At 65.0% G+C, this 55731-nt stretch carries 58 protein-coding genes and 2 tRNA genes (2 of these 60 only partly in view); 29 read left to right on the forward strand and 31 right to left on the reverse strand.

What is annotated here, in order from left to right; translation table 11 throughout:
• A protein-coding gene (locus L2D00_07260) for an FAD-dependent oxidoreductase (GenBank protein ID WBQ14467.1) crosses the window boundary here: on the reverse strand, positions 1-438 show its start. Its footprint begins 723 nt before the window's first position; 438 of the gene's 1161 nt are visible here — the first part of the coding sequence; the start codon lies at positions 436-438; its stop codon lies off the left edge, out of view.
• 122 nt (positions 439-560) lie between these two features.
• Between L2D00_07260 and L2D00_07265 the strand changes: the two genes are divergently transcribed.
• Positions 561-1055 carry a DUF6491 family protein gene (locus L2D00_07265; GenBank protein ID WBQ14468.1) on the forward strand — a complete coding sequence of 165 codons (495 nt, stop codon included), beginning with the start codon at positions 561-563 and terminating at the stop codon, positions 1053-1055.
• Positions 1056-1160: 105 nt separating this feature from the next.
• Here L2D00_07265 and L2D00_07270 read toward each other — a convergent pair whose 3' ends face one another.
• Positions 1161-2054: an alpha/beta fold hydrolase gene (locus L2D00_07270; GenBank protein ID WBQ14469.1), complete on the reverse strand. Its 894-nt coding sequence runs from the start codon at positions 2052-2054 to the stop codon at positions 1161-1163.
• Positions 2055-2221: 167 nt separating this feature from the next.
• Between L2D00_07270 and L2D00_07275 the strand changes: the two genes are divergently transcribed.
• The 3 genes from L2D00_07275 to L2D00_07285 all read left to right on the forward strand — a co-directional run bounded on the left by L2D00_07275 (position 2222) and on the right by L2D00_07285 (position 4556).
• Positions 2222-2695 carry a RidA family protein gene (locus tag L2D00_07275; GenBank protein ID WBQ14470.1) on the forward strand — a complete coding sequence of 158 codons (474 nt, stop codon included), beginning with the start codon at positions 2222-2224 and terminating at the stop codon, positions 2693-2695.
• A gap of 157 nt (positions 2696-2852) precedes the next feature.
• On the forward strand, positions 2853-4061 hold the full coding sequence (locus L2D00_07280) for a GNAT family N-acetyltransferase (protein WBQ14471.1): 1209 nt from the start codon (positions 2853-2855) through the stop codon (positions 4059-4061).
• A 63-nt stretch (positions 4062-4124) separates the two neighbouring features.
• A complete protein-coding gene (locus L2D00_07285; protein WBQ14472.1) occupies positions 4125-4556 on the forward strand; it encodes an HIT family protein in 432 nt (143 codons plus the stop codon).
• 8 nt (positions 4557-4564) lie between these two features.
• Here L2D00_07285 and L2D00_07290 read toward each other — a convergent pair whose 3' ends face one another.
• Complete coding sequence (locus L2D00_07290) at positions 4565-5836, reverse strand: D-alanyl-D-alanine carboxypeptidase (GenBank protein ID WBQ14473.1); 1272 nt, start codon at positions 5834-5836, stop codon at positions 4565-4567.
• 164 nt (positions 5837-6000) lie between these two features.
• On the opposite strand from L2D00_07290, the gene phaP reads away from it, so the two are divergent.
• The 3 genes from phaP (at position 6001) to clpA (ending at position 9528) form a co-directional block, all read left to right on the forward strand.
• Positions 6001-6627, forward strand: coding sequence for a TIGR01841 family phasin (gene phaP, locus L2D00_07295; GenBank protein ID WBQ14474.1), 627 nt, complete (start codon positions 6001-6003; stop codon positions 6625-6627).
• 215 nt (positions 6628-6842) lie between these two features.
• Positions 6843-7172 (forward strand): ATP-dependent Clp protease adapter ClpS, encoded by a 330-nt coding sequence (gene clpS, locus L2D00_07300; protein ID WBQ14475.1) that lies wholly within the window; start codon positions 6843-6845, stop codon positions 7170-7172.
• Positions 7173-7176: 4 nt separating this feature from the next.
• Entirely contained in the window at positions 7177-9528 is a 2352-nt protein-coding gene (clpA, locus tag L2D00_07305) for an ATP-dependent Clp protease ATP-binding subunit ClpA (protein WBQ14476.1), read from the forward strand.
• Positions 9529-9744: 216 nt separating this feature from the next.
• Here clpA and leuB read toward each other — a convergent pair whose 3' ends face one another.
• Genes leuB through ilvC form a run of 8 tightly spaced genes read right to left on the reverse strand, consistent with a single transcriptional unit; the run spans position 9745 to position 18309 of the window.
• Positions 9745-10806: a 3-isopropylmalate dehydrogenase gene (leuB, locus tag L2D00_07310; protein ID WBQ14477.1), complete on the reverse strand. Its 1062-nt coding sequence runs from the start codon at positions 10804-10806 to the stop codon at positions 9745-9747.
• On the reverse strand, positions 10803-11381 hold the full coding sequence (leuD, locus tag L2D00_07315; GenBank protein ID WBQ11664.1) for a 3-isopropylmalate dehydratase small subunit: 579 nt from the start codon (positions 11379-11381) through the stop codon (positions 10803-10805). Before leuD ends, leuB begins: the two co-directional genes overlap by 4 nt.
• The gene (gene leuC / locus L2D00_07320) at positions 11371-12792 is read right to left on the reverse strand and encodes a 3-isopropylmalate dehydratase large subunit (protein ID WBQ11665.1); all 1422 of its coding nucleotides are present in this window, start codon (positions 12790-12792) and stop codon (positions 11371-11373) included. Before leuC ends, leuD begins: the two co-directional genes overlap by 11 nt.
• Positions 12776-13744, reverse strand: coding sequence for a branched-chain amino acid transaminase (locus L2D00_07325; protein WBQ11666.1), 969 nt, complete (start codon positions 13742-13744; stop codon positions 12776-12778). The genes leuC and L2D00_07325 overlap by 17 nt, the downstream gene beginning before the upstream one ends.
• 12 nt (positions 13745-13756) lie before the next feature.
• On the reverse strand, positions 13757-15334 hold the full coding sequence (locus L2D00_07330; protein ID WBQ11667.1) for a 2-isopropylmalate synthase: 1578 nt from the start codon (positions 15332-15334) through the stop codon (positions 13757-13759).
• On the reverse strand, positions 15331-15594 hold the full coding sequence (locus L2D00_07335) for a hypothetical protein (protein ID WBQ11668.1): 264 nt from the start codon (positions 15592-15594) through the stop codon (positions 15331-15333). Before L2D00_07335 ends, L2D00_07330 begins: the two co-directional genes overlap by 4 nt.
• Positions 15591-17297, reverse strand: coding sequence for an acetolactate synthase 2 catalytic subunit (ilvG, locus tag L2D00_07340; protein ID WBQ11669.1), 1707 nt, complete (start codon positions 17295-17297; stop codon positions 15591-15593). Before ilvG ends, L2D00_07335 begins: the two co-directional genes overlap by 4 nt.
• Before the next feature lie 4 nt (positions 17298-17301).
• Complete coding sequence (gene ilvC, locus L2D00_07345) at positions 17302-18309, reverse strand: ketol-acid reductoisomerase (protein ID WBQ14497.1); 1008 nt, start codon at positions 18307-18309, stop codon at positions 17302-17304.
• Between the two features lie 540 nt (positions 18310-18849).
• Here ilvC and L2D00_07350 point away from each other — a divergent pair.
• The 8 genes from L2D00_07350 to purL all read left to right on the forward strand — a co-directional run bounded on the left by L2D00_07350 (position 18850) and on the right by purL (position 28261).
• Entirely contained in the window at positions 18850-18999 is a 150-nt protein-coding gene (locus L2D00_07350; protein ID WBQ11670.1) for a hypothetical protein, read from the forward strand.
• Between the two features lie 100 nt (positions 19000-19099).
• Positions 19100-20845, forward strand: a complete 1746-nt coding sequence (locus L2D00_07355) for a homoserine dehydrogenase (GenBank protein ID WBQ11671.1) — start codon at positions 19100-19102, stop codon at positions 20843-20845.
• Between the two features lie 13 nt (positions 20846-20858).
• Positions 20859-21806: a homoserine kinase gene (locus L2D00_07360; protein ID WBQ11672.1), complete on the forward strand. Its 948-nt coding sequence runs from the start codon at positions 20859-20861 to the stop codon at positions 21804-21806.
• A complete protein-coding gene (gene thrC, locus L2D00_07365) occupies positions 21803-23110 on the forward strand; it encodes a threonine synthase (GenBank protein WBQ11673.1) in 1308 nt (435 codons plus the stop codon). The genes L2D00_07360 and thrC overlap by 4 nt, the downstream gene beginning before the upstream one ends.
• Entirely contained in the window at positions 23107-24795 is a 1689-nt protein-coding gene (ilvD, locus tag L2D00_07370; protein ID WBQ11674.1) for a dihydroxy-acid dehydratase, read from the forward strand. The genes thrC and ilvD overlap by 4 nt, the downstream gene beginning before the upstream one ends.
• 57 nt (positions 24796-24852) lie before the next feature.
• Positions 24853-25515 (forward strand): phosphoribosylformylglycinamidine synthase subunit PurQ, encoded by a 663-nt coding sequence (gene purQ / locus L2D00_07375; GenBank protein ID WBQ11675.1) that lies wholly within the window; start codon positions 24853-24855, stop codon positions 25513-25515.
• Positions 25515-26027: a type II toxin-antitoxin system HicB family antitoxin gene (locus L2D00_07380; GenBank protein ID WBQ11676.1), complete on the forward strand. Its 513-nt coding sequence runs from the start codon at positions 25515-25517 to the stop codon at positions 26025-26027. The genes purQ and L2D00_07380 overlap by 1 nt, the downstream gene beginning before the upstream one ends.
• Positions 26024-28261 carry a phosphoribosylformylglycinamidine synthase subunit PurL gene (gene purL, locus L2D00_07385; GenBank protein WBQ11677.1) on the forward strand — a complete coding sequence of 746 codons (2238 nt, stop codon included), beginning with the start codon at positions 26024-26026 and terminating at the stop codon, positions 28259-28261. Before L2D00_07380 ends, purL begins: the two co-directional genes overlap by 4 nt.
• An 80-nt stretch (positions 28262-28341) precedes the next feature.
• Here the strand turns inward: purL and L2D00_07390 are convergent, their stop codons facing one another.
• Together L2D00_07390 and L2D00_07395 are read right to left on the reverse strand one after the other, a co-directional pair.
• Entirely contained in the window at positions 28342-28812 is a 471-nt protein-coding gene (locus L2D00_07390; protein WBQ11678.1) for a hypothetical protein, read from the reverse strand.
• A gap of 203 nt (positions 28813-29015) precedes the next feature.
• Positions 29016-30041 (reverse strand): M28 family peptidase, encoded by a 1026-nt coding sequence (locus L2D00_07395; GenBank protein ID WBQ11679.1) that lies wholly within the window; start codon positions 30039-30041, stop codon positions 29016-29018.
• Positions 30042-30123: 82 nt separating this feature from the next.
• Here L2D00_07395 and L2D00_07400 point away from each other — a divergent pair, with 82 nt between their 5' ends.
• The 4 genes from L2D00_07400 to L2D00_07415 are packed head-to-tail and all read left to right on the forward strand — an operon-like array spanning position 30124 to position 33515.
• Positions 30124-30354 (forward strand): BolA family transcriptional regulator, encoded by a 231-nt coding sequence (locus tag L2D00_07400; protein WBQ11680.1) that lies wholly within the window; start codon positions 30124-30126, stop codon positions 30352-30354.
• 33 nt (positions 30355-30387) lie between these two features.
• Positions 30388-30720 carry a Grx4 family monothiol glutaredoxin gene (gene grxD, locus L2D00_07405; protein WBQ11681.1) on the forward strand — a complete coding sequence of 111 codons (333 nt, stop codon included), beginning with the start codon at positions 30388-30390 and terminating at the stop codon, positions 30718-30720.
• 22 nt (positions 30721-30742) lie between these two features.
• Complete coding sequence (gene msrB / locus L2D00_07410) at positions 30743-31147, forward strand: peptide-methionine (R)-S-oxide reductase MsrB (GenBank protein WBQ11682.1); 405 nt, start codon at positions 30743-30745, stop codon at positions 31145-31147.
• A 52-nt stretch (positions 31148-31199) separates the two neighbouring features.
• A complete protein-coding gene (locus tag L2D00_07415) occupies positions 31200-33515 on the forward strand; it encodes a S9 family peptidase (protein ID WBQ11683.1) in 2316 nt (771 codons plus the stop codon).
• Positions 33516-33598: 83 nt separating this feature from the next.
• Here L2D00_07415 and L2D00_07420 read toward each other — a convergent pair whose 3' ends face one another.
• From L2D00_07420 to L2D00_07460, 9 genes are all read right to left on the reverse strand, one after another.
• Complete coding sequence (locus L2D00_07420) at positions 33599-34390, reverse strand: energy transducer TonB (GenBank protein WBQ11684.1); 792 nt, start codon at positions 34388-34390, stop codon at positions 33599-33601.
• A 44-nt stretch (positions 34391-34434) separates the two neighbouring features.
• Positions 34435-35970 (reverse strand): hypothetical protein, encoded by a 1536-nt coding sequence (locus L2D00_07425; GenBank protein WBQ11685.1) that lies wholly within the window; start codon positions 35968-35970, stop codon positions 34435-34437.
• Positions 35971-36027: 57 nt separating this feature from the next.
• Positions 36028-36636 (reverse strand): energy transducer TonB, encoded by a 609-nt coding sequence (locus tag L2D00_07430; GenBank protein ID WBQ11686.1) that lies wholly within the window; start codon positions 36634-36636, stop codon positions 36028-36030.
• 13 nt (positions 36637-36649) lie between these two features.
• Positions 36650-37060 carry a biopolymer transporter ExbD gene (locus L2D00_07435; GenBank protein WBQ11687.1) on the reverse strand — a complete coding sequence of 137 codons (411 nt, stop codon included), beginning with the start codon at positions 37058-37060 and terminating at the stop codon, positions 36650-36652.
• Between the two features lie 18 nt (positions 37061-37078).
• The gene (locus L2D00_07440; GenBank protein WBQ11688.1) at positions 37079-37492 is read right to left on the reverse strand and encodes a biopolymer transporter ExbD; all 414 of its coding nucleotides are present in this window, start codon (positions 37490-37492) and stop codon (positions 37079-37081) included.
• A gap of 3 nt (positions 37493-37495) precedes the next feature.
• Entirely contained in the window at positions 37496-38017 is a 522-nt protein-coding gene (locus tag L2D00_07445) for a MotA/TolQ/ExbB proton channel family protein (GenBank protein WBQ11689.1), read from the reverse strand.
• Between the two features lie 12 nt (positions 38018-38029).
• The gene (locus L2D00_07450; protein ID WBQ11690.1) at positions 38030-39427 is read right to left on the reverse strand and encodes a MotA/TolQ/ExbB proton channel family protein; all 1398 of its coding nucleotides are present in this window, start codon (positions 39425-39427) and stop codon (positions 38030-38032) included.
• 27 nt (positions 39428-39454) lie between these two features.
• Complete coding sequence (locus tag L2D00_07455; GenBank protein WBQ11691.1) at positions 39455-40225, reverse strand: DUF3450 domain-containing protein; 771 nt, start codon at positions 40223-40225, stop codon at positions 39455-39457.
• 449 nt (positions 40226-40674) lie between these two features.
• Positions 40675-40749 (reverse strand) — tRNA-Gln (locus tag L2D00_07460).
• A gap of 165 nt (positions 40750-40914) precedes the next feature.
• Here L2D00_07460 and L2D00_07465 point away from each other — a divergent pair.
• The 3 genes from L2D00_07465 (at position 40915) to L2D00_07475 (ending at position 43639) form a co-directional block, all read left to right on the forward strand.
• Positions 40915-40991 (forward strand) — tRNA-Pro (locus L2D00_07465).
• A gap of 194 nt (positions 40992-41185) precedes the next feature.
• Complete coding sequence (gene sppA, locus L2D00_07470) at positions 41186-42994, forward strand: signal peptide peptidase SppA (protein ID WBQ11692.1); 1809 nt, start codon at positions 41186-41188, stop codon at positions 42992-42994.
• A 318-nt stretch (positions 42995-43312) separates the two neighbouring features.
• Positions 43313-43639, forward strand: a complete 327-nt coding sequence (locus L2D00_07475; protein WBQ11693.1) for a hypothetical protein — start codon at positions 43313-43315, stop codon at positions 43637-43639.
• A 37-nt stretch (positions 43640-43676) separates the two neighbouring features.
• Here the strand turns inward: L2D00_07475 and L2D00_07480 are convergent, their stop codons facing one another.
• The 6 genes from L2D00_07480 to L2D00_07505 all read right to left on the reverse strand — a co-directional run bounded on the left by L2D00_07480 (position 43677) and on the right by L2D00_07505 (position 47708).
• On the reverse strand, positions 43677-45269 hold the full coding sequence (locus tag L2D00_07480; protein ID WBQ11694.1) for a lysine--tRNA ligase: 1593 nt from the start codon (positions 45267-45269) through the stop codon (positions 43677-43679).
• A gap of 84 nt (positions 45270-45353) precedes the next feature.
• Positions 45354-45554, reverse strand: a complete 201-nt coding sequence (locus L2D00_07485; protein ID WBQ11695.1) for a helix-turn-helix transcriptional regulator — start codon at positions 45552-45554, stop codon at positions 45354-45356.
• Positions 45551-46177, reverse strand: coding sequence for a hypothetical protein (locus tag L2D00_07490; GenBank protein WBQ11696.1), 627 nt, complete (start codon positions 46175-46177; stop codon positions 45551-45553). The genes L2D00_07485 and L2D00_07490 overlap by 4 nt, the downstream gene beginning before the upstream one ends.
• A 78-nt stretch (positions 46178-46255) precedes the next feature.
• A complete protein-coding gene (locus L2D00_07495; GenBank protein WBQ11697.1) occupies positions 46256-46666 on the reverse strand; it encodes a hypothetical protein in 411 nt (136 codons plus the stop codon).
• Positions 46663-46941, reverse strand: a complete 279-nt coding sequence (locus L2D00_07500; GenBank protein WBQ11698.1) for a hypothetical protein — start codon at positions 46939-46941, stop codon at positions 46663-46665. Before L2D00_07500 ends, L2D00_07495 begins: the two co-directional genes overlap by 4 nt.
• Positions 46942-47072: 131 nt before the next feature.
• A complete protein-coding gene (locus tag L2D00_07505; GenBank protein ID WBQ11699.1) occupies positions 47073-47708 on the reverse strand; it encodes a peroxiredoxin in 636 nt (211 codons plus the stop codon).
• Between the two features lie 130 nt (positions 47709-47838).
• Between L2D00_07505 and L2D00_07510 the strand changes: the two genes are divergently transcribed.
• The 3 genes from L2D00_07510 to L2D00_07520 all read left to right on the forward strand — a co-directional run bounded on the left by L2D00_07510 (position 47839) and on the right by L2D00_07520 (position 49797).
• Complete coding sequence (locus L2D00_07510) at positions 47839-48339, forward strand: histidine phosphatase family protein (GenBank protein WBQ11700.1); 501 nt, start codon at positions 47839-47841, stop codon at positions 48337-48339.
• 266 nt (positions 48340-48605) lie between these two features.
• Entirely contained in the window at positions 48606-49247 is a 642-nt protein-coding gene (locus tag L2D00_07515) for a glycosyltransferase (protein WBQ11701.1), read from the forward strand.
• 55 nt (positions 49248-49302) lie between these two features.
• Entirely contained in the window at positions 49303-49797 is a 495-nt protein-coding gene (locus L2D00_07520; GenBank protein WBQ11702.1) for a hypothetical protein, read from the forward strand.
• Here the strand turns inward: L2D00_07520 and L2D00_07525 are convergent.
• Together L2D00_07525 and L2D00_07530 are read right to left on the reverse strand one after the other, a co-directional pair.
• Positions 49772-50671: a hypothetical protein gene (locus L2D00_07525; protein ID WBQ11703.1), complete on the reverse strand. Its 900-nt coding sequence runs from the start codon at positions 50669-50671 to the stop codon at positions 49772-49774. The genes L2D00_07520 and L2D00_07525 overlap by 26 nt on opposite strands.
• An 84-nt stretch (positions 50672-50755) precedes the next feature.
• Complete coding sequence (locus L2D00_07530) at positions 50756-51715, reverse strand: IS1595 family transposase (GenBank protein WBQ11704.1); 960 nt, start codon at positions 51713-51715, stop codon at positions 50756-50758.
• Positions 51716-51827: 112 nt separating this feature from the next.
• On the opposite strand from L2D00_07530, the gene L2D00_07535 reads away from it, so the two are divergent.
• Genes L2D00_07535 through L2D00_07550 form a run of 4 tightly spaced genes read left to right on the forward strand, consistent with a single transcriptional unit; the run spans position 51828 to position 53664 of the window.
• Positions 51828-52055: a DUF6471 domain-containing protein gene (locus L2D00_07535; GenBank protein WBQ11705.1), complete on the forward strand. Its 228-nt coding sequence runs from the start codon at positions 51828-51830 to the stop codon at positions 52053-52055.
• An 18-nt stretch (positions 52056-52073) separates the two neighbouring features.
• Positions 52074-52511: a DUF4065 domain-containing protein gene (locus tag L2D00_07540; GenBank protein WBQ11706.1), complete on the forward strand. Its 438-nt coding sequence runs from the start codon at positions 52074-52076 to the stop codon at positions 52509-52511.
• Positions 52483-52824 (forward strand): hypothetical protein, encoded by a 342-nt coding sequence (locus tag L2D00_07545; GenBank protein WBQ11707.1) that lies wholly within the window; start codon positions 52483-52485, stop codon positions 52822-52824. The genes L2D00_07540 and L2D00_07545 overlap by 29 nt, the downstream gene beginning before the upstream one ends.
• A gap of 45 nt (positions 52825-52869) precedes the next feature.
• Entirely contained in the window at positions 52870-53664 is a 795-nt protein-coding gene (locus tag L2D00_07550; GenBank protein ID WBQ11708.1) for a hypothetical protein, read from the forward strand.
• A 194-nt stretch (positions 53665-53858) separates the two neighbouring features.
• On the opposite strand, the gene L2D00_07555 is transcribed toward L2D00_07550, so the two are convergent.
• Positions 53859-55731: the 3' portion of an LpqB family beta-propeller domain-containing protein gene (locus tag L2D00_07555; GenBank protein ID WBQ11709.1), read on the reverse strand. 143 nt of this gene lie beyond the right edge of the window; only the last 1873 of its 2016 coding nucleotides appear in the window; its start codon lies beyond the right edge, outside the window; it ends in the stop codon at positions 53859-53861.

Consider the following 55731-nt stretch of genomic DNA (forward strand, 5'->3'; position numbering starts at 1 on the left):
CAGGGCGTCCGCGTTCAGCCGCTCCACGCGCACGCCGAACCGTGCCGCCCGCGCCAGCGCCGCATCCGCGCGCGCGGCGTCCGTCTCGTCCAGCAGCGGGACCAGCACGCCCGGCCGGGCATGGCCGGGTGCCTGCGCCGCCTCCACCCCTGCCCGCTGCGCCCACAACGCCGCGCCGCGTGCGGCCAGCGCGGCGAAGTCGTCCGCCAGAGGATGGGCCGGGTCCAGCTCGAACAGCGTCTCGAAGCCCGCTGCCAGCATGCCCGCCGAGGCCCACAGCGCGCCGCGTCCCGGCGTGCCTGAATCAATGAGGATCACCTCATGCCCGGCCCGCGCCAGTGCCAGAGCGCACGCCAGCCCCGCCGCGCCGGCCCCGGCGATGGCGACGCGCAAACGCGCACGCGGGCGTGCAGGCTGGGGCGTGTTCAGGGTGGACATCACGGCTTCGCTGCGCCTCAATCAGGCCTTGGTGAGCGTGTAAACACCAATCGGTTGAGGCTCAATGTCAGCCCCCAGCCCGGCGGCGCATCGCCGCTGTCAAAACAAGAGGAGGCGCCCCCATGGCGACCCGCTCCAAGACCGACACCCAGACCCGTCCGGCCACCCGCCCGGCCACCGGCCCGATCCTCGCCGCCATGCTGCTGACCGCCAGCGCCCTGGCGCTGGCGCTGACCGCTGCGCCCGTCCACGGTGCCGCACTGCAGGAGCCCGCTGCGCCGGCCGAAACCGGCGAGACCGCGGACGACGACGCCCCGCGCTGCGTCACCATCCGCACCATCTCGGGCTATAGCGTCATCGACGACCGTCACCTGCTGATCCAGAGCGGGCCGAGCCGCCAGTATCTGGTCACCACCCGCCAGCGCTGCTCGGGCATGCGTTTTGGCGTCCAGATCGGCACCAGCTTCACCGCCAACCAGCGCATCTGCCAGCCGCACATGGAATACATCATCCCCGATGATGGCTGGCGCTGCCTGATCGACACCATTGAAGAGGTCGACAGCCGCGAACACGCCGACGAGCTGATCGCAAGGCGCGCGGCGGCGGCGGGGGAGTAGCGGCTCGGGCAGTGCCGGGGTGACCGGATTATGGCAACCGTCTGATCTCGGTGACGCCTCCGGGACGCCGCCGGGACGCCGCGCACCCTCGCAAACCCAAGCCCGCTACTCCGCCGCCACCTTCAGCGGATCATGGCTGAGCCACCCAAAAACCTGGGGCCAGAAGACGTCGGACATGCACTCGCGGAACAGGCCGTCATGGCCGATGGGACCGCGGGCGAGATCGTCGCGGCGCACGATTTTCATGTCGCTGGGGGCGCGCTCATAGCGCTCCAGCAGCCAGCGCACGCCGCCCGGCGTGGCGATGGGGTCGTCATCGGGGACCCAGGCGCGCACCGGGGCTGAAAAGGCGCGCCAGCGCGCGTCCAGCCCGTGCTCGGCGAACAGATCCCGGAACCCGTCGCGATTCACCCCGAAGGCGCGCCAGTCGCGCCACACGCCCGGCGGCAGGGCCGCGCCGCGCCACAGCGCCCCGCGCGGGACATGGCCGCTCATGGCCAGCGCCGCCGGGCCATACAGCCGCCAGAAGCTCCACGCCTGGAGGCGCATCGGTGGCGCATGATGGCCCCAATAGGGGCCGGAGGAGGACAGGAGCGCCAGCGCGCGCACCGGCACGTGCCGTTCGATAAGTCCGGCAAATTGCCCCCCCACCGAATGGCCCACTACATCCACCGGCAGGCGGGGATAGAGCGCGCTGGCGTGGGCGGCGGCGGCGGGCACGTCATAGCGCGCCCAGTCGAGCATGCGGGCCGGATCGGTACGCGGCGCGCCCTGAAGCGAGGCGCCCTGGCCGCGATAATCAAACGTCAGCGCCGCCCAGCCGCGCGCCGCAGCGGCCTGAGCAAACGGGCGGTAGAAGCCTTGCGTGTAGCCGGTCGCCGGGTTGATCACCATGACCGCAAGGGGGCGCGCCGGCGCGTACAGGTGCGCCGCCAGCACCCGGCCATCGCCAGCGGTGATCGCGATCTCGCGCGCGTGTACGGGTTCACATATCGCCATGCGCATCGCCTGTCGCGCCGCGCCCGCCTGGGCCGGACGCCCGCCTCCCCAACCCGGAGCACCATGGCGCGCATGGACGCGCCCTTCAACCCTGACGGCGATTGCAAACCGGTCACGAACACGGTCTATCTGCAATCTCCTGACCCGCCGCACCGGAGAGGTTTGCCGTGACCGCTGCTCAAAACACGATTGAATCCCGCCTGGCCGAACTTGGGATCACCCTGCCCGAACCCGTCGCGCCGGTGGCCAATTACGTGCCCTTCGTGCGCTCGGGCGCGTTGGTCCACATCTCCGGCCAGATCTCCATCGGGCCTGACGGGCTGGTCGCCGGGCGCCTGGGCGCCGGGATGGAGCTGGAAGCCGGCCAGGCCGCGGCGCGCCTGTGCGCCATCAATCTCATCGCCCAGTTCAATGCGGCCTGCGGCGGCGATCTCACCAGGGTGGCGCGCATCGTGAAGCTGGGCGGGTTCGTCAACGCCGATCCGGCCTTCACCGACATTCCCAAAGTGATCAATGGCACCTCGGACCTGATGGTGGATGTGTTCGGCGAGGCCGGGCGCCACGCCCGCTCGGCGGTGGGGGTGGCGGTGCTGCCGCTCGGTGCCGCGGTGGAAGTGGACGCGGTGATCGAGATCGCCTGACGGGGGGATCGGGTGACGGCGTGACACCCCGGTCTGGCGCACCTCCGGACAGGGGCCCGGCCGGGCCATTCATCCCCCGTCCCTCGCTGATCGCCGGGGGCGGCGCTATATCCGCCTCTCTATCCCCCGTTCTGACCCCCGGCGGCCCGTTACATTCATGAGCTCTGTGCGCCTCTCCCTCGCCGACAGCATGAAAACCGTCCCGGCTGACACGTGGGACGCGCTTTTGAACACACAAACGGGTGTGGATGACCCCACAGGCGGAGCGAACGACACCGCAGGCGGGGCGGATGACACCAGAACAGGCGCGATCCACCCCTTCACCAGCTGGGCCTTCCTGGACGCGCTGGAGACCAGCGGCAGCGTCGGAACCGGCACCGGATGGGCGCCCCGCCACCTGCTGGCGCACGACGCGGATGGCGTGCTGGTGGGCGCTATGCCGATGTATCTAAAGGGTCATTCCTACGGCGAGTATGTCTTCGACCATGCCTGGGCCGACGCGCTGGAGCGCGCGGGCGGGACGTATTATCCCAAGCTGGTCACCGCCATTCCCTTTACCCCCGCCACTGGCCCGCGCATCCTAAGCCATTGCCCTGAAACACGAAATGCCCTGATCCAGGGCGGCATCGCCGCGGCCCGGCAGCTGGGCGCCTCCAGCTGGCATGTCCTCTTTCCGGGCGACGACGACCGGCAAGCCCTTGACTCTCATGGACTTCTGGCTCGCCACGATATCCAGTTCATCTTCACCAGTCCCGGCTACCGCGACTATGCCGACTTCCTCGACGCCCTGGCCTCACGCAAGCGCAAGGCCCTGCGCAAAGAGCGGGAAATCGCGCAAGCCAATGTAAAAATTGAACTTCTGACCGGATCGGATATCACCGAAGCCCATTGGGACGTGTTCTTCGCCTGCTATCTCGACACCGGCGCGCGCAAATGGGGCCAGCCCTATCTCAATCGCGAATTCTTCTCCCTTATCGGCCAGCGCATGGCGGACAGAATCCTGCTGGTGATGGCGTCCCGCGACGGCCGCTATATCGCCAGTGCATTGAATTTCATCGGGTCTGACACGCTCTATGGCCGCTATTGGGGGGCGCTGGACTCCCATGACAGCCTGCATTTCGAGCTCTGCTATCATCAGGCCATCGAGTACGCTCTCGCCCATGGCCTGACCCGCGTCGAGGCCGGCGCCCAGGGTGCCCACAAGCTCGCCCGCGGCTACCGCCCGCACCTGGTCCATTCAGCCCATCATATTGAACATGAAGGCCTTCGCGCCGCCGTCGCCCGCTATCTCGCCTCCGAACGCCCCGCCATGATCCGCGAATGCGCCGCGATGGATGCGGAGAGCCCGTTCAAGGCCGCACCCTGACTTGGCGCATTGCCTCGATTTTGCTTATGATTTGCGCTTCAAGAGCGAGACCGGAGACCCGCCATGAGCCTGCACGGGACCTATGACGATCAGAACATCTTCGCCAAAATCCTGCGCGGCGAGGCGCCTTCGGTGAAGGTCTTCGAGGACGATCAAGTCCTTGCGATCATGGACGTTTTTCCCCAGAGCGAGGGGCATGTCCTGGTCATCCCGAAAGCGCGGGCGCGCAATCTTCTCGACCTCCCCGCCGAAACCGCATCAGCCGCCATGGACCGGGTTCAGCGCCTGGCCCGCGCAGTAGAAGCGGCGCTCAAACCCGATGGCGTCATGGTCGCCCAGTTCAGCGGCGCGCCGGCTGGCCAGACCGTTTTTCATGTGCATTTTCATGTCATTCCGCGCTGGGCGGACCGGAATATTGCGGGTCATGGCCAGGCGGGCCAGGCCGATACCGGGGCGCTGGAATCGCTGGCCGAACGGATCAAGTCCAGACTTTGAAAGCGCTTTCAGGCGTCAGGCGACACCGTGAAACAGAGCTCGCCGCGCGCCTGAAGCCGGGCGCAGGCAGCGCGGGCGATGTCTGCATCCAGGCCGGCGAAGCGCGCGCGCCACAGCCGGGTCTCACCGCGCAGAAGGGGCTCCGGGGCATGACGCGCCTGTGCCACCAGATCACCGATGCCAAGGGCTGACACGGTTTCCAGCCGCGCCCGCGCCGCTGCCTCAGAGCCATACGCCCCCACCTGAATGGACCAGCCCCGCGCCAGCGCCAGCACGGGCTCCGGCGCGCGCGCCGGTTCGGCCAGCTGGTCCGCGTCGGCCAAGGTCACCCGCACCGGCGGCCCGCCGGCGGCGGATCCCTGGGCTGTCTGAGCGGGCATATCGGCCAGCTCGGCGGTCAGAATTTCCTGTTCCCGTATGGGGTTGAGGCGTGGGGCCTCAAGCGATGCCAAAAGCCGTCCCTGATCGCGCGCATCCAGGGTCGTGAACGCCGCGTCGATCAGTTCACGCGCATGAGCATCACGCACGGCGGGCGAGGCTCCGCCCATGACAATCGCCACCAGCCGCCGCCCGTCGCGCTCGGCCGTCACCGCCACATTGAACCCCGACGCCCGGATATAGCCGGTCTTCAGCCCGTCCACGCCCGGCATCCCGGTGACCAAAGTATTGTGGCTGTTGATGGTCCGCCCGTTCCAGACAAAACGCGTCTCGGAGAAATAGCCGTAGCGCTCGGGAAAATCGCGCCGCAAGGCGTAAGCGAGCCGTGCCATGTCGCGCGCTGTGGTGCGCTGCAGCGGATCGGGCAAGCCGGACGCATTGCGGAATGTCGTGGAGGTGAGGCCGAGGCGCCGGGCGCGCTCGGTCATGGCCTGCGCAAAACCGGCTTCTGTGCCGCCCAGATGCTCGGCCACCGCGACCGCCACATCATTGGCGCTGGCGACAATCAGCGCCCGGACCGCATCTTCAACCCCGATGGTTGCGCCTTGCGCCAGCCCGAGGCGGGACGCCGGGCGCGACGCGGCCTCAGCCGACACGGTCATCGCATCGGTCAGAGACAGACGCCCCTCACGCTCCGCTTCAAAGAGCATGTACAGCGTCATCATCTTGGTCAGCGAGGCAGGAAAGCGCATGGCGTCGGCTCTGCGCGCATGCAGCACCTCACCGCTTTCCATGTCCGCCACAAAGGCGGCATAGCGCTCCGCTTGCGCCACAGCCCCCGCGCTGGCGAACGCCAGCACCGCAAGAATCGCGGCCAGCCATCTTGTGAGTGCGTGCACCATGACCTGACACACTGGCACCGAGCTGTTGCCGGGCCGTTAACCGCATGACGCCAGAGGGCTTTTGTGCGGTGCAACATTTTGCTTGACTTGAGCCCCTGCGTTTGAGAAATTTGCTGCGCTTGCGAAGGGCCGCTGTTCTTGCGCGAGCTGACGATGAGGATGCTATGACGAGCGATACCGAAAGCCCGACCATCGACCCGGCCACCGGCGGCGACGCTGCTGCGCCCGGCGTGGATGTGCGCGCACCGGCCGCCGTCCAGTCGTCCCGCCCGGCAAACACTCGCTCCGCGAAAACCGGCAAAGCCGTGCGCGAGCCCTCCCCTCCCCGCAAAATGACAGGAGCCACCACCATGGCCGCCGCCAAAAAAGATCCCGCCAAGGAAGCCTTTGAAACCGTCACCGCCGCGTCGAACGACGCGATCAAGGACGGCTTCGAGAAATCCGTGAACGCGCTGAACGAATTCACCGCGTTCCAGAAAGACACTGTCGACGCCATGATCGCGTCGGCTACCACCGCTGCCAAGTCGATCGAAGAGATCAACACCGCTGCGGTCGCTTACGCCAAGAAGTCGATGGAAGACTCCGCTGCCGCCGCGAAAACGATGGCGAGCGCCAAGTCGGTGCAGGAGCTCATCGAGGTTCAGGCCGATTACACCAAATCGGCGATGGAAGCCTATCTGGCCGAAGTCACCCGCCAGTCCGAACTGATGTCGGGCCTGGTCAAGCAATCCTTCAAGCCGCTCAACGACCGCGCCGCCGCGGCTGTCGAGCTGATGCAGTCGCAGCGCTAGGCGCGACGCTACCCCATCGGCGCGCGCAGCTTGCTGCGCGCGCCCACGGATCCTCCCTGACTGGTCCGGCGCCTCAAAGCGCCGGACTTTTTTTGTCCACGATCAGGTGCCGCCACGCATGCGTCCGGCTGAGACAGGGGCTTCCCACGCGGCCACGGATGCCTATCTAATCAGGGTATGAAAACTGTGTCAGCGCTGACCCAAGGCCTCTAGGCATGACCGAACGGCGCAAGGATGACGAGGACGCCGGACGCGGCGCAGGCGTGGCGCTTGAAACGCGCACGCGCACAAAGCGCCCGTCCATGTACAAGGTCCTGCTGTTAAACGACGATTACACCCCGATGGAATTCGTCGTGGGCGTTCTGATGACGATTTTTCACAAGAACGCTGAGGAAGCGACTCGCATCATGCTCCATGTGCACCAACATGGAGTGGGGGTCTGCGGCGTGTTTACGTTTGAAGTGGCCGAGACCAAAGTAGCCCAGGTGATGGACGCCGCACGGCGCTCGCAGCACCCTCTGCAGTGCACCATGGAAAAGGATTAGGCGCTTGCCCTCATTTTCATCCGCCCTTGAGCACAGCCTCACCCGCGCCCTGGCCGCTGCCAAGGAGCGCAAGCACGAGTACGCCACGCTCGAGCACTTGCTGCTCACTCTATGCGAGGATGAGGACGCCGCTGCCGTGATGCGCGCCTGCGACGTGGATGTGGACGAGTTGCGCGAAACCCTGCTCGATTATGTCGAGCGCGAATTGGCCAGCCTGGTGATCGAGACCGGCGAGGACGCCAAGCCGACAGCCGGTTTCCAGCGCGTCATCCAGCGCGCCGTGATCCATGTGCAGAATTCCGGCCGCGACGAGGTGACCGGCGCCAATGTCCTGGTTGCCCTGTTTGCCGAGCGCGAAAGCCATGCGGCCTACTTCCTGGCCGAGCGCGACATGACCCGGTATGACGCGGTCAACTTCATCTCACACGGCATCGCCAAGCGCCCCGGTGCCAGCGAGGCACGCCCCGCCCGCGGCGCGGACGATGAGGACGAGGATGACGCAACACCCGTGTCCGCCGACGACAAGGACAAGGATGATGCGCTGGCCGCCTATTGCGTTGATCTCAACGCCAAGGCCCGCGCCGGCGATGTCGATCCCTTGATCGGGCGCGACCACGAGGTGGAGCGCTGCATCCAGGTGCTGTGCCGTCGGCGCAAGAACAACCCGCTTCTGGTGGGCGATCCGGGCGTCGGCAAGACCGCCATCGCTGAAGGGTTGGCCCGCAAAATCATCGAGCACGATGTGCCCGATGTGCTGGAAAAGGCCGTTATCTATTCGCTCGACATGGGCACGCTGCTGGCCGGCACGCGCTATCGCGGCGATTTCGAAGAGCGCGTCAAACAGGTGGTCAAGGCACTGGAGCAGCGCCCCCACGCCATCCTGTTCATTGACGAGATTCACACCGTCATCGGTGCCGGTGCCACGTCGGGCGGTGCCATGGACGCGTCCAACCTGCTGAAACCGGCACTGCAGTCGGGCTCCCTGCGCTGCATGGGATCGACCACTTACAAGGAATACCGCCAGCATTTCGAGAAAGACCGCGCGCTCGCCCGCCGCTTCCAGAAGATTGATGTGGTCGAGCCGTCCGTGGCGGATTCCATCAAGATCCTGCAGGGCCTGCGCCCCTATTTCGAGGACTTCCACGACATCCGCTTTACCAATGAAGCGCTGAAAACCGCCGTGGAGCTGTCCGACCGCTATATTGGCGATCGCAAGCTGCCGGACAAAGCCATCGACGTGATCGACGAGGCCGGTGCCTCCATGCGTCTGCTGCCGCAATCGCGGCGCAAGAAGACCATCGGCGTCAAGGATGTGGAAGCCGTGGTCGCCAAGATCGCGCGCATCCCGGCCAAATCGGTATCAAAATCCGACGAGACCGTCCTCAAAGACCTCGATGCCACCCTCAAGCGCGTGGTGTTTGGTCAGGACGAGGCCATCGCCAAGCTGGCCAGCGCCATCAAGCTGGCGCGTGCCGGCCTGCGCGAACCGCACAAGCCCATTGGCTGCTACCTGTTCTCCGGCCCGACCGGCGTGGGCAAGACTGAAGTGGCCCGCCAGCTCGCCTCCTCGCTGGGGGTGGAGCTGCTACGCTTTGACATGAGCGAATACATGGAGCGCCACACGGTGAGCCGCCTGCTCGGCGCGCCTCCGGGCTATGTCGGCTATGACCAGGGCGGCCAGCTCACCGACGCGGTAGACCAGCACCCCCATTCGGTGCTGCTGCTCGACGAGATCGAGAAGGCCCACCCGGATATTTTCAATATCCTGCTGCAGGTGATGGATAACGGCCAGCTGACCGATGCCAACGGCAAGAAGATCGACTGCCGCAACATCATCCTGATCATGACCACCAATGCCGGCGCGTCCGACGCCGCCAAGGAATCCATCGGCTTTGGGCGCGGCAAGCGCGAGGGCGAGGACACGGCGGCCATCGAACGCCTGTTCACGCCGGAATTCCGCAACCGACTGGACTCCGTCATCGCCTTCTCCGGCCTCAAGCCAGAAGTCGTCGGGCGCGTGGTCGAGAAATTCGTGCTCCAGCTGGAAGCCCAACTGGCCGAGCGCGGCGTCACCTTCGAACTGTCCGAAGCCGCCACGCTGTGGCTGGCGCGCAAGGGCTATGACGAGAATTTCGGTGCCCGCCCGCTGGGCCGCGTCATCCAGGAGCACATCAAGAAGCCCCTGGCCGACGAAATTCTGTTTGGTCAGCTGAAAAAGGGCGGCGTGGTGAAGGTGGATATCGATCCCGCCGACGCCGACCGCCTCGACTTCGAGATCATCCCCGCCGACCGGCTGAAGTCGCCCAAGCCCAAACCGGCGCCGAAGAAAGCGCCCGAACAGGCCCCGGTAGAGTAGGAGAGCTCTCCCTTCCTTGAAGGTGGCCCTCCGCCCCAAAACCTGCTTTCCCGGAAGCCGCGAAGCGGCTGTCCGGGACCCATCCCGCTAAGTCTGAACTGCCTGGGCGGTGGAGAGGATGGGTAGATGGATCCCGGCCGACCCCGGACTAAGTCCGGGGTCGGCCGGGAGAACAGCTTTGGTGAGAGGTGTGCGCCAACGCCAACCGCCAGACCCTCAAGCCGCCCGCGCCGCCTCCCGCCTGATCCGGTCCGCAACCCGTTCCGCAAACGCTGCACACCCCGCCGTTCCGCCGAGATCCGCCGTCAGCGGACCAGCACGCAGCTCGGCCTCCAGTGCCGCCTCTATCGCGTCAGCCGCCTTCACCTCGCCCAGCCCGTGACGCAGGAGCAGCGCTGCGCTGGCAATGGCACCGGACGGGTTGGCCTTGTCCTGACCGGCAATGTCCGGCGCGCTGCCATGGATGGGTTCGAACAGGCCCGGCCCGTCCGCACCGAGGCTCGCCGAGCCCAGCAAGCCAATGGAGCCGGCGATCACGGCGGCCTCGTCCGACAGGATGTCGCCGAACAGGTTTTCGGTCAGGATGACATCAAAGCGCGCCGGGTGGGTGACGAGCGCCATGGCGCATGAATCCACCAGTTGATGGTCCAGCGCCACGTCCGGATAGTCTTTCGCCACATCCTCAACCACCGCCCGCCAGAGCCGCGAGGTGGCCAGCACATTGGCCTTGTCCACGCTGGTGACCCGCCCGGAGCGCCCGCGCGCCGCCTCGAACGCCACGCGCGCGATGCGGCTGACTTCCTCAGCTGTGTAGACGCAGGTGTCGCTGGCGCGCTCACGCCCCTCTTCGCGCGCGCCGAAATACAGCCCGCCCGTCAACTCGCGCACGATCAGCACATCCGCCCCGCGCACCCGTTCGGCGCGCAGGGGCGAGAAATCCTCAAGCCCGGGAAGCACTTTGACGGGCCGCAAATTGGCAAACAGGCCCAGCGCCTTGCGCAAACCCAGCAGCCCCGCTTCCGGCCGGACCGGACCGCCATCCCAGGCCGGGCCGCCTACCGCGCCCAGAAATACCGCATCGCTGGCTTTGGCTTTGGCGAGGGTGTCCGGCGGGAGCGGGTCGCCGCAGGCATCGATCCCGGCGCCGCCGAAGGGGGCGTCTTCAAAGGTGAGCGTCAGGCCGCACCCCTCACCGGCGGCATCCAGGCACAGACGCGCCGCCCGCGTCACTTCCGGACCGATCCCGTCGCCCGGCAGCAGCAGGATGCGCGCACTCATGCGGCGCGCTCCGCTTCAAAGCGCGCGATATCCTCGCCCTGGGCAAGGATATAGCCCATCGGGTCCACGCCCTCGATCAGGCAGGTGCGCGCAAACGGCTCCAGCACGAAGCGGGCGGTGATGTTGCCGGCGGTGATGTTGCCTGCCGCCACATCAATGCTCATCTCCAGCCCGTCACGGTCCATCAGGGCGGCGTGGGAGGCCTCGTCGATCTCGCAGATCACCAGGCCATTCTTGAACGCGTTGGAGCGGAAAATATCCGCCGCGCGCGTCGTCACCACGGCGCGAAAGCCGAAATCCTTCAGCGCCCAGGGCGCATGCTCGCGCGAGGACCCGCAGCCGAAATTATGCCCCGCCACCAGAATGCGCGGCTCACCGTGAGGGATGTCATTGAGCCGGTGCGCCTTCTTTGAGCCGTCCGCGTGGAAGCGCCAGTCGTGGAAGCACGCCTCGCCCAGCGCGCCACGCTCCGTCGTGGTCAGGAAGCGCGCCGGAATGATCTGGTCAGTGTCTACATTGGCGTCCGGCAGGGTGAAGGCGGGCGCGGTGACGGTGAGGATGGGTTCATTGCGCATGGGAGGCCTCCAGAATCCGGCGCGGATCGGCGATGGCGCCCGCGACCGCCGAGGCGGCGGCCGTGGCGGGGCTTGCCAGCACGGTGCGCACGCCCTGGCCCTGACGCCCGGCGAAATTGCGGTTGGAGGTGGACACGATCAGCTCGCCCGGCCGCCCGCTATCGCCATTCATGGCGATGCACATGGAACACCCCGGCTCGCGCCATTCAGCCCCGGCGGTGCGGAAGATCGCGTCCAGCCCTTCGGCTTCGGCTGCGCGCTTCACCGCTTCAGAGCCCGGCACGACCAGCATACGCACGCCCGGCTTGACGCAGCGCCCGGCCATCACAGAGGCCGCCTCGCGCAGATCGGACAGGCGCGCATTGGTGCATGAGCCGATGAAGACCGCGTCGATCTTCTCGCCCATCAGCGCCTCGCCTGGCTTGAAACCCATATAGGCCAGCGCCTCGGTCATCCTGTCAGAAGACGGTGCAGGCGGGCTCGAATCCACCGGCGCAGCCATGTCGGGGCTGTCGCCCCAGGTGATCATGGGTGCCAGGCGCGAGGCGTCGAGGCGGACTTCGGCGTCGAACACCGCGCCCGCATCGCTGCGCAGCTGCGCCCAACGCGCCTTGGCCGCCTCGAACGCGGCCCCCTTGGGTGCATGGGTGCGGCCCTGCAGATAGCGGAAGGTGGTTTCGTCCGGCGCGATCATTCCGGCGCGCGCGCCTGCCTCGATGGACATGTTGCACACGGTCATGCGCTCTTCCATGGACAGCGCTTCGATCGCCGGGCCGGCATATTCGATGACGTGGCCCGCCGCGCCGCCCGCGCCCAGCTCGGCGATGATCGCCAGGATCAGATCCTTTGCGCCTACGCCCACGCGCAGCTCACCGTCCACATGGACGCGCATGGTCTTGGGCTTGCGCTGCAACAGGCACTGGCTGGCGAGCACATGGCCGACTTCGGTGGTGCCGATCCCGAAAGCCAGCGCGCCGAACGCGCCATGGGTGGAGGTGTGGCTGTCACCACAGACAATGGTTTGGCCGGGCTGGGTCAGGCCCAGCTCCGGCCCGATAACGTGGACAATGCCCCGGTCCGCACTGTCCCATCCGGCGAGGCGGATGGCGTGGCGGCGGCAATTGGCCTCCATGGTCTCCACCTGGTGGCGCGCTGCGGCACTGGCATAGATCGGCCTCGCACCGGCTGCGCGCGGCGTGGTGGGGGTGGAGTGATCCAGCGTCGCATAGGTCAGGTCGGGCCGGCGCACGCTCAAGCCCCGTGCATCCAGCTCGGCGAAGGCCTGCGGGCTGGTCACTTCATGGATCAGGTGCAGGTCCACATAGATCAGAGCGGGCGCATCATCGCGCTCGGGCGTCACCACATGCGCGTCCCAGACCTTGTCGAACAGGGTTCTAGATGGCGACGGCATGGCTGGCCTCCTTGTCGGCACTGACCGAACGGACCGGCTCCAGCCAGCCCCATTCATCTTTCGTGGTTCCGTCAAACAGGCCGAAAAACCGCTCCTGGATCAGGCGCGTCACCGGCCCTGCGCCCGCGGCGCGGGTGGTCTTGTCATCCACCGATCGGATCGGGGTCACTTCAGCGGCGGTGCCGGTGAAAAAGGCCTCGTCGCACAAGTAAAGCATCTCGCGCGGCAGGGCCTGTTCGACCACTTCAATGCCCTCTTTGCGCGCCAGCGTGATCACCGTGTCGCGGGTGATGCCCTGCAGGATGGAGCTGGCCGCCGGCGGCGTCATCAGCTTGCCGTTCTTGACCAGGAACAGGTTTTCGCCGGCCCCTTCAGACAGGCGGCCATCGACATCCAGGCCGATGCCTTCCGCGTAGCCGCGCGACTTGGCCTCGCGGGAGATGAGATAGCTCGACAGGTAATTGCCGCCGGCCTTGGCGCCGGTGGGCGCGGTGTTGGGTGCCAGCCGGTTCCAGGACGAGACCATCACGTCCACCCCGCGCGTGCGGGCTTCCTCGCCGAGGTAAGCGCCCCAGGGGAAGGCGGCGATGAATAGCTCGATGGGCGTTTCTTTCGCGGGAACGACCCCGATGGAGCCATATCCGATAAAGGCGATGGGCCGGATATAGGCCGAGTTCAGGGCGTTCCTGGCCACCAGTTCCTTGCAGGCGGTGACGATTTCGTCCTCGGAGAACGGAATGTCGACCGAGTAGATGCGCGCTGAATCAATGAGGCGGCGGATATGATCGCGCACACGGAAGCCCGCCGGCCCCGAGGGTGTGTCATAGACACGAATACCCTCGAACATGGAGGTGCCGTAGTGCAGTCCATGAGACAGCACATGCACCTGGGCGTCGGCCCAGCGGATATAGGCACCGTTGCGCCAGATATAGTCGGTCGTCGTGATAGCCATTTTGAATGTCCTTCAGGCGGCAGCGTCGGCGCGGGCCTCTCGGCGGCGGCGCACGGCAAGGGCGTTGTTGAGCGCGTCGATATAGGCACCGACACAGGCGGGCAGGATGTCGCGGGCGCGGGCGCGGCCGGGGAAGCGTTCGCCGTCCAGCTCGGCTTCCAGCTCGACCAGAACGTCGGCACCCTGGCCATCACTGCCCGCTTCATCCGGGTCAGCGGCGATGTATTGCATGTCGATTCCGGCCACGCGCGCGGGCGCGTCCATGATCTGGCTGACCGCCTGGTAGGCGGCGTCCAGCGCGCCGGGTGCGCGGGCAAGATCGCTGACCCGGCCCCGCACGGGATGGTCCAGCTCGATGCGCGCCACCGGCTGGTCCTGACGCGAGATGGGCGCACGGATTTCCAGACGCGACAGCGTCCACATCTGATCGTTGGCATCGCCATCCAACCGCGCCAGGATCGCCGCCAGCCGCGCTGAATCCACCGTGCCGACCTCGTCGGCCACGGCCTTGAAAGCGATGAAGGCCTGCGCCAGCGCCTCGCCCTCCAGCGTCCAGCCGAGTTCTGCCGCCCGCGCGGCCAGGGCGTGCTTGCCCGAATGCTTGCCCAGCACCAGCGCGTTGGACGCCAGACCCACATCTTCAGGCTTCATGATCTCATAGGTCTCGCGGTTCATCAGCACGCCATGCTGGTGGATGCCGGACTCGTGGGCGAAGGCATTGGCGCCCACGATGGCCTTGTTGCGCGGTGGGTGGGTATTCGTGACTTGTGACAGGGTGCGCGTCGCAGCCATGATCTGGCGGGTGTCGATCCCGGTGGTCAGGCCGAACTGGTCCTTGCGGGTACGCAGCGCCATCACCGCATCCTCCAGCGCGCAATTGCCCGCCCGCTCGCCAATACCGGTCAGCGCGCATTCGATCTGGCGCGCCCCGCCGCGCACAGCGGCCAGCGAATTGGCCACCGCCATGCCCAGATCGTCATGGCAATGGGCCGAGAAGATCACGCCCTCGGGCCGCTCGACTGCCTGGCCCAGATGCGTGAACAGCGCCATCATCTCTTCCGGCGTGGCGTAGCCCACAGTGTCAGGGACATTCAGCGTGCTCGCGCCTGCCCCGGCAGCGACGGACAAGGCCTCCACCAGGAAGTCCCGCTCGGTGCGGATGGCGTCCTCGGCGGAAAACTCCACATCGTCAGCGAATTCACGCGCGTAGGCGACCATCTCGGCGATACGGGTCAGGATCGCCTCCCGGCTCATTTTCAGTTTGAACTCCCGGTGCAGCGGGCTGGTGCCCAGAAACACATGGATGCGCTTCTTCGCCGCCGGGGCCAGCGCCCGGCCCGCCGCCTCGATATCGCCTTTGGCCGCCCGCGCCAGCGAGCAGATGGCCGGGCCATCCACCTCGCCCGCAATGCGCTCGACGGCGCGGAAATCACCCGGCGAGGCGATGGCAAAGCCCGCCTCGATGACGTCGACCTTCAGCGCCGCCAAAGCCTTGGCCATTTTCAGCTTGCCGGCCTCACTCATGGAGAAGCCCGGCGCCTGCTCGCCATCGCGCAGCGTGGTGTCGAAAATGATGACCCGGTCGCTCATGACGCTGCCTCCAGCGCCTGGAGCTGCGCTGAGGTCACTGCCACCACGTCGTACATCTTGGCCAGCTGGGCGCAGACCGTCTCCACCCGGCGCGCCGGATCGCGCGGTGCCACGTGCAGGGTGAGGCGCGCGGACGCGCCAGCCCGCGTCTCGGGCAGGGTCAGGGCGCGCACCACAAAGCCGCGCCGCTCCACCAGGCCGATGAGGCGCAGGACCGCACCCTCGCCCGGACGGAAATCAATATCGATGCGGCAGGTCATGAGGCCTCCATCATGTCGGAATTGGATTTGCCCGGCGGCACCAGCGGCCAGACATTTTCCGCCGGGTCGATGCGCACATGGGCCAGGATCGGCCCGCGGGTTTTGAGCAGGCGGTCAATGGCACCGGGCACGTCCACGCGCCGGTCCACGGTGAAGGCCTCGATCCCGAAGGCGCGGGCAATCTCGGCGAAGTCGGGATTGTCATAGAGATCGACCTCGGAGAAATTCTGCTCGTAGAACAGCTCCTGCCACTGGCGCACCATGCCCAGCTGGGAATTGTCCAGGAGCACGATCTTCAGCGGCAGGCTGTAGCGGCGCAGCGTCGCCAGCTCCTGGATATTCATCATGATCGAGCCGTCGCCGGTGACCGTCACAACGGTCGCGTCCGGCTCTGCGAACAGCGCGCCGATGCCGGCAGGAATGCCGTAGCCCATGGCACCCAGGCCTGCGCTGGTCAGGTGGGCTTGCGGGCGCGAGAAGCGGCAGTGCTGGGCCACCCACATCTGATGCTGGCCCACATCGCAGGTCGCGATGAAGCGGTCGCCTGCCTGGCGCGACAATTCATTGAGCAGCGCAGGCGCGTAGACACCCGCGCCCGGCGCGTCATAGCGGAAGGCCCAGTCGGTGGCGTTCTGGGCGCAGCGCGCACGCCAGGCGGCGATGTCCAGCCGGCCCGGCTCCAGCGCCGTCAGGATCGCCGCGATATCGCCGGGCAGCGCCACATTGGCGCGGCGCAGCTTGGAAATCTCCGACGCGTCGCCGTCGATATGGATCACCTTGGCACCCGGCGCGAAGGTGTCCAGCTTGCCTGTCGCGCGGTCATCAAAGCGCGCGCCTACACAGATCAGCAGATCGCTTTCCATTACCGCCGTGTTGGCCGCGCGTGTGCCGTGCATGCCCAGCATGCCCAGAAAGTCTTCGCGCTCGGTGGGCAGACCGCCCAGACCCTTCAATGTCGCCACCGCCGGGATACGGGTCCGGTCGTGGAAATCACGCAAGGCCGCTTCGGCACGGGCGATGGCGATGCCGCCGCCAAAATACAGAACCGGGCGGCGCGCCGCGCGGATCAGTGCCTCGGCGGCGCGCAAGGACGCCGCATCCGGCAAGGCGTAACCGGCGGGTGCCGGAACCGGTCCCGTGGGGGGGAACGGCCCGAGGGCTTGGGTGACGTCCTTGGGCAGGTCGATCAGGACCGGCCCCGGCCGCCCGCCCTTCGCCAGAGCAAATGCTTCGGCGAAGATCTGGGGGATGTCGGATGCGCTGCGCGCGATGAAGGAATGTTTCACGATCGGCAGGGTGACGCCGAACACGTCAATTTCCTGGAAGGCGTCGGTGCCCATCAGGGCCGTCGGCACCTGACCGGTGATCGCCACCATGGGCACTGAATCCAGAAACGCATTGGCAATGCCGGTGATCAGATTGGTGGCGCCCGGGCCGGACGTGGCCAGGCACACGCCCGGCTCGCCCGACACCCGGCCATAGGCGTCCGCCGCCAGCGCCGCCGCCTGCTCATGGCGCACCAGCACATGCTTCAGCCGGGAGCCCGGCAGCGCGTCATAGACCGGCATGATTGCTCCGCCGGGATAGCCGAACACATAGTCAACGCCCTCACGCTCCAGCGCCTCGACGACCAGATGGGCGCCGGTGCGCGCGGACGCCTTCGGTGCAGACTCGTGTGACGGCGGGGCGGCGGCGGTCAGCATGGCCTCACTCCGCCTGGCCGGCATTGGCACCGGGCTGCAGCCAGGCCATGCGCGCGCGCAGGCGCGCCCCGGTCTTCTCGATGTCCTGCTCCAGATCCTGGCGCAGCAGGGCGTCGTAGCGCGGCTTGCCGGCCTGGTTCTCCAGGATCCAGTCGCGTGCGAAGGCACCGGACTGGATATCGGTCAGCACTTCGCGCATCCGCGCCCGCGTCTCGGCGTTGATGACGCGCGGACCCGAGACCAGATCGCCGTATTTGGCGGTCTCCGAGATGAAGTCATGCATGCGGGCCAGTCCGCCCTCATACATCAGATCAACGATCAGCTTGAGCTCGTGCAGGCATTCGAAATAGGCGATTTCCGGCTGGTAGCCCGCCTCCACCAACGTCTCGTATCCCGCGGCCACCAACTCGCTGGCACCCCCGCACAGGACGGCCTGCTCGCCGAACAGGTCGGTCTCGGTCTCTTCGGCGAAGGTTGTTTCGATGGCACCGCCGGTCGTGCCGCCATTGCCTTTGCAATAGGCCAGCGCCCGCTCGCGCGCCTCACCGGAGGCATCCTGCCAGACGGCGAACAGACTGGGCACGCCTCGCCCGATCTCAAACTCGCGGCGCACCAGATCACCGGGACCCTTGGGGGCCACCAGAATGACATCTATATCGGCGCGCGGACGCACCTGGCCATAATGGATGGAAAACCCGTGGGCGACCATCAGCGTCTCGCCCGGTGCCATGTTCGGGGCGATATCGGCCTCATAGACCGACTTATGGGTCATATCCGGGGTCAGCATCGCTATGAAACTGGCCCGCTTGGCTGCGTCAGCGGGCGTCAGCACCTCAAACCCGTCCGCTGCAGCGCGCGCCGCAGCCTTGCCGCCGGGCCGGGCACCGACAATGACCGTATGGCCGCTGTCACGCAGGTTGCGGGCATGCGCCCGGCCCTGGCTGCCATAGCCGATAATGGCGATGGGGCCCGGCTGGATCGCTTCGGCTTTGGCGTCGTCTTCGGTGTAGATGCGGGTCAATTGTCAGTCTCCGGTGTGGATGTCAGGACAAGAAAAAACCCCCGCTCGGGAGAGCGGGGGTCCTTGGCGTCTTTTGGAAGTTCAGCTTCCGTCAGACAGGCACCGCCGCTCCGCGAAGGGAGGTAATAAGGACGACGACAAGAAGGACGAGCGAGGACAGCGCCACGGCGTTCAGCCGGGCGTCTTTCGTCTTCGCAATGACCGTCGCGTCGCGCATGGCGGGCCGTCTCGATTTCATGGGCGCTCAGGACGATCCTGAAACGCAGATGTCCTGGCGATGCTGCAGGTGCGGCCTCGCCGATCTGTTGAAAAGGCTACGGGCGATCCCACCCCCTTGGCAACAGGAAAAATGTACGGACCTTCAGAAAAATTATTTCGCAATAATATTCAATGCTTTACAGTGCAATTCTCGCCACTCGGCTCCGAAATCGTGTCTTTTGGGCCACACGAGACTGGTTGACGCCGTGTGGAAAAGCCGACCATCGTGACGTCATCGCTGAGCAAGTGCAGCGTGAGTTTTCGGAGCCCGACATGGCACTGGCCGCCGTCCTTCGTGGTCTTGAACTGGCAAGCGCCGATGCGCCGGCCAGTCTTGGCGTGCGCCTGGATGGCCTCACGCTTACCGTCTCCACAACCGTGACGACCACCACCATTACGGGCGGGCGGTGCGGCGCGGGCTGAGGATCAACACTCAAACCTGACCGACCCGACCCGCTCCCGGCCCCGGCAGCGGGTTTTTTCTTGGCTGAATGCCTGACCATCGAACAAGGACCAGACGATCATGGACCCCGCCCTCGACCAACCCGCCGCCCGCCCGCTCTGCGTGCTGAAATTCGGCGGCTCGGTGCTGACCGCCAAGGCCGATTACGCCGCCGCGGGCGCTGAAGCCTACCGCCATGTGCGCGCCGGCGAGACAGTGATCATCATTGTTTCCGCCCTGCAGGGCGAGACCGACGCCCTGTTCGCAGAAGCCGAGGCGGCCGGTGCCAGCGCCTGTCCGGCCATGACGGCCCGGCTGGTGCGGCTGGGCGAATTCCGCTCGGCGGCGCTGATGGGGCTGGAGCTCGCCCGGCTGGGCGTGCGCGCCCGGGTTCTGGACCCTCACGAGATCGCGCTGGAAGCCGAAGGCGATCCGCTGGACGCGGACCTGGTGCGCCTCGACCGGGCCAAGCTGCATGCAGCGCTTGGCGATGTGGAGGCGGTGGTCCTGCCCGGCTTCACCGCCGGTCACGAACGCCATGGTGCCGTAACGCTGGGCCGCGGTGGAACCGACCTCACGGCTGTGTTCTTCGCGGCCGAGGCGGGAGCCCGGCGCGTACGCCTGATCAAGGATGTGGACGGGGTCTATACCGATGATCCGGCGCGTGACCCAGCCGCGCGGCGCTATGACCGGCTTGACTATGATGCGGCGCTGAAAGCCAGCCGTGGCCTGATCCAGCCCAAAGCCATTGAGGCAGCCCGCGCCGCCGGGCTGGAGATCGAGATCGCCGCCATGGGTGCCGGTCACGCCACCCGCGTCGCCCCCGGACCGGCCGTGATCGGCGCGCCAGTGCGGACCCGGCCCTTGCGCGTGGCGCTGCTGGGATGCGGCGCGGTGGGATCAGGCGTGCTTGACCATTTGCTGGCCCGGCCCGACCTGTTTGCGCTCAATCCGGTCCTGGTCCGCCGCCCTGAACGGCGCGCCGGGGATGGGCGGGCCGCCTTCACTGCTGACGCAGATGTGGCGCTGGCGGGCAATCCTGACCTGGTGATCGAAGCCATGGGCGGCATCGACCAGCCCGCCGATCTGATGCTGCGCGCGCTGGCAAACGGTGCCCATGTGGTGACTGCCAACAAAGCTGCCCTGGCCAAGCGCTATGATGCGCTTCAGGCTGGCGCCCGCAAAGCCAGACGGCGCCTGCAATACGCCGCCAGCGTCGGCGGCGGGGTGGTGATTCTCGAAGCGCTGGAGCGCCTCAAGGCGCACGGCGTGGTCAGCGTCGAGGGCGTGATGAATGGCACCGGCAACTTCATCCTTAGCCGCCTCAGGGCAGGCGCAGCGTTTGAGGATGCTGTCGCAGACGCCCAGCGCCTTGGCTTCGCCGAGGCCGATCCCAGCGCTGATGTGGACGGGCATGATGCCGCCGACAAACTCTCCCTTCTGATCCGCGAGGCCTTCGGGCGCGACATGGCACCAGAGGCCATCGCCAAGGAATCCTTGCGCGCCGCCACGCCGGAGCGCCTGGCCGAGGCGGCGGGCAAAGGCGAAGTGTTCAAACAGATCGGGCGCTGCGCACTGACATCCGACGGATCAGTGGAGGCCAGCGTGCGTGTGATGAGCGTGCCGCAAGCCCATCCGCTGGCCGGCGCGGTGAATGAGGAGAACCGGTTCGTGGTCACGCTCTCCGACGGCTCGGTCCACGCCCTCTACGGCAAGGGGGCCGGGCGCTGGCCCACGGCGGCGGCGGTGTTTGCAGATGTGATGGACATTGCGCGCGCTTGCGCGTGTGATGCGCCCGAGCGTGCAGCGCTCGCCGCCAGCGCCTGAAGGAGTTTGACCCATGATCCAGTTCGCTGCCGCCAGCGCGCCCGCCAGCATCGGCAATGTCTCGGTCGGCTTCGATGTCTTGGGCCAGGCCTTTGACGCCGTGCGCGACACGGTCACTGCCGAGCGCGTCAAAGGGGCCGGCGTAGTCCTCGGCTCCGTCAGCGGGCTGGTCGAGGCCCTGCCCGACCGCCCCGAATCCAACACCGCGCTGGCCGCCGCCGCAGCCGTCCTGTCGGCGGCGCGCGTCAAATTCGGTGTACGGGTGTCGATCCACAAGGGCGTACCGCTCAGCGCCGGCATGGGCGGGTCCGCCGCCTCGGCGGTGGCTGCAGCCGCGGCGGTGAATGCCCTGCTCGACAGACCATTTGCGGTCGAAGACCTGCTGCCCTTTGCCCTCAAGGGCGAGGCTGTGTCCGCGGATCCCCCGCCCTGGGACAATGTAATGGCCAGCCTGCATGGCGGGCTGGTGATCGCGGCGCGCCTCGACCCGGCACTGATCCGGCGCGTGCCTGCGCCGGGCGGCGTCGTGGCGATCCTGCTGCATCCCGACGCACGGATAGAGACGCGCGCCGCGCGCGGCATCCTCAAACCATCGGTGCCCCTGCATACGGCCGTGGAACACGCCCGGCGCATCAGCGCCTTCACCCTGGGCTGCGCGATCAATGATCTCGATCTGGTGCGGGCAGGCATTGAGGACATCCTGATCGAGCCTCAGCGCAAATACCTCCTGCCCGAACTGCCCGCGGTAAAGAAGGCCGCGATGGATGCCGGTGCGCTTGGCTGCTCCTTCTCCGGGTCCGGCCCGTCGGTCTTCGCCTGGGCGCTCAAAAGCGACGCCGACGCGGTGGAAGCGGGCATGGCCGCCGCGTTCAAACGCGCCGGACGGCAGGCCCAGGCCTATCGCGCGCCGCTGGACAGCGCCGGGGTCAGGATTGAGCAAGTCGCGGAGGCGGCGGCGTGAACTTCGTCTCGACACGCGGGGGCGGCGCACCGGTCCGGTTTGAAGACGCCATCCTGTCCGGGACGGCACCCGATGGCGGCCTGTTCAGGCCTGAACATTTGCCTGAAAAGACCCTGAGCGGCCTCTCGGGTGACGCCAGCGTCGCAGAAACCGCCCATGGATTGCTTGAGCCTTTTGTGAAGGGCGGCAGGCTCGCGGCTTCGCTGAGCATTCTGTGCGCTGAAGCCTTTGATTTTGAAGCGCCTCTGGTGATGCCGGACCCGGCCCAGCCCGACCTGATGGCGCTGGAACTGTTTCACGGCCCCACGGGCGCCTTCAAGGATTTCGGCGCGCGCTTCCTGATGGCCTGCCTCAGCCGCCTGGCGGACCGCGAGCGCCCGCGCACCGTGCTCGCGGCAACCTCTGGCGATACCGGCGGCGCGGTTGGCTGCGCCGCGGAGGGGCGCAACGGCGTGCGCGCCGTCATCGTGTTCCCCAAGGGCCGTGTTTCCGCGTTCCAGCGTCACCAGCTGACCTGCTGGGACGCGCCGGTAGGCGCGCTGGAGATCGAGGGCGATTTCGATGCCTGCCAGGCACTGGTGAAATCGGCGTTCGCTGACGCCGATCTGTCCGCGCGCCATCGGCTGACCAGCGCCAATTCGATCAATCTCGCCCGGCTGCTGCCCCAGGGGGCCTATCTGGCCCGCGCCTGCGCGCAGGTTTTCGCCCGTACCGGCATGGCACCCGGCCTGATCATCCCCACCGGGAATCTTGGACATGGCGTCGCCGCGCTTTACGCCCGCGCCTTGGGCGCGCCCATCGGACCCATCGTGCTGGCCACCAACGCGAATGCCGCCCTCGCCCACTGGGCTGAGAGCGGCACCTATGAGCCCAGAGCCTCCGTCGCAACCATCGCCAATGCCATGGATGTGGGCGCGCCCAGCAATTTCGAGCGCCTCGCGGCGCTGAATGACGGGTCAGGTGAGGTGCGGGTGGAGCGCGTCGAGGATGATGCGATCCGCGCACGCATCATCAGCGCCTATGTCAGCTCGGGCTATGTCTGGTGCCCCCACTCTGCGACCGGCGCGGAAGCCTTTGCCCGCCTGAGCCCGGCGGAGCGCAACGCCCGGACCTGGATCGTGGCGGCCACGGCGCACCCGTATAAGTTCGCCGACATTGTCGAGCCCCTTATCGGACGCGCGATTTCCCCGCCCCCGGCGCTGGATGCCGTCCTGTCACGCCCATCACGGGCAACCCAGGCGAAGGCGGACCTTGCCGCCCTCGCCCGCCATCTCACAAAGCTGGAAGAGCCCGCCCTGTCATGACCGCAAAACGCCCCTCGCACACGCTGATCAAGGGCCCGGCCCGCGCCCCTGCCCGCGCCATGCTGCGCGCTGCCGGGTTTGACGATGAACGGCTCGCCAAGCCACTGATCGCCATCGTCAACACCTGGACCAGCGTGACGCCCTGCAATATGCACCTGGCCGGGCTCGCCGACCATGCCCGCGCCGGGATTGAGGCGGCGGGCGGCACAGCGGTGGATTTCAACACCATTGTGGTCACCGACGGCATCGCCATGGGCACTGAAGGCATGCGCGCCAGCCTCATGAGCCGGGATTGCGTGGCGGATTCTGCCGAACTCGCCGTGCGTGGCCATTGCCTGGACGCGGTCCTGTTTCTTGTGGGCTGCGACAAGACCTTGCCGGGTGCCGCAATGGCGGCCGCGCGCCTCGATCTGCCCAGCGTCATTCTTTATGGCGGCTCGATCATGCAGGGTCACCGGAACGGCAAGAACCTCACCATCCAGGACGTGTTTGAAGCCGTGGGTGCCTGCGCCGCCGGGCGGATCAGCGAAGCCGAACTGATCGAAGTGGAAAAGGCCGCCTGCCCCGGCGCGGGCGCCTGCGGCGGCCAGTTTACCGCCAACACCATGGCGCTGGCGCTGAACGTCATGGGCCTCAGCGACATGGCGCTCAACGATCTGCCTGCCGTGCATCCCGACAAGCCCAAAGCCGCCGAGGCGGCAGGGCGGCTGGTGGTCGAGGCGTTCAATGCCGGACGGAATGCGCGCAGCCTGATCACGCCGGTGTCGCTCAGGAACGCCGCCGCCGCTGTGACGGCCACGGCCGGTTCGACCAATGCGGTGCTGCACCTGCTGGCCATTGCGCGCGAGGCAGGGGTTACGAAAGACGCCTTCAACATTGATGACTTCGACGCCATCTCGCGCGCCACACCGGTGATCGCCGATCTCAAGCCGGGCGGGCGCTATATGGCGCCGGACATGAGCGCAGCGGGCGGCACGCGGCTCTTGGTCCAGCGCCTCCAGCAATCGGGTCATCTCGCTGATGCGCCCACCATCACGGGAGGCACATTGTTTGAAGAAGCCGCCCTGGCTGAAGAAACCCCCGGCCAGGACGTGATCCGCAGCGCCGCTGATCCGGTGAAGGCGCGCGGCGGGTTCGGCGTGCTCTACGGTGATCTGGCGCCGGAAGGCTGCGTCGTGAAGCTCGCCGGCCATGACCGGCTCTTCGTGTCCGGTCCCGCCCGCGTGTTTGACAGCGAGGAAGCCTGTTTCGAGGCGGTCAATCAGGGCCGCATCCAGAAAGGCGATGTGGTGGTGATCCGCTATGAGGGACCGGCGGGCGGGCCCGGCATGCGCGAAATGCTGGCGGTGACCGCCGCCATCCAGGGCGCAGGCCTAGGCGACGACGTGGCGCTGATCACGGACGGGCGGTTTTCCGGCGCGACCTACGGCTTCATGGTCGGCCATGTGGCGCCGGAAGCGGCGCGCGGCGGGCCGCTCGCCTTCATCCGCGATGGCGATGTGGTCACCATTGATGTGGACGCGCGCCGGCTGGATGTGGACGCTGACCTCGACGCCCGCATGGCACGCGGATTCATCGCGCCCAAGCCGCGCTATCCCACCGGGGCCTACGCCAAATACGCCGCGCTTGTGCGCTCTGCATCAGAGGGGGCTGTGACCGGTTTTCCATTCGGCGCGCCCGGCTGAGGCCAGGACGCGCGAAGCGCTCGCCAAGGCGCGACTCGCCTGCTAAACGCTGCGCTCATGAAAACCGCTGTCATCGTCTTCCCCGGTTCAAACTGCGACCGCGATGCGGCCGTGGCGATCGAGCGCGTCACCGGCGCGGCCCCTGCCATGGTCTGGCACGGCGAATCCAGCCTGCCCGATGGCCTGGATTTCATCATGATCCCGGGCGGGTTTTCCTACGGGGACTATCTGCGCTCGGGTGCCATCGCCGCGCGCTCGCCCATTATGGGCGATCTGGTGCGCCGGGCAGAAGGCGGTACGCCGGTGCTGGGCGTCTGCAACGGCTTCCAGATCCTGATCGAGGCGGGCCTCCTTCCCGGCGCGCTGATGCGCAATGCCGGCCTGCGCTTCATCTGCGAGAAAACACCGCTCTATGTGGAAAGCGCCAATACACGCTTCACCCGCGCCTATGCCGGGTCGAGCGAACTGGTGATCCCCATCGCCCATCATGACGGCAATTATTTCGCCGACGAGGCCACGCTCGACCGGCTCGAGGGCGAGGGCCAGGTGGCCTTCCGCTATGGCAATAATCCCAACGGCTCGGCGCGCGACATCGCCGGCATCACCAATGCAGCGGGCAATGTGCTGGGCATGATGCCCCACCCCGAACGCGCGGTGGACCCGGTCCATGGCGGCACGGACGGGCTCGGCGTGTTTGAGAGCGTGCTGGGGACGCGGTGATGCTGGCCAGCCGGGAGGTGATTGCCAGCCTGGAAATGGCTGGCTGGCGCAAGGTCCGGCAACGCGGCAGCCACGTGCAGAATAAAAAAGGACGGGCTGGCCGCGATCGTGACCGTTCCCCATCCGGCAAAAGACCTCAAGCGTGGTACGCTGCGGTCAATCGAGCGCGCCAGCGGCGTGCAACTGATCAAGGACTGACCGCGATGACCCTGCACGTCTACCCCGCCATTCTCGAAGGCGACGCAGAAACCGGTTTCAGCGTGTACTTTCCCGATCTCGACGGATGCGTCTCAGCTGGTGATAGCGCCAGCGAGGCCGCCCTTAACGCGCAGGAAGCCCTCGCCCTGCATCTCGAAGGCCTGATGGCCGAAAATCTGCCGGTGCCGGCCCCGTCCGATCTGTCTGCAATCCGCGCCGAACCGGGCGCGCCGGAGGCCGCGCGCCTTCTGGTTACCGCCTGTCTGCCTGACCCATCCCTGCTCGATCAGCCGCAACGGACGCATGCCGAATGAGTGTTGAACCCAAATACGCCCCCGGAATCACGCCGGAGATCGCGCTCGATCACGTCACGGCGGATGAGTACGAGATCATCCTGCGTGAGCTGGGACGGGCACCGAACCTGGTGGAGCTCGGCATTTTCTCGGTGATGTGGTCGGAGCACTGCTCGTACAAGTCGAGCCGGGTTCATCTGGCGAAATTCCCCACCCAGGGCGAGCGCGTGATTTTCGGACCCGGTGAAAACGCCGGCGTGATCGATATCGGCGACGGCCAGGCGGCGATCTTCAAAATGGAGAGCCACAACCACCCCAGCTTTATCGAGCCCTATCAGGGCGCGGCCACGGGCGTGGGCGGGATATTGCGCGACGTGTTCACCATGGGCGCGCGCCCGGTGGCGCTGATGAACGCCCTGCGCTTTGGCGATCCCAATCACCCCAAAACCCGCCAGCTGGTGGCCGGTGTCGCAGCGGGCATTGGCGGCTACGGCAATTGCGTGGGCGTGCCGACAGTGGGCGGCGAGACCAATTTCGACAAGGGCTATAACGGCAATATCCTGGTCAACGCCATGGCCGTAGGGATCGCCGATACCGACAAGATTTTCACCGCCGCCGCGCGCGAATCCGGCTTCCCCGTGCTGTACGTGGGCGCCAAGACCGGGCGCGACGGCATCCATGGCGCGACCATGGCCAGCGCCGAGTTCGGCGAGGGTTCTGAAGAGAAACGCCCCACCGTCCAGGTCGGCGATCCCTTCACCGAGAAAAAACTGATCGAGGCGTGCCTGGAGCTGATGGCCGAGGACGCCATCAGCTCGATCCAGGACATGGGCGCGGCGGGCCTGACCTCCTCCAGCGTGGAGATGGCGTCGCGCGGCGGGCTTGGCATCGAGCTTGATCTCGACCACGTGCCCCAGCGCGAAACCGGCATGACCGCCTATGAAATGATGCTCTCGGAATCCCAGGAGCGCATGCTGATGATCGTGAAACCCGGCCGCGAGCACGTGGCTGAAGCGATCTTCCGCAAATGGGATCTGGACGTGGCGACCATCGGCAAGATCGCGCCCCATGGCCGCCTGGTGCTGCGCCATAAGGGCGAGGTGGTGTGCGATCTGCCCCTCGATCCGATCGGCGAGAAGGCGCCCAAATACGAACGGCCCTGGTTCCCCGCCGAAGCGCGCGCCAGCATCGACGCTGCAACACTGCGCACGCCGGAGCATCTGGGCGAGACCCTGCTGGCGCTTATGGGGTCGCCGGACATGGCGTCCAAGCGCTGGATCTGGAGCCAGTATGACCGTCACGTCATGGCCGACACGGCCGCCAGCTCTGAAGACCCCGCCGACGCGGCCATCGTGCGCGTCCACGGCACGGGCAAGGCGCTGGCCATCACCACTGACTGCACCCCGCGCTACTGCGCAGCGGACCCGTTTGAGGGCGGCAAGCAGGCGGTGGCGGAAGTCTGGCGCAATCTCACCGCGGTAGGTGCCGACCCCATCGCCATCACTGACTGCCTGAATTTCGGCAATCCCGAGCGGCCCGAAATCATGGGGCAGTTCGTGGGCTGCGTTGAAGGCATGGCCGAAGCCTGCCGCGTCCTCGCCTTCCCCGTCGTGTCCGGTAATGTCTCGCTCTACAACGAGACGGACGGCAAGGCGATCCCGCCTACGCCGGCGGTCGGCGGCGTGGGTCTGTTGCCGGACGTGACCGTGCGCGCGGGCTTTGGCGGCATGAAGGACGGCGATGTGGTGCTGCTGGTGGGTGACACCCACGGCGCGCTGGGTGCCTCGCTCTATCTGCGCCATATCGAGGACCGCGAGGACGGTGCGCCGCCGCGCGTGGACCTGGCCGCAGAAAAGCGCCACGGCGATTTTGTCCGCACCGAGATTCGCGCCGGGCGCGCGACGGTCGTCCACGATGTCTCTGATGGCGGGCTCGCCTGCGCCGCCGCAGAGATGGCGATGGCGTCCGGCGTGGGGATCAAGCTGGCCTACACAGGGCCTCTGCCCGCCTTCGCCTGGATGTTCGGCGAGGACCAGGCGCGCTATCTCGTTGCTGCCGACCCCGCCACGGCCGAGACCATCCGCGCCAATGCACTGACCGCAGGCGTGCCGGTCAGCGTGGTCGGTCTGGCGGGAGGGCGCCATGTCTCGATTAACGGGACCCACAGCATCGACCTGATCGCCCTTAAACAGGCCCATGAAAACTGGATGCCGCGCCTGATGGCCGGCGAGCCCACAGCGGTCGCCGCCGAATAGGCCCGCGCGTCACCTGCGCATACGAAAAAGGCCGGAGCCCCGAGGCTCCGGCCTTTTCAATTCACGGCTTTCAGCTGGCGTCAGTTGGTGCAAGCCGCCAGAGCCAGGTTGGCCTGGACCGCGGTTTCGCCGCCAGCCAGCTCCCCGGCGCGCGCGAAATCGGTGCGGGCCGCGGCCTGATCGCCAGCGAGCCACAGGGCTGCGCCGCGATTGGTGTGTGCTTCCCACGAGCCGCCAGTGCGTTCGGCGGCGTCATTACACGCATCCGCCGCGCCTTCGCTGCCCTGATTGGCCAGCGCCGCGCACAGATTGATCGCAGCCGCCGCCTTGTTGCGGCTGGTCGTGCCAGAATTGATGGCGGAGCGGGCAAAGTGCTCGGCGGTGGCCCAGTCGCTGCGCTCGATGCGGCTGGCCGAGGCGCGCACATTGGCGTTGGCAGTGGATACGCTGACGAATGCCGGCGCGGCCGAGCAATCCTGGGCCTGGGCCGCCGGGATCGCGGCGAGGCTCAATGCCGCACCAGCGAACAGAACACGGGCGAGAGCGGTCATGGGGAGGTCTCCTGATTCATGTGGGCCAATCCCGGCCCTGACAATTGTGCTTACAAATTAGTACGCTCACCCTCAATTGAAAAGTGAACGACGTTCATTTCACTGTGAATTTCCTGCGATGGGCAGAAATATTGCGGCGCATCAAAGACTTGGCCGGGCGCTCGTGCTCCCGGCCAGGTTTCGGCCCGTCAGGGTGTCAGCAGCTAGTTGGCAGGCTCCGCGCGCGCCCGGTGTATTGCGGCCAGTTCCGGCAACATGGCGTCGGCACGGGCGGCGACATCAACCGCTGTCTCCACCGCGCCGAGATAGAAGTCCGGCATGATGATGTCGAACGTGTCATTGACCGTGTGGTAGTAGGGATGGTCCTCCACGCCCAGATACAGGAAGGGAATGCCCTGGAGGTGGAAGGCTGCGTGATCGGACAGAAGCGTCCAGTCATCGCGCCGGTTCTCGGTCGGCCGGTCATAGCCGGCCAGCAGCTCGACCGGAGATTCCGACGCCGCCGCCTCGATCAGCCCGACCAGTTCAGGCGTGTGGTAAGAGCCGACCGCGAACAGGCGCCCGGTATCGCTATAACCCAGCATGTCGAGATTGAGATTGAAGGCGATCTCGCCCATGCCAACCGGGCGGTTGGCCACAAAGTGGCGGGCCCCGTCCAGCCCGCCCTCTTCCGCGTCGAGTGCGACGATCACCACATTATGGCGCGGCGGATTGGCCAGGAAATGCGCTGCCACCGCCAGCAGGCCGCCGACACCGGACGCATTGTCATCGGCACCGTTGAAAATCTCGCCCTGCTCATTCATGCCGATATGATCGTAATGGGCGGTGACCACCATGGCGATTGAGGGGTCTTCGCCTTGGATCACGCCGATCAGATTGATCCCGGGAATATCCATGGTCAGGCTGTCGCGCTCGCGCAGATCCAGAGGCCGCGCCACGGCGAAGGCCTGCTCATACCCGCCTTCGGCCGGTGCCAGGCCGATCTCCTCAAAGCGCGACAGGACATAGGCGCGCGCCCGCGCGCCGCCCTCAGAGCCAACCATCCGGCCTGCCATGTTGTCCGCAGCCAGGATGCACACATCGCGCAAGGGCTGGGCCTCGACGCTGTCGCAGGTGCCGGCCGCGGCAGCCATCTCGGCTGGCGCGGTATCTTGAGAGGCCTGCGGTCCGCAGGCGCCGAGCAGAAGCGCCGCAGACGCGGCAGCAAAGAACAGGCGATTGGTCAGCATTTTCATCATACCCCATGGCGAAGCGCGCCCGTGCGCTAATATACTAGGTGTCAAGCTGTACGCCATGCCGGAGCGCCACGCCATGCCCATGCCCGCCGACGACATCGCCAATCTGATCCGTGAAGGCGTGCCCGGCGCGCAGGTCGAGATCATCGATCTGGCCGGAGATGGCGACCACTACAAGGCCGTCGTCGTGTCCGAGGCGTTTCGCGATATGCCCCGCGTGCGCCAGCACCAGCTGGTCTACAAGGCCCTGCAAGGGCGCATGGGCGGCGAGCTGCATGCCTTGGCCCTCGAAACCCGCGCGCCGTAAATCTTCCTGCCGCCTCTGCAAAGGACATCATCCATGACCGACCCTGCCACGCTCGACTCCATTCGCCAGACCGTCCAGTCCAACGACATCGTCCTGTTCATGAAGGGCGACCCGATGTTTCCCCAGTGCGGCTTCTCCTCTGTGGTCGCGCGCGTGCTCGACCATCTCAACGTGGAATACGCCTCGGTGAACGTGCTCGAAGACATGAATGTGCGCGAAGGCATCAAGGCCTATTCCGATTGGCCCACCATCCCGCAGCTTTATGTGAAGGGCGAGTTCGTCGGCGGCTGCGATATCATCAAGGAGATGTTCGAGGCAGGCGAGCTGCAGGCCCTGCTCAAGGAAAAGGGTCTCATTGAGTCCTGAAACCCGCAATCGAAAGCCCGCCATGCCCCGACTGAGCCCGGACGAGATCACCCGCCTGCGCGCCGATCTGCCTGAGGAGGTGGATGCGATCGCTTTCCACGAAGGCACCGAGCCACCCGGCTGCAGTCCGCTGAACGCTGAAAAGCGCCCCGGCGCCTATCACTGCCGGGTCTGTGGCGAAGCGCTGTTCTCCAGCGCAGCGAAGTACGAATCGGGCAGCGGCTGGCCCAGCTTCTTCGAACCACTGTCCACCCAAGCCGTCGGCACCAAGCGGGATTTCAAGCTGCTCATGCCGCGCACCGAGTTTCATTGCGCCAATTGCGGTGCCCATGGCGGGCATGTGTTCAAGGACGGCCCGCCGCCCACTGGCCAACGCTGGTGCGCAAACGGACGGGTGCTGGACTTTCGACCGGCACCGGAGGAGTAATACGCCTTCGCCATTGCCGTGAGGGAGCCGGGTCCGCCCGGGCGTAGTGCTCATGTTTACATCATTTGTCCGACTGGTCGCGCCGTTGGCCGGTGCCGCCCTGATCCTTGCCGCCTGCCAGGACGCGCCTGACGCGCCTGAACCGGAGACACGCGCCGACATGAATGCATCCCAGACCGCCGCGCCGAGCCTGTTGGCGCGCGCCCTTGATCTTTCCGCTCCCGATGCCGAGCAGCGCCCGTTGACCATTGAACAGCTGGGCCGGACGCGCGTGGATGAATATGCCTGGATGCGCGATGACAACTGGCAGCAGGTGATGCGTGATCCGTCGGTCCTGCAGGCCGATATCCGCACGCATCTGGAAGCAGAGAATGCCTACTACGCCAGCGTAATGGCCCCGACCGCAGCGCTGCAAGAGCGGCTCTATGCCGAGATGCGCGGACGTATCAAGGAGGACGATTCCTCCTCGCCCGAGCGTGATGGCGAGTGGTTCTACTACAGCCGTTACCGCGAAGGCGGGCAGTATCCGGTCTATGTGCGCCGCGCCGCGGGCCCTGATGGTGAAATGACCGGCGAAGAACAGATCGTGTTTGACGGCGATGCCGAAGCCGAAGGCATTGATTACTTCCAGCTGGGCGCGGTGGAACACTCGCCCGATCATCGCTGGCTCGCCTATGCAGTGGACACGGCGGGGTCTGAATTCTACCAGCTGCGCATCCGCAATCTGGAAACCGGCGAGGACATCGCCACCCTCACCGACGAGAGCTATGGCTCGCTGGAATGGGCCAATGATTCGCAGACGCTGTACTGGGTGTGGCGTGACGAGAATAACCGCCCGCGCCGGGTCTACCGCCAGGCCATCGACAGCGAGACGCGCGAACTGATCTACGAGGAATCCGATCCAGGTTACTTCCTGGGCGTCGGCAAGACTGACGGCAATTCCTGGATCATCCTGTCGGCCAATGACCACACCACGTCAGAATTGCGCCTGTTCGACGCCAATGATCCGGCAGCCGAGCCGCTTCTGGTGTCGCAGCGCGAGACCGGTGTGGAGTATTCCCTGACCGAAGCGGGCGGGCGGATGTTTGTGCTGACCAATCAGGACGGCGCGGTGGACTTCAAGATCATGTCTGCGCCGCTGGAGGACCCGCGCCGCGAGAACTGGAGCGATTTCATCGACCACCGCTCCGGCGTGCTGGTGACCAGCCTGATCGGCTATCAGGACTGGCTGGTGCGTCTGGAGCGGGCCAACGCCCTGCCCCGCCTCGTCGTGCGCCGCTTCGCTGATGACGCCGAGCACGAGATTGCGTTTGACGAGGAAGCCTATGCCCTGGGTGCCTGGGGTGGCTACGAGTACGCGGTCGACCGGCTGCGCTTTTCCTATGAGAGTCCGTCTACGCCCACAGAGATCTATGACTACGACATGGCGAGCCGCGAGCGCACGCTGATCAAGCGTCAGGAGATCCCGTCAGGGCACAACGCCGACGACTATGTCGTACGCCGCCTGATGGCGACGGCGCGCGATGGTGAACAGGTCCCGGTCACCCTCCTCTACCGCGAGGGCACGCCGCTGGACGGTTCCGCGCCAGTGCTGCTTTATGGATATGGCTCCTACGGGATCACCATTCCGGCCAGCTTCTCCACCTCGCGCCTGTCGCTGGTGGACCGCGGGATGATCTACGCCATCGCCCATATCCGCGGCGGCATGGCCAAGGGCTATCAGTGGTATCTCGACGGAAAGCTGGACAAGAAGGAAAACACCTTCAACGACTTCGTCGATGCAGGCCAGATGCTGATCGATGAGGGCTATACCCGCGCCGGCTCCATCGTCGCCTATGGCGGTTCGGCGGGCGGGCTGCTGGTCGGCGCGGCGATCAACCAGGCACCGGAGATGTTCGCCGGCGGCATCGCCGCAGTGCCCTTCGTGGATGTGCTCAACACCATGAGCGACCCGTCCCTCCCACTGACCCCGCCGGAATGGCCCGAATGGGGCAATCCCATTGAGGACGCGGCGGCCTACGACTATATCCTGTCCTACAGCCCCTATGACCGCATCAGCGCCCAGGCCTATCCACACGTGCTGGCCACGGCCGGTCTGACGGACCCGCGCGTGACGTACTGGGAGCCGGCCAAGTGGATCGCGCGCCTGCGCGCCACGCGCACCGATGACGGCCTGACCCTCATGCGCACCAATATGGGGGCCGGCCATGGCGGCGCTTCGGGCCGGTTTGATTCCCTGCTGGAACGCGCCGAGGAATTTGCCTTCGCGCTGATGGTGGTGGGTCTCGCCGACGCCGAAGCGGCTGAAGCCACCGCTGCCGCCAGTGCCGCCGCGCCAGCGGAGGACGCCGCCAATACGGGCGGCTAGGCCAGATTGTCTTTAGGAACAACGCGGGCGGGTCCCATTCAGGACCCGCCCGTTTTTGGTTGCGCAGACCGTCTCAGGCCCCGCTATTCAAGCTGGAAGTCGAGCCGGGTCTCGACCCCGCGGCGCACGACCTCGTCACCGGGGCGGCCCACCTCCATGGCATGGCTCCAGCGCGCCACCGCCGCCAGGCTGGCCCGGGCAAAGCCGGTGCTGTCGCATGCGGTAACCTGCAGATTGGCAGTCCGTCCAGAGGCCAGGATGTCGTACCGCACCGTGCAGGACCCCTCGAGGCCGCGCGACACCTCCCGCTGCGGATGGACCGGTTCCACCCGGCCTGTCAGGGGCGGGATCGAGATATTGACCCCAGGCGTATTGATCGGCTCGACCGTGTACGCGATGGCCGGGGGTGCTAGCGCCATCAACTCGACGCCGGGCGCAGGCTGAGAGGTTCTGGGGATGATTGGTTGGGCCGGTGGCGCGACGACCGGTTCGATCTCCGGCAGCGGATCCCGGACCGGCGTGCGGTCAGGAATATCGAATGAGATGTCGATCTGCGGCACTGGCGCGGGTGCCGGCTCCGGTGCGGAGTCGTCGTGAATCAACGCCAGCATCAGCATGAACAGCCCGGCGGTCACCATGATTGCGAGCACCGCTGACACAAGAAATCTGAACAGAAATGCTGGAGAGATTGAGCGTCCGGCGGCGGCTGGTGATAAAGTGGTCATCAGCTGTCTCCCTTGCTGGGGGCAGGCCCGCCGCCCGCCCACGATCAACAAGAAGACTGATACCCCTTCAGGGCGAATTCGTGGCAGCCACTCCCGCTCCACTTGCTGCGGCGCACAACATGTGACGGCAAAGAAAAAGCCCCGCAGCATGGCCGCGGGGCTCTTCTTGTTTGTGAGGCGGTCAGGTGAAGGCTTCAGCCAGCGGCGGTGGCGGCCTGGGCCTCACGCTCGCTGCGGAAAGCGGCGGCTTCTTCATCATTCATGCCCGCCTCGCGAACCTGCTCGCCATACTGGTTGAAGTAGCGCTGGCACCGTTCGGGGATCGAGCCGAAGCGCACCCGCCCGTCCGCGTCCACTGACCCGGTCAGAACCAGCGAGCGGCGTTCGGATTCGAGGATCAGACGGCATTCTTCGATGAGCACGCGCTCGCGCTGCAGCGCGCGATTGGCCTCACCTTCGATCTGACTGTTGATGAACCGGATCCAGCCCTCGGCGTTGCGCCGGCTGGTCGGGAAGCGGCTCGCCTCGCGATAGGCAGCGATAGCCGATTGCACATTGTCCTGATTATACCGGACACTGGCCAGCAATTCCCAGGCGCGCCCGGTCTCTGCGCTGGACAGGCCGCCCTGGTTCAAAGCCGAGTTGAGGATCTGCTCGGCCTGTCCCCACTGGCGCATCTGGAAGCGGGCTTCGGCAATTTTCAACGCGGTCTCACCGGTCGGACGGGCACGGTTGAGCTGTTCCAGCGGCGCAATGGAGCGCTCGAACTCATCGGCCTGACGCCACATATTGCTCAGGAGGGTCAGGTGGCGTTCGCTCGGCTCGACCCGGCCGGCATTGATTTCACGCTGCAGAATGCTGGCCCCGCGGAACGGATTATTGAAGTGGCTGTAATACGCCACCATCCCGACGATCTCGTTTTCGTCTTCCAGCAGGCCGTTGAGATACATCAGACGCGCGGTCTCAAAGGAGTTCTCCTCCTGATCGAGACGAGCATAGAGCGCCCGCAGATTCTGCCATGACCGGCGCGACGCCGGGAAGGCGTTGAGCATCTCACGCACAACACGCAGCTCGTCCTGCACACGGTCGAGCTGGTTGTAGTAGTATTGCATCAGGCTGAAGTCGCCCTCAGTCTTGCGCGGCGTATTGGTGTAGAAAAACTCCGCATAGCGCAGACCGTCCTGCAAACGCTCGGCCTGGATGTAGGCCTGGGCCATCATGCGCGCCAGATTCGGCGTCAATTCAGCACCAGCTGAAATCGCCATTTCAAGCTGCCGGATGCCTTCATCGATGCGGTCCGTCACCAGCATCATCTGGCCAACATTGGTGCGCATCGTGATGATTTCATCGCGCACCAGCGCGTTGGTCGCAATCGCCGCGAGGAAGTCGTCGATCGCGCGAGGAGTATTGTCATTATTGTAGTAAGCCCCGCCCCTCATACGCAGGACGACAGACCGCTCATAAGGCGTCATCTCGCGGCCCATGACCGCGTTGAGGACAGTGATGGCTTCGGCAAACTGCTCATTGTCCATCAGTTCGCGGGCGCGCAGCACCTGCTCACCGATGGCAGAGGTCATCTGACGGTTGGCAGCTGGATCTTCTTCTTCCTGGTTCTGTCGGCGCTGAGCCTCTGCCGGAGCGACCGAGGCGAGAGCCAGCACAGCCGCCGCAGCGATCATGCCGAACGCGGTGAGCGCGTGCATCGGCAGGGAACGGGCTTCTTGCATCATGATCATTCTCCTTGAACGGCAGGGATGGCGAGCGAAGCAGCGTAAACGCGGCCCGGTCTAGCCTTCCATTCTGTAGTCAAGCGTCGTGCGAACGCCCCGGCGCCAGACGGCGTTACCGCCTTCGATGCGCGGCTCGTACCGCCACCGCTCCACAGCCCGGATGCTCGTCGACTGGAACAGCGAACTGGTGCAGCTGATGACATTGATATTCGTCGGCTGGCCGTCCGGCGTCACGTCAAACTCCATCAGGCAGTTGCCCGACAGGCCACGTTCCGCGGCGCGCGGCGGGTACTGGGGTTCGATACGGACCAGCGGCTGTGCGTCGCGGTCTGACACATCAAAGCTGATCTGGTCGCCGGTCAGGTTCGGGGCATCGAATTCAGGCAGCGCGCCCATGGTCGTGCGCATGTCCTCGCTGGGCGCGTCGGCGGCCTGGCGGGGGATTTGCGGCGGCGGCGGCGGCGGCTCGGCCTGCTGCACATCATCCAGCGTCAGGTCGCGCTGGCGCACCTGAATGTCTTCAGCCACGTCAGAGATGGTGATGCGCAGTTCTTCGGACGCTTCCTCGATGATGACACCCTCTTCAAAGATAAGGATCTGCATCAGCGTAAACAGAAGGAACGTGATAACCGCGGCGATCGGGACGCCAACTATCAGCCTGATCAAGCTTCCCATGATCTCAGAACCCCTGCTCGTCAGTGGATACAGTGACGGGAATGTCCATCTCGATCAGCAATTGCTGGATGTCCAGGACCGTGCCGGCAGGCGCACCCAGATCACCCTGGATCATCGCCTCGGCGCGCGGATTCTCGCTCTGCAGCTGCTCGATTTGCGGGCGCACCTCGGATATATCATAAACGCTGCGGTTGATCCAGATTTCCCCCGCGGCGTTAACCGCGATCAGCATCGTGGGACGTTCGCGCTCTTGCGTCGTGGTCTCCGGGCGTTCCACCTGAATGCCCGGCTCTTTCACGAACACGGCGGTCACGATGAAGAAGATCAGCAGGATGAACACCACGTCGAGCATCGGCGTCATGTTCAGTTCGACGTCTTCATCATCCTGGCGGACGCGGCTTTGTCGGCGAGCCATACTCTTCCTCCTGCCGGACTAGTTGCCAGCGTCCGAGCCCGCAGCACGCGAGATCGACACCGGAATGTTGTTGGCACGCAGCTCGTCCCAGATCAGCACCATGGTGCCATGACGGGCATCATCGGCCACTTCGATCAGAACTGCAGACTGGGGCTGCTCGGCCCGCAAGCGGGACACGGCGGCCAGAACCCGGAATTCACTGGTGGATTCCTGGTTCACGAACACCCGGTTTTCATTGTCCAGCTGGACCAGGATCACCGGATTGTCCGCCGCAGGTTCGTCGCTCGGCGGGGGCGGGCGCATGTCCACGCCTTCTTCCTGGAGGAAGGTGGCGGTGACGATGAAGAAGATGAGCAGGATGAACACGATATCCAGCATCGGCGTCATATCGATGTCGGACTTGTCGCTTCCCCGATTTTTTCTGCGTCGCATGGGTCAGTCCACCTCAAGCTCGTCTGCCAGCTCGTGCACGCGCTGCTTGGCCATGCGCTCGATCTGACTCGAGAGCATAAGACCGGATAGCGCGGCGACCATGCCGGCCATGGTCGGAATCGTGGCGCGGGCCACGCCGGAGGACATCGCGCGGGCGTCCGAGGAGCCCAGGATCGCCATGACGTCGAACACCGACACCATGCCCGTCACAGTGCCCAGCAGGCCGAACAGGGGAGCCACCGCGACCAGGGTCTTGATGAGCTCCACGTTCTGGTCGGCCTTGTGCTTGACCTCACTGATCAGCTGATCGCGGATGGCCATGGCGTGCCAGGACTTGTGGTCGCTGCGCGCACCCCACTCCTGGATCGCCCGGTTGCGGACCCCTTTGTGAGCAAAGTTGAAATAGGCCAACCGCTCCAGGATGAACGCCCACATGATGAAGGTCAGGCCCATGATCCAGGTCAGGATCGGTCCGCCTCTTTCCAGAAACATCTGGAGATTGTTGAAGGCCGTGATGGGATCCATGGGTCTGTTCCTTTAGCCCGCGGACTTCTCTTCAGCGTGGCGCGCGATGATCCCGGCCGCCTGCTCTTCCAGCGTGCTCTGCGCACCGCGAGCAAAGCTCGCTGCAAAGGAGTGGATGAACAGCAGCGGGATCGCCGCGATCAGACCCATAACCGTGGTCACGAGCGCTTCGGAGATACCGCCGGCCATGATTTTCGGGTCGCCGGTGCCGAACAGGGTGATCTGCGTAAAGGTGCGGATCATACCGGTCACGGTACCCAGCAGGCCCAGCAGCGGCGCAACGGCGGCGGCGAGCTTGAGGAAGTTCAGACCAAACTCGAGCTTGGGTGTCTCGCGCAGGATCGCCTCGTCGATCTTGAGCTCGATCGTGCCGATCGGCCGGTCCTTGACATCCTCATAGGCCAGCATGATGCGGCCGAGCGGGTTGGACGAGGACGCTGTCGAACGGCGCTTTTGAGCGTTGATCGCGGAATTGACGCCCAGCAGGACGAACAGGCGGAAAATACCGAACGCAGCCGAGAAGATCAGCAGCGCCAGAATGATCTTGGCGACCAGACCGCCCTGCTCGAAACGCTCCGTGAGCGAGGGCACCTCGAGATAGACGCGCAGCAGACCGCCGCGGGACGGATCGACCGGGCCGGCGACAATGGCACCCGGTTCGGCGTTGATCAGGGCGCTGGCAGCGCTGGTCAGGCGGCCCGGCGGCTGGGTGTTCAGCTCTTCCATACGGTAGCCGGCGGCGCGGTTGGTCGTCTCGACGCGCCACTGAACGAACTTGGCACCATCGCGATCGGCCATGGCGATGAACGGTCCGACACGGGTCACAGCCAGCGGCTGGCCGTCATTTTGACCGACCACGCGGGCGTCATAGGTCACGACCTGACCCTGGGCGCGCATTTCGGAAATCTGGGTGCGCCAGATCTGGTCCAGCTCACGGCGATCCGGGAGCGTGCGTGACTCGGCAAGCTCGCGAAGCGGCTCATGGCGGCGCGGGAATTGCGAGGAAATCAGCGAACCCTCGATCAGGGCAGCAACTTCGCCCGCCGCCTGACGGGCGGCCCCGAACAATTCGCCGTATTCACCCTGCGCGGCACGCAGCTCGGCGTCGAGCTGGGCGATGGCGAGCTGGTTCTCTTCAAACTCTGCCCGGCCGCGTTCTGCTTCGGCCTGCAGGCCGGCAAGCGTGCCCTGGGCCTGACGCAGAAGCGCGGACTGCTCATCGCGGCGCTGGCGGAATTCCGCCAGTCGGCGCTGGTTCTCGGCCGCGGCGTCACGCGAATCGGCGCGAACGCGGTCGAGCAGCTCCTGAATGGAGCGCACAGGCTGGCGCTCTTGCGCGGCCAGAGCCGGGGCGGCGAGCACGCCGGCCCCGATCGAGACGGCGGCGATCATGCTGATCAGTTTTTTCATGGCGGTAAGTCTCCCGTCTCTTTCCAGTTAGCGCGCGGTCGTCGGGCCAGGCAGAGGCGCGACAAACACCTCCGGCGTGGTCACTTCGCGCGCAATGCGGAAGGCGCGCTCCACATCGACAGCCATGCTGCCAGGGACCGGGCGCCATTCGCGATTATCCTGGGTGAGGATTTCCAGGTTTCCGCCGATATTGCGGATCAGGGCCACACGGCCGATCTGAAGCAAGTCGGCGGCCTGAGGCACGCCGTCGATTTCAATCTCTTCGCTATAGGCGCGAAGCGAGCGGCCATAGCCCATCTCGATTTCGTACGCGTTGAGCAGGAGACGGTAGCGCTCGGCGGCCGAGATGGTCGCATCACCCAGAGCGGTCTGAATGTTGTCCAGGCGCTGCTGGCGCACGTCCATCTGGAAAGGAATGTCTTCGTTGATGAACTCTTCGAGCGCAACGTACATGTCCAGAAGCATGGGCGCGAGATCGACCTCGATCGATCCCACCCGCTCGAGCTGGGTGCGAAGCGCCACCAGCTCGTTCTGTTGCGACAGCAGGAAGACCCGCTGCTGCTCCAGGAAGATGCGCTGGGATTCGATCTGTTCGCGCGCGGCCAGGTACTGGCCCTCGGCGTTGTCAGCCGCAGTCGCGATCTGAGTGATCTGCTCCTGGGCTTGCGCGCCTTCCTGAGTGGACTGACGGGCCACACGGAGCGCCTCATCGAGCTGCGCGTATGCGCCGCCCGCGGTGACGAGCGCGGCAGCGCTCGCAATCAGGCCCATGCGGATTGCCTTAAAAGTCTTGGACATTTCTCGCCTCACAGTAGCCGGCGCGAACGGTTGCCCGCGCGCTTCCGTTTCCCTCGCTTCAGTGCGCCCCGGCGGACCACCACAAATGGCTCCCCCCGCGATGCGGCGCGCACCGTGCTCCAATTTGGCCTTTCAGCCACAAAAATAACGTGAGGACACAATGACTGTCATCATCCCCTCGATCCCGCAGCGTTGACCGCTGTCTTGTCTCGTGTGATGCGACGCTAGCATCGGCGGCGCGCATCAATCAACCGCTTAGACAGCAAACTATGTGCCGCCGCGCAGTCCGTCTGAGGGGTTCTAAAGCGCAAGCATTGCCGAATTACGACAAAACCGCGCCCGGTTGCCGTTGACGCTAGCACAGGCACCTGCAGGCAGGAACCCGTAAATTGCTAGCTGGCGTGCCGGGGCAGCGCTGCGCGCTGCCAAGCTCATATGCTGCAAGAAGTTGGCTGGGGCGCCAGGATTCGAACCTGGGAATGGCGGTACCAAAAACCGCTGCCTTACCACTTGGCCACGCCCCAATACCCTGCCGATCCGGCGACGGGCCGCGCTAGATAGCCCGGCTTTGAAACTGATGCAACGTCCTGTGCTGCAACACGCAGGAGCCCGGCCAGACGCCCTGCTTTCACCCTGCCTCAGGGTCATTGCCACCTCCCGCAGCTTTGTCTATACACCGCGCCTCTGATCGGAGCATAGCTCAGCCTGGTAGAGCACCGTCTTCGGGAGGCGGGGGTCGCAGGTTCAAATCCTGCTGCTCCGACCAGCCCTTCTCCCGACCGCCGCGGCCCCTGACGCCCCCACCGGGCGCGCCCGGTGTGGTTACCCGTTTGCAACGCCCGCGCTCCATAATCACGCCCGTGAGGACCACGCGCCTCGACCCGGTTGCGGTGCCGCCCTAGGTTCTGGTTCGGTCAGCCCAGGAACGGGCGGCACGGGTTGAACGCGAGGGGCCTGGGTATGAAACAATTCTGGATGTCGTTGTTCGGCTCGATTGCCGGTGTGCTGATCGGCGTTGTCCTGATCGGTGTCTTTCTTGTGCTGATGGTATCGGGACTGATCGCGTCGGCGATTCAGAACGCGCAGACCGAGGCCGACCGCTCCCTGCCCGCCAGCGGGATCGTGCTGGAGCTCGATCTGCGCCTGCCGCGGACAGACCAGCCGCCGCGCTCCCCCTTCGCCTTCTCCCGCCCGCTTGCTGTAATCGACCTGGCCGACGCGCTCGCGCACGCGAGCGGCGATGACCGCGTGGCGGGTGTGTTCGTGCGCGCCAACGAGTTTGCCATGAGCCCCGGCCAGGCCGAGGAGATTCGCAGCGCGCTCCACGCATTCGCCCGATCGGGCAAAACCGTCACGATTCACGCGCAAGGTTTCGAAGGCGCAGGCGTCATGAATTATTTCGCCGTTGCCGGGACCGGCGAGCTGTGGCTGCAGCCCACGTCCAGCTTCTCGGCCACGGGCTTGGCCAGCGAGACCCTGTTCCTGGGCGGCCTGTTCGAGCAATTCGGTGCCCAGGCCCAGTTCGTCCAGCTGTATGAGTACAAGAACGCCGCCGACATCTATACGCAAACAGGCTTCACCGACGCGCATCGCGAAGTCACGCTGTCGCTCCTGGGCGATCTGTACGACACGGCCATCACAGGCCTGGCACGTGACAGCAACCAGTCGCCCGACGCCCTGCGCACACTCATAGAAGCCGGTCCCTACACCGCCGCCCAGGCTCATGAAGCCGGACTGGTGGACCATCTTGGCCAGGTCTTTGACGCGCGCGAGGCGGCGCGTGGGCAGGTGAACGGAACCGCACGATTCGTCGCGATCGAGACCTATGCCCGCACACCCCGGCGCCAGACCGGTGGCCAGCAGAACCAGCCGGTTATCGCACTGGTCACCGGACAGGGCACCATTGTCAGCGGTGATCCCGCGGTAGGATTTGGCGGAGACGAGGTGATCGCGTCAGACCGTATGGCCAGCGCGATCGACGCTGCGGCCCGCGACTCAGCGGTGCGCGCCATCGTGCTGCGAATCGACACACCGGGCGGCTCGGCCACCGCGTCCGATCAGATCTGGGATGCCGTCATGCGCGCGCGCGGCAGCGGCAAACCGGTCGTGGTCTCCATGGGCAGCGTGGCCGCGTCGGGTGGTTATTATATTGCCGCCCCCGCTGACCTGATCGTCGCCAATGCGGCCACCCTCACCGGCTCGATCGGCATGCTGGGCGGCAAGATCGTGATCGACGGCACCCTGCAACGAATCGGCCTGAACCTCGAACCGCTCGCGGTGGGCGGCGAATACGCGCTGGCCAATTCAGCGGCCACGCCGTGGACTGACAGCCAGCGCGCCTCTTACGAACGCCTGGCCGAGCGAATCTACGAGGATTTCACCACCAAGGTGGCCGAGGGCCGCGACCTGCCCATGGCGCGGGTGCAGGAGATTGCGCGCGGGCGCGTCTGGACCGGCGCTCAGGCTATTGAGTTGGGGCTGGTGGACCGGCTGGGCGGGCTGCAAGACGCCATCGCGGCCGCGCGCGAACTGGCCGGGCTCGAAGCCGGTGAGCCCGTGCGGCTGCGCCGCTTCCCGGCCGAACCCACCCCGCTTGAGGCCTTCCAGCAGCTGTTCGGGATGAGCGCAGACGGTGTGCGCGCGCTGGCACGCATTGATGCGCTCCTCTCCCTGCCAGAAGTGCGCGCGGCACTGGAGGCGCGCGAGCGCCCTGCCGGTGTGCAGCTCACTGCCCCGGATGCCGAAGCACTGGCGCGCGAGCCGGGATAGGCGCTGACCGCCCGTGTTTTCCACATAAGCGGCGCGCGGCACCCCGGCACGAGGGTGGTGGCGATCATTTTTGGTGCATATTGCAGGCTTTCAATGCCATGCGGCGGGGCCAATTCGCACAATTTTTTTGCTGAATCTGGCGGATCACACCCCTCAGAAATCGAATTATTATATTGTTTATAAAGAAGTAATTGATTTGATTGCCATCGCTGAAACATTCTCTTTCGCTCCGTATTCGGATCGGTTACAGTTTTGTGACTGTGCCGTGACGGACTGATGACATTCGTCCAAGCCGTCCGGACTTTGATGGAGAGTGCGATGATCAAATCCCTGATTGGCGCGGCCGCTCTGGCGTTGGCCGCAGGTACCGCTGCCCATGCAGATACGTTCGAATTCGAGCTGGATCGTGCCAGCCTCACCAGCCCGGCGGACGTCGAACGCGCCTATGAGGCGCTTGTGGAGTCCGTGAGCACGTATTGCGCTCAGATTCCGCTCGGTGCCCAGACGCGCGTCGCCGAGGCCCAACAGCGCGCCCGGTGCGAAGTTCAGATGATGACAGTGTCGATCGAGCAGATCGATCACGGCGCGCTTCGCGCTCTGCATCAGACCCGGCGTGGCGTGGCAACGCTGGTGGCGGGGTCCTGACAGAGCGCCGCACGCAGGCCCGGCTGGCCGGATCCGCTCAGGATCCGGCCAGTCTGCCGGCCAGCCCGGCCTCAATGAGTTCAATCGTCTCGGGCAGGCCATACAGCGCCGCCAGCCCGCCAAAACGTGGCCCCTGAGACTGTCCAAGAAGTACCTCGTACAGAGCCTTGAACCAGTCGCGCAGGTTTTCAAACCCGGCGTCCTTGCCCGCTGCATAGACCTCGGTCTGGATCAGCTCGGCATCTGTCTCGGTCGGATCCAGTGCCTGCAGGCGTGCAATCAGGCCTTCCATGGCCAAACGCTCTGCGTCAGTGGGCGCACGATAGACTTTCGTCGCTTTGACCCGATCCTCGTAAAAGCGCAGCGCATAATCCACGAGGCGGTCCAGGAAGGGCTCACGCGACGGATCGGCATCGGGCGCATAGCGCGAAATGAAGCCCCAGACCTGTTCACGCGTGCGGGCGTTAGCGGCCGAGACCAGGTTGAGCATGAGCGCAAAGCTGATCTGGGCACCCACCGCCGGCGGCGCGCCGGCATGGATATGCCAGGCCGGGTTCTCGACCTGCTGCTCCGGCGTCTGGCCCGGATAGGCTTCCAGATGCTGGCGGTACTCGTCCACCGCCTTGGGGATCACGTCGAAATACAGCTTCTTGGCTGTGCGCGGCTTCTGGAACATGTACAGCGTCAGGCTCTCCTGGGGCGCATAGGCGAGCCACTCCTCCACCGACAGGCCATTGCCCTTGGTCTTGGAGATTTTCTCGCCCTGCTCGTCCAGAAACAGCTCGTACACATACTGAACCGGCGGCTCCACGCCGAGAATGCGGCAGATCTTCGAATAGATCGGCGCATTGGCCTGGTGATCCTTGCCGAACATTTCAAAATCCACGCCCAGAGCGGCCCAGCGCATGCCGAAATCGGGCTTCCACTGCAGCTTGGCGTTCCCACCCGTCACCGGCAAGGTCACGTCGGTCCCATCCTCATCCTCGAACGTGATCGTGCCGGCCTTCGCGTCGATGGCTTTCATGGGCACATAGAGCACCCGGCCCGTGCTGGGCGAGATCGGCAGGAAAGGCGAATAGGTCTCCTGGCGCTCCGCACCCAGCGTGGGCAGCATCACTTTCATGATGTCGTCAAACCGCTCCAGCGCGCGCAGGAGCACGCCATCAAACGCGCCCGACCGGTACTGCTCGGTGGCAGAATAGAACTCATACGAGAAGCCAAACCCGTCGAGGAAGGCGCGCAGGCGCGCATTATTGTGCTGGGCAAATCCCTCATGGGTGCCGAACGGATCGGGCACGTCGGTCAAGGGCCTGCCCAGATGCGCCTCCAGCATGGCGGCGTTGGGCACATTGCCGGGAATCTTGCGCATCCCGTCCATATCGTCGGAAAACGCGATCAGGCGCGTCGGGTAGGCATCGTTGGTCAGCACCCGAAACGCGTGCTGCACCATGGCGGTGCGCGCCACCTCGCCGAACGTGCCGATATGGGGCAGGCCGGACGGGCCGTAGCCCGTCTCGAAAATCACCGCCCCGCCTGCCATGCCGAAGCGCTCGATACGTTTGAGCACGGCGCGCGCCTGTTCGAACGGCCAGGCCTTGGCGTCGGCGGCGAGCGCGGCGAGATTGGTCATCGGTCCAGTATGTCCTGTTGAAAAGGGGTGGGCGGGCTGCGAGTTAGGCCCGCCAGCCCGCCCGGTCAACTGGCACCGGCGTGATCAGGCGGCACCCTCTTCATCGAATATGGTCTCGATCGGCTGTTCGAACACGCGTGCAATCTTGAACGCCAGCGGCAGGGACGGGTCGTACTTGCCGTTCTCGATCGAGATAATGGTCTGGCGCGACACGTCGAGAAGATCGGCCAGATGCGCCTGGCTCCATCCACGCTCCGCGCGCAGCGTCTTGAGGTGGTTGTTCATGAGAACCGCCGCGTCACCACCAGCCCCGCCACCGCGTAGAACACCGCAAACGCCGGGAACAGAAACACGGACGGGAAATCGGGCAGACCGGCATGCATCGCCACCAGCCCCCAGACGGTGGCCAGCACCAGCGTGGCGCCTGCGCCGATGGCCGTCGCGATGGTCTGCATCCGGCGCACCATCTCGTCGCTTTCCACGATGAGATAGATGAACGCCACCAGCCATCCGCCGAGCACGCCGATGGGCAGGCTCTGCAAGGCGTCCTTTATGATCCCGGACAGGCCGGGCGCATGATGAACGGACACCTGAACGGCGACGACATACAGAAGCACCAGGGCGATCTGGAAAGGGATCATGCGCAGGGTACGCATCTCTGTCCGTGCCGGGCGGGCGGCGTTGGCGGCGGTGATCGCCATGTGGTTCTCCCGAATCCACACGAAGAACAGTCCCACCGCGCCACCCCCCAGAATGGCGATCATGATCCAGTCTTCACCCTCAGCCAGGGCGAAGGCGAAGGCGATGAAAAAGCCGATGAAGGCGAACAGCAGGATCAGTGCGATCGTGCCGCTGGCCCGGAGGGGGTGCAAACGCCGGGCGTTCGCCGCGTCGGAATTGGAGGTCATATCAACACTCTCTTTCGATGTGGGGTGTGCCTGTGCGGCGCGCCGCGAAGCGGGCGCGCAGCGGCATAGGACGCGATGTCACGCATATCGGCGGCCGAGCGCGAAGAGCGAGACATAGTAGCCCGCTACGGCGATCACGACCGTGAAGGCTGGCTGGACGGAGCCCCACTGCAGCACCATGGTCACCAGCGCCAGGGCGGTGATGATCATCACCGCCCCGCCGCATCCAATGGCCAGCGCCATCATGTGAATGCGCTGTTGAAGTTCGTCGAGGGCCCGCATCAGGACAACAAATTCATAGACCCCGAATGCGAGTCCGGCGACGAGCAATCCGGCGATGATCACCGGCCAGATGCCGCCATCGGGCGTCAGCCAGTCAACGGCGAGCACGCAGGTCATCGCGATCACCAACATCCCCATCGAGCGCCAGATATAGCGCCGTCGGGCAGACGGCGGGGCGGTGTGGGTTTCCGGGACGAGGTTGATCATGCCCGCCGCTCCGCTGCCTCGACGTCACCCGGCTTCGCTTGCTTGGAAAACAGGCGCACCAGCCAGTGGCGGTTGGCGACAGCCGACCAGCCCAGAAGGAAGAGGACGAGCCAGAAGGCTGCTTCGGTGGCGAGCGCGGCGATGATCACGCCAATGACGAAAACGCTGTTGGGCGCATCGAGGAAATAGGCGGCTCCGACCCCGGCCCAGGCTGTGACGACAGCGGCGCCGGCCATTGCCGCAAGAGTAACTCGAAGGGTGTTCATACGTGCCATGACGGTTCTCCTTTGTAAAGCGTCCTTGACCTTGTGACGCAAAGGACCCTTTACGTCAAGCACCCTTTACCAGAAAAAACACCGGCCCCTTTCGGGACCGGTGCTGAAATCACGTCAGTGGATTGATTTTGTTACTTGTTCGGCTGCGGCGTCGTGCGCAGATAAGGCTTGATCTTGGTATAGCCCTTCGGGAAAAGCTTTTCGGCGTCGGCGTCCGACAGGCTGGGCACCACGATCACGTCCTCGCCATCGGTCCAGTTGACCGGTGTGGCCACCTTGTAGCCGTCGGTCAGCTGCAGGGAGTCGAGAAGGCGCAGCACCTCGTTGAAATTCCGGCCGGCGCTGGGCGGGTAGGTGAAGGTGGCGCGAATCTTCTTGTTCGGATCGATCACATAGACCGCGCGCACGGTCAGCTTGGGGTCAGCCTTTGGGTGAATCATCTGGTAGAGGGCGGACACCTTGCGGTCGGTGTCGGCAATGATCGGGAAGTTCATCTTGACCCCTTGGGTCTCCTCAATGTCTCCGATCCAGGACTTGTGGTCCTCCACGCTGTCCACCGACAGGGCAATAGCCTTGGCGTTGCGCTTGGCAAATTCATCTTTCAGCTTCGCGGTGAAGCCCAGCTCGGTGGTGCACACCGGGGTGAAATCGGCCGGGTGGGAGAAGAAGATCACCCAGCTATCGCCAATCCAGTCGTGGAACCGGATCGGACCTTCCTGGGTTTCGGCGTCAAAATCAGGGGCGATATCGCCCAGCAAAAGGCTCATGGCATTTCCTCCGTCAGAGTGTTTGCGGCCAGCGGCGAACACCGGGTAACGTGTGCATCCGCCGGGCGCCACACAAGAGGCCTCCCGCCCGGATTTAGAAATGCTCACCCTTGGCCCTGGAAAAGCGACCATGCCTCATCTCATCCTCGTGCGTCACGCCAAAGCCGTTGAACGGATGGAAGCGGAGGACGATTTTGAGCGTGGCCTGACGGATCGGGGCCGCGCCGATGCGGCGCGCGCCGGCCAGGCTCTGGCCGAAGCCGGGCTGACGGCGGACTGCGCACTGGTCAGCCCCTCGCGCCGCACCCGCGAAACCTGGTCTGTCATTGGCGCGACGCTGGGCGCTCCGCCTGTGTCTGACCCGATGGCGCTTTATCATGCGTCCGCTTCCATGTTGGAGCGGGCAGTGCTCGATGCGCTGGATGGCGGCGCGCAGTCGGTGGTCGTCGTCGGGCACAATCCGGGCATTGGCGGCTTCGCCCATACGCTTGCCGCCCAGGCAGCGGGCGGACGGCGCATGCCGCCCGGCTGGCCGACCAGCGCGGCGGCCGCCTTTGAAGTCGCGCCGGGCGTCAAGGGCCTTGACGCTATTGCCTTGACATTCGCGTTCGATCCCAAAGCCGGGACCTGATTCGCCTTTCAGGCGTATTTATGCTTTCCTGCTCCCGTATCCGGGGTGGGTGGGCCATGGACGGGTCAAAGGCAGACAGTCAGCGTCGGCAGGTTCGGCCGGATTATGCGCGTCGGCGCGATAGTGGGCCGTGTGCCCGGCGCGCCGCTTTCGCCCTGCGCGAAAACCAGCCCCTGTCCAGCGCCGGCGCGCCACTTGGCCCGCCTCCGGCGCTCTGGTCCGGGCCGGTCCTCTTTCTGGGTGGCCTGGTCGCGCTGGCCCCGGGATTGGCGCTGACATGTGCGCTGACCCTGGCTTTCGTATTTGTGATCGCCATTGCCGCCTTGCGCCTGGCGGCCAGCGTCGCGCCGCCAGTCTGGAGCCCGCGCACGGCTGTCTCAGAGAGCCGCCTGCCTGTCATCAGCATCATCGTCGCGCTGCATAACGAGGCCGAGGTGATGCCGGGCCTGGTCGCCGCGCTGGCCCGGCTGAGCTACCCGGCCGAGCGCCTCGACATCCTTTTCGCCCTGGAAGCCCACGATCACACCACCCGCGCGGCGGCAAAGGCCGCCGGCAGACGGATCGGGGCCCGTGTCCTGGTGGTCCCGCCTTGCGGGCCGACCACCAAGCCGCGCGCGCTCAACTACGCCCTGCAGGCGGCCCGCGGCGAGCTGATCGCCGTGTATGATGCCGAGGACGCGCCCCATGCCGGGCAGTTGCGCGCGGCGGCAGAAGCATTTGCCGCGGACCCGGAGCTCGGCGTCGTGCAGGCCCCGCTGGGTTGGTACAACGGACAGGACAACTGGCTGACACGCCAGTTCGCATTGGAATATGCGGCGCAATTCTACGCCTTGCTACCGCTCTATTGCCGGCTCGGCTGGCCCCTGCCCCTGGGCGGCACCAGCAATGTGTTCTGCGGCCTTATGTAGCAAACGCACCAACATAACCGATGCAGATTCAACGCGCTAGGGGTATGATGTGTCCATGACAAACATATCCCTGTATCCCAACGGCAAGGTCAAACGCTCCTGTACGGAGACGTTCGAGCACACCATCAACGGATTGCTCACAAAGCGCGCGGACCTGTTTAACGAGGCAGAGCGCATCCGCGACAGGCTGGCAGAGCTTCGCAACGATATCGACGCTCTGGACCGCACACTCGCAACGCTGGGCTTCCAGGGCGATCTGAACGCCATGATGCCCCGCCAGAAGCGCACAGTCCTGTTCGGCAAGGGTGAGCTGACAGACGCCGTCCTGCGCGAGCTGCGAAGCGCTGACGGCCCACTGAGAAGCCGGGACATAGCCCGCGAGATTGTCGCCATGCGAGGCGATGACGCACGCGATCAGAAATTCCTCTCCGAACTCACCAAGCGCGTATCCAAGGCGCTCAGGGCGCTGCGCGATAATGGCGAGGTTCGGTGCGTGACGGATGCGCGGGGCAATATGGAGTGGGTCAGGAGGGACCGGTCAGCCGCATAGCAATTTCAGAAAGCGATGCCGGAAGCATTCCCTGTCGTATCTTTCCCGCTAAGTATTTGGGAAGCTTTTCGGGGAGATATTCCTCTCTCATCCATTTTCGAAATGCGGGCAAAGCCGCTTCCGGGTAGCAGTGAGATTGCTGCGGGTTGGATTCCGCTTGAGGAAAGTAATCCGGGTAATTGTGGTCATACTTTATGCGGCTTCCAAACTTGGCGTCATAGCCCTTTTCAACCCACTCAGCCGACCATGCTATGCCGACGCTTATGTCCGGTATGAATTTAGTTCCAACATCTGCACCATTCCTAATAAGCTCAACTATAATATCAGCAGTCTCTTTAAACACGGCAAAATATCCCGTTGGAATTTGTCCGTAGGCTGAGGTCACGCGATCATGAAATTGCCTCCAGCTTTCCGGTATAAGACCAGCTGGGTCGTATCCAATTTTAGTGTAAATAAATTGCTTAAAGCTAGCCCTTGCTAGCGTCCGGTAGTTTTTCAGCGCAGTTGTATTGTCTGATTGCTTGGCGTCAAAGGCATAGTATTCTAAAACAGCCATGCATACTGTATCGGGATATGCGTGATGCGTTGACCCTCCCAGCGATGTCTCAATATAGGGCTGACTTATATCAATCCCTTGCGCGATTAGTGATTCGCGAATGCGGCGAACTCTTGGCTGCTCTTTATCCGTTGCCCAAGTCTCGCCTAGCCGCAAGATCATTGTGTGATCAATGCCGCACATTCGAGCGAGGCCGCGTGCATTCAAATATGGGGTTCCGTCACTCAGGACGCCCATCCCGATCCCGTCAATCTCAACCTCTTTTTCAATTTTAAGGTCGAGAAGGTATTGGCCTGAGGCGGTGATCAATTCGGTCATGATTCGCGATATCGCCCTGTTTTTTATGCCTTCAGCGTGGTGACCAAAATTATATCTCACTCGCACTGGTTTTGCGATTCCTTCTTAGTTCGCGCGCTGCCAGTATCCCGCCCACTGGCGGCTGACCGGGGAAGCCATGGCGAGGCGCATGGTGCGATTGGCCAGAGCGCCGTTGTCCTCACGGCGGTGATCCTCTTTCCAAGCCGCCTCGTTGGCGTACTGGTGCAGGTAGGCGGGGCTGACACCGTGGTGCTGGCCCTGCACCATCCGGCGCAGGCGGGAGAAGTAGCTTTCCACGTTGTTCGTGTGTGCGCCGTTCTCGCTGTAGGCCAGCGAGTGATTGATACGGCCCGTGGCGCGGTTCCGGCTGAGCACGTCCCAATGCAAGGCTTCATCCGCATAGATGATCGCAGAGCCGCACACGCGCTTGGGAAGCACGTCCAGACCGTCAGCTTCGGAGCGCAGCACCTTGGTGATGGTGCGGCCCTGACGCTGGCGCATGGCGAACACAACGCGGCGGGTGCCGGTCTGGTGACGGGCGAGGCGGCGATCAATGCGATCCGCCTTGTGATTGGCCGGGCGGATATAACCACCGAAATAGGCGCCATCAATTTCGACCTCGCCTGACAGCTTCAAGCCCTCAAGTTCAGCCGCCAGAGCCTCGCGCAGCTTGTGCATCATCACGAAGGCCGTCTTGTATTGAACGTCCAGATCGCGGCTCATCTGAAGCGCGCTCATGCCCTTCACGCCATTTACGAACAGGCAGACCGCCGCCAGCAGATCGGTGAACGTCATCTTGCGGCTGGCGAAAATGGTTCCGCTGGTGACGCTGAATTGGTGGTGGCAACCCTTGCACTTGAACTTGCGGCGGGTGGCGATGTCGTAGGTCTCGACGCAGCCGCAACGCGGGCAGACCGCATGACCTTCTGTTTCCGGCCAGCGCATCTCGCAGAATGTCCGGTACGCGGCTTCCTCGCCGCCCTGGTAGATCGCCTTCAGGCTCAGGGTGCGAGCGGCGGCGGTGAGAAGGAAGTGCTGGGCCATTTGTCATCATCTCCGATGTCGATACATCAGATATGATGATATAAGGCGTCGTTGTCAATGGGAAAAACATCATATACGATGATGCTTTCATCGCATATGAGGATTCTCTTTCATGGCAGACTCACCTATATTCCAAGAGCGGGCGAAAAATATCTTGCGCGCGGAACTCAAACGTAAGGGGCTTGGTTACAAGCAATTGGCCGAGGAGTTGGCAAAAATCGGCATTGAAGAAAATGACCGGAACCTTGCCAATAAAATCAGCCGAGGATCTTTCACAGCGGCGTTCTTTATCCAGTGCCTAGAGGCAATCGGATGCCGCGAGATACGAATAAGCGAGTGACCAGCAGTCAGTGAGGTTATGGCGATTCATCCACTTCAAGTCGGCAAACGCCTCTGCGAGCGCAGCGGCTGGACGCTGACGAACCTTCAGCTTCAAAAGATCGCTTACATAGCGCACATGCTGCACCTCGGGCAGCATGCCAAGAGGCTTGTCTCAATTCCATTCCAAGCATGGGAATACGGGCCGGTGTCTTATGACCTGTACCGGCAGGTCCGCGCCTTTGGAGCCGACCCAATTGGGAATGTTTTTCGAGTTGTTCCGGCCCCAGCAGAGGGCACCGAGACTGAATACCTCGATGGGATTTATGACCAAGTGAAGGACTGGACCCCTGGCCAGCTCGTCAGCTTTACCCACCGTGCTGACGGTGCATGGGATCAATGCTATGATCCGAACGTCAAAGGCATAGTGATTCCCGATGAGGCCATAATTGCCGAATACCGAAGGTACCACGGCTAGCAAGCCGCCCCTTGAGCCGCCCCTCGCTTCTGATGACAAGCAGTCAGAGGCGCTTGCCCGATTGGAGGCGCGATTCGAAGACCTATGCGACAGGCATAAGGAAGAGCGCTTTCTTTGGATAGCGGTGACCGTCATATTAATGAATATACTGCTGCTGGGTGACGTTCAGCCGTCCATGCTTCCAATTGCGATAGTGCTGCTAGAGCTGCCCCTGCTCTTCCTGTTGGCAAAGAAGCTGGGCATTGAAAGCGTTGCCCAGTTATTTGATCGCATCATCAGTGACATTGGGCGAACAGCAAAGAATGGCGATTAGCGCATCCTGCCCCGCTAGCTTTGGTGCGTTTGCTACATAAGGCCGGTGTTCTGCCGCAACGCGCTGGAGGCTTGCGGCGGCTGGGACCCGTACAATGTGACCGAGGACGCCGATCTCGGGTTTCGCCTGGCCGCCCATGGCTGGCGCGCCGGCCTCATCGAACCTGGCACGCTGGAAGAAGCGCCCGTGACGCGTTCTGCCTGGACGGGTCAGCGTTCACGCTGGCTGAAAGGTCATTTCATCACCTGGCTGGTGCACATGCGGCAGGTGCGCCGCCTGTGGGACGGTGCCGGACCGGGAGCGTTTGCCTGCCTGACCCTGACCATGCTCGCCAACGCGCTGAGTGCACTGATCTTCCCGTTGGGGCTGATGATGGTCGCAGGTGCCCTTGTTCTGGCCGGGGCGGGCTGGACCGCCGGTCTGCCCGGCGCGGCGGCCGGACTTGTGGCGCTGGGCTGCGCAATCGCCTGCGCCCGCACCGGTGCATTCAGAGCCGGGTTGACGCCGGACTGGCGCGATCTGGTCACCCTGCCGGTCTACTGGCTGTTTCAGGCGCCGGCCATGGTGCGGGCCTTGCGCGAGTTGCCCGCCCGCCCCTATCTGTGGGTCAAGACCCGCCACGGGGTCTCCACCACGCGGCGCGAGGGGCCAGATGACAATTACTCAGACGCTGCTCGCCATGGGCCTGACCGCCGCGGCGTTCGCCTTCTCCGCATGGCGCAGCGGGCGGCCCAGCGATCCGCTAAAGCCGCGGATGATACCGTGGACGATGGTCACCATCCTCGCCGGCGCCGCGTTCCTGTTCCTGCTCGCCCATCTGTTCGGGCATTTCGGCCTTGAAACCGGCGGCGGGCTGAGACGGTAACGCGGCCTAGACAGCGCGCATTGACCCCTGCCCCAAATGGCCCGATGGCACCCACGCAACGCTCAAAAACATAAGGGCGCTGTGCTGTGCACAACGCCCTTTAAGCCATAGTCACAGACCGCCGGGGCTGGTCTGACCCGCGCAAGGCGCGTCAGACCAGCCCGTCAGATCAGCGCGGATCAGGCGGATTGTGCTCCATTAGGAACCGGGTGGTCGCCTCGAGCGTGATGAGGCGGGTCCGGCGGAACAGCAGGTTATGGCCGTCGCCTTCAATCGGGATGTACTCCACCGGCTTGCCGGCGGCGCGCACCGCATCATACATCAGCTGGGACTGGCTGGCGGGAACGATATTGTCTTCCAGCGGATGGATGAGCATCAAAGGCATATTGGTGTTGGCGATGTTCTGCAGCGGCGAAATCGCCCGCATCTGATCGCGGTTCACGCGCCAGTCGCCTATGTACTCGGTCCAGTAGTCCACCGCACCGCGGCCGCCGAGCTGGTCGGCCTGCCAGGACATCATGGTCTGGATGTCAGACACCGGCGCGCCGGCGATGGCACAGCGATAGAGCTCGGGCGTCAGCGCATAGCCCGCCAGAGCCGCGTAGCCACCATAGGACCAGCCCCAGATGCACACGCGGTCACTGTCGACCACGCCCAGATCGGCCAGATGCAGCACGGCGTCGGAGACGTCGTTCTGCATCGCGCGGCCCCACTGGCCGTGCCCCCGGCGCACGAAGTCGAGACCCAGGCCCGAACCGCCACGGAATTGCGGCTGGAACACCGCATAACCCATGTCGGCATAGGGCTGGGCGAAGAGCGGATCAAACCCGTAAGTATCCCGCGCCTGAGGGCCGCCATGCGGCACGATCAGCAGCGGCAGATTGTCCGCCTCGCGGTCCATCGGCAGGGTCAGGTATCCAAACAGCTCCAGCCCGTCGCGTGCCGTGTAGTTGACGATCTCGACAGGATGAATGCGCTCGGGATCCAGCTCAGGATAAGCTGTCGTCAGATAGGCCATCTCACCGCTGCTGCGGTCGAGAAGGTAGAATTCCGAGGACACGTCCCCGCCTTGAACCGCGACAATAATGCGCTGGCCGCTGAGGTCCCAGTTGGACAGGGTGACCTCTGATAGCGGGAACAGGCCTTCCAGCTGGTCCTGCAAAGACTGAAACTCGGAATCGAACCAGACTGTACGTGCCCGCTCTTCATTCCAGACAGCCCCGATCACCTTGCCCGTGCGCCAGTCCATACGAAAACCGCTGAAGTCGAAACGGCCCTGGGGAAGGTTCGGCAGGGACACCTCACCGGTGTCGGGGTTAAAGAGGTAGGCACGCAGATGATTGCGGTTTTCCAGCTGGCTGAACCAGATGCCGCGGCCCTGGTGATCGAGGCCCACCAGGTTGGACATGGCCGAGATCGCCCGGCGCCCGGCCCGGCCGAAACGCTCAAGCGTGTAGCTTTCTTCATACACCAGGTTGGCACGGTTGCCGGTCTGGCGGAAGACGCGCCAAAGCGTGCGCGACCTGTCATTGTCCTGCCGGATGTAAGGCTCGGCATTGTCGTCGAGCACCCAGTTCACCGTATTGGTCGACCCGACAAAGCGGCGGCGGTAATTGCCGGTGTCCAGATTGTACTCATAGAGGTTGATGGTTTCACCANCCCCGCGGCCGCGCGCGGCCGCCACGGTAGTTCCGCCGCCGGCTGCCACGGACGCCGATATCAGGATCGTGTCGGGCGAGTCCGGCAGACGCGATTCGATGCTGGCATTGCGCTCCAGAAGGCGCGCCTCGCCATTGGTCAGGTTGTAGACGTAGCGGCTGCCGATATCGGCGTCCTGCAGTGAGCCGCCCGGCACGCGGATGCGCTGCCGGTAGGTGATCAGCAAGTGCTCGTCCGATAACCAGCTGACGCCAAAGAGCAGGGCATCGGAAATGTTCTCGGCGAAGCCCGGGATCGCTACAGATTGTCCCCCCCCCAGCGGGGTCACGATGGCGTACATCTGATCGCGCTCGGCGCCCGTGATCATGGCGACACGCTGGCCA

This window comes from Hyphomonadaceae bacterium BL14 (assembly GCA_027627705.1).
Classification (GTDB): Bacteria; Pseudomonadota; Alphaproteobacteria; order Caulobacterales; family Maricaulaceae; genus Oceanicaulis.

Excerpts from the sequence above, each read along its gene's own strand:
- L2D00_07265 (WBQ14468.1), top strand. The coding sequence starts at position 561 with ATGGCGACCCGCTCCAAGACCGACACCCAGACCCGTCCGGCCACCCGC.
- L2D00_07270 (WBQ14469.1), bottom strand. The coding sequence starts at position 2,054 with ATGGCGATATGTGAACCCGTACACGCGCGCGAGATCGCGATCACCGCT.
- L2D00_07280 (WBQ14471.1), top strand. The coding sequence starts at position 2,853 with ATGAGCTCTGTGCGCCTCTCCCTCGCCGACAGCATGAAAACCGTCCCG.
- L2D00_07285 (WBQ14472.1), top strand. The coding sequence starts at position 4,125 with ATGAGCCTGCACGGGACCTATGACGATCAGAACATCTTCGCCAAAATC.
- L2D00_07290 (WBQ14473.1), bottom strand. The coding sequence starts at position 5,836 with ATGGTGCACGCACTCACAAGATGGCTGGCCGCGATTCTTGCGGTGCTG.
- phaP (WBQ14474.1), top strand. The coding sequence starts at position 6,001 with ATGACGAGCGATACCGAAAGCCCGACCATCGACCCGGCCACCGGCGGC.
- clpS (WBQ14475.1), top strand. The coding sequence starts at position 6,843 with ATGACCGAACGGCGCAAGGATGACGAGGACGCCGGACGCGGCGCAGGC.
- leuB (WBQ14477.1), bottom strand. The coding sequence starts at position 10,806 with ATGAGTGCGCGCATCCTGCTGCTGCCGGGCGACGGGATCGGTCCGGAA.
- leuD (WBQ11664.1), bottom strand. The coding sequence starts at position 11,381 with ATGCGCAATGAACCCATCCTCACCGTCACCGCGCCCGCCTTCACCCTG.
- leuC (WBQ11665.1), bottom strand. The coding sequence starts at position 12,792 with ATGCCGTCGCCATCTAGAACCCTGTTCGACAAGGTCTGGGACGCGCAT.
- L2D00_07325 (WBQ11666.1), bottom strand. The coding sequence starts at position 13,744 with ATGGCTATCACGACGACCGACTATATCTGGCGCAACGGTGCCTATATC.
- L2D00_07330 (WBQ11667.1), bottom strand. The coding sequence starts at position 15,334 with ATGAGCGACCGGGTCATCATTTTCGACACCACGCTGCGCGATGGCGAG.
- L2D00_07335 (WBQ11668.1), bottom strand. The coding sequence starts at position 15,594 with ATGACCTGCCGCATCGATATTGATTTCCGTCCGGGCGAGGGTGCGGTC.
- ilvG (WBQ11669.1), bottom strand. The coding sequence starts at position 17,297 with ATGCTGACCGCCGCCGCCCCGCCGTCACACGAGTCTGCACCGAAGGCG.
- L2D00_07350 (WBQ11670.1), top strand. The coding sequence starts at position 18,850 with ATGGCACTGGCCGCCGTCCTTCGTGGTCTTGAACTGGCAAGCGCCGAT.
- L2D00_07355 (WBQ11671.1), top strand. The coding sequence starts at position 19,100 with ATGGACCCCGCCCTCGACCAACCCGCCGCCCGCCCGCTCTGCGTGCTG.
- L2D00_07360 (WBQ11672.1), top strand. The coding sequence starts at position 20,859 with ATGATCCAGTTCGCTGCCGCCAGCGCGCCCGCCAGCATCGGCAATGTC.
- ilvD (WBQ11674.1), top strand. The coding sequence starts at position 23,107 with ATGACCGCAAAACGCCCCTCGCACACGCTGATCAAGGGCCCGGCCCGC.
- purQ (WBQ11675.1), top strand. The coding sequence starts at position 24,853 with ATGAAAACCGCTGTCATCGTCTTCCCCGGTTCAAACTGCGACCGCGAT.
- L2D00_07380 (WBQ11676.1), top strand. The coding sequence starts at position 25,515 with ATGCTGGCCAGCCGGGAGGTGATTGCCAGCCTGGAAATGGCTGGCTGG.
- purL (WBQ11677.1), top strand. The coding sequence starts at position 26,024 with ATGAGTGTTGAACCCAAATACGCCCCCGGAATCACGCCGGAGATCGCG.
- L2D00_07390 (WBQ11678.1), bottom strand. The coding sequence starts at position 28,812 with ATGACCGCTCTCGCCCGTGTTCTGTTCGCTGGTGCGGCATTGAGCCTC.
- L2D00_07395 (WBQ11679.1), bottom strand. The coding sequence starts at position 30,041 with ATGCTGACCAATCGCCTGTTCTTTGCTGCCGCGTCTGCGGCGCTTCTG.
- L2D00_07400 (WBQ11680.1), top strand. The coding sequence starts at position 30,124 with ATGCCCATGCCCGCCGACGACATCGCCAATCTGATCCGTGAAGGCGTG.
- grxD (WBQ11681.1), top strand. The coding sequence starts at position 30,388 with ATGACCGACCCTGCCACGCTCGACTCCATTCGCCAGACCGTCCAGTCC.
- msrB (WBQ11682.1), top strand. The coding sequence starts at position 30,743 with ATGCCCCGACTGAGCCCGGACGAGATCACCCGCCTGCGCGCCGATCTG.
- L2D00_07415 (WBQ11683.1), top strand. The coding sequence starts at position 31,200 with ATGTTTACATCATTTGTCCGACTGGTCGCGCCGTTGGCCGGTGCCGCC.
- L2D00_07420 (WBQ11684.1), bottom strand. The coding sequence starts at position 34,390 with ATGCTGCGGGGCTTTTTCTTTGCCGTCACATGTTGTGCGCCGCAGCAA.
- L2D00_07425 (WBQ11685.1), bottom strand. The coding sequence starts at position 35,970 with ATGATGCAAGAAGCCCGTTCCCTGCCGATGCACGCGCTCACCGCGTTC.
- L2D00_07435 (WBQ11687.1), bottom strand. The coding sequence starts at position 37,060 with ATGGCTCGCCGACAAAGCCGCGTCCGCCAGGATGATGAAGACGTCGAA.
- L2D00_07440 (WBQ11688.1), bottom strand. The coding sequence starts at position 37,492 with ATGCGACGCAGAAAAAATCGGGGAAGCGACAAGTCCGACATCGATATG.
- L2D00_07445 (WBQ11689.1), bottom strand. The coding sequence starts at position 38,017 with ATGGATCCCATCACGGCCTTCAACAATCTCCAGATGTTTCTGGAAAGA.
- L2D00_07450 (WBQ11690.1), bottom strand. The coding sequence starts at position 39,427 with ATGAAAAAACTGATCAGCATGATCGCCGCCGTCTCGATCGGGGCCGGC.
- L2D00_07455 (WBQ11691.1), bottom strand. The coding sequence starts at position 40,225 with ATGTCCAAGACTTTTAAGGCAATCCGCATGGGCCTGATTGCGAGCGCT.
- sppA (WBQ11692.1), top strand. The coding sequence starts at position 41,186 with ATGAAACAATTCTGGATGTCGTTGTTCGGCTCGATTGCCGGTGTGCTG.
- L2D00_07475 (WBQ11693.1), top strand. The coding sequence starts at position 43,313 with ATGATCAAATCCCTGATTGGCGCGGCCGCTCTGGCGTTGGCCGCAGGT.
- L2D00_07480 (WBQ11694.1), bottom strand. The coding sequence starts at position 45,269 with ATGACCAATCTCGCCGCGCTCGCCGCCGACGCCAAGGCCTGGCCGTTC.
- L2D00_07485 (WBQ11695.1), bottom strand. The coding sequence starts at position 45,554 with ATGAACAACCACCTCAAGACGCTGCGCGCGGAGCGTGGATGGAGCCAG.
- L2D00_07490 (WBQ11696.1), bottom strand. The coding sequence starts at position 46,177 with ATGACCTCCAATTCCGACGCGGCGAACGCCCGGCGTTTGCACCCCCTC.
- L2D00_07495 (WBQ11697.1), bottom strand. The coding sequence starts at position 46,666 with ATGATCAACCTCGTCCCGGAAACCCACACCGCCCCGCCGTCTGCCCGA.
- L2D00_07500 (WBQ11698.1), bottom strand. The coding sequence starts at position 46,941 with ATGGCACGTATGAACACCCTTCGAGTTACTCTTGCGGCAATGGCCGGC.
- L2D00_07505 (WBQ11699.1), bottom strand. The coding sequence starts at position 47,708 with ATGAGCCTTTTGCTGGGCGATATCGCCCCTGATTTTGACGCCGAAACC.
- L2D00_07510 (WBQ11700.1), top strand. The coding sequence starts at position 47,839 with ATGCCTCATCTCATCCTCGTGCGTCACGCCAAAGCCGTTGAACGGATG.
- L2D00_07520 (WBQ11702.1), top strand. The coding sequence starts at position 49,303 with ATGACAAACATATCCCTGTATCCCAACGGCAAGGTCAAACGCTCCTGT.
- L2D00_07525 (WBQ11703.1), bottom strand. The coding sequence starts at position 50,671 with ATGACCGAATTGATCACCGCCTCAGGCCAATACCTTCTCGACCTTAAA.
- L2D00_07530 (WBQ11704.1), bottom strand. The coding sequence starts at position 51,715 with ATGGCCCAGCACTTCCTTCTCACCGCCGCCGCTCGCACCCTGAGCCTG.
- L2D00_07535 (WBQ11705.1), top strand. The coding sequence starts at position 51,828 with ATGGCAGACTCACCTATATTCCAAGAGCGGGCGAAAAATATCTTGCGC.
- L2D00_07540 (WBQ11706.1), top strand. The coding sequence starts at position 52,074 with ATGGCGATTCATCCACTTCAAGTCGGCAAACGCCTCTGCGAGCGCAGC.